This window comes from Bradyrhizobium sp. (assembly GCF_035570375.1).
In the GTDB taxonomy this organism is placed as follows: Bacteria; Pseudomonadota; Alphaproteobacteria; order Rhizobiales; family Xanthobacteraceae; genus Bradyrhizobium.
Genome location: NZ_DATMLW010000177.1, coordinates 1 through 53,251 on the forward strand (window position 1 = coordinate 1; position 53,251 = coordinate 53,251).

Consider the following 53,251-nt stretch of genomic DNA (forward strand, 5'->3'; position numbering starts at 1 on the left):
CTGCTACCTCTTGCTCTACGGCGAATTGCCGACGGCTCAGCAAAAGGCCGATTTCACCGATCGCGTGATCCATCACACGATGGTTCATGAGCAGATGAGCCGGTTCTTCCAGGGTTTCCGTCGCGACGCCCATCCGATGGCGGTGATGGTCGGCTCGGTCGGTGCCTTGTCGGCATTCTACCACGACTCCACCGACATTTCCGACCCGGTGCAGCGCGACATCGCCTCGATCCGCATGGTCGCCAAGCTGCCGACGCTTGCCGCGATGGCCTACAAATATTCGATCGGCCAGCCGTTCGTGTATCCCAAGAACGAACTCGACTACGCCTCGAACTTCCTGCGCATGTGCTATGCGGTGCCGTGCGAGGAGTACCATCCCAATCCGGTGCTGGCGCGGGCGATGGACCGTATCTTCATCCTGCACGCCGATCACGAGCAGAACGCCTCGACCTCGACGGTGCGCATCGCCGGCTCCTCCGGCGCCAATCCGTTCGCGTGTATTGCCGCAGGCATCGCCTGCCTGTGGGGCCCGGCGCATGGCGGCGCCAATGAGGCCGCGCTGAACATGCTCTACGGCATCGGCACGGTCGACAAGATTCCCGACTTCATCAAAAGGGTGAAAGACAAGAACAGCGACGTTCGCCTGATGGGCTTCGGCCACCGCGTGTACAAGAACTACGATCCTCGCGCCAAGATCATGCAAAGGATGTGTCACGCGGTGCTGGCGGAAACCGGCCACGGCGACGATCCGATGCTGAAGGTCGCGCTGGAATTGGAAAAGATTGCACTCCACGATCAATATTTCATCGATCGCAAGCTCTATCCGAATGTCGATTTCTATTCGGGTATCACGCTCAAGGCGATGGGATTCCCGACCTCGATGTTCACCGTGCTGTTTGCGGTTGCCCGCACCGTGGGCTGGATCAGCCAGTGGAGCGAGATGATCGAGGATCCGCAGCAGAAGATCGGCCGTCCGCGACAGCTTTACACCGGCGTTGCGCATCGCGACTACGTGCCGATTGGAAGCCGCAAATAACGCGGCTTCGAAGAATGCAGGCTACGCTACGAACCGGCTCGAGCCCGGTCTTCTATTACACCCCCCTGGATTTTCGCAACGTCGCCAGCACGATGTCGGCTGCGCGCACGCTCGGCGACAGGTTGCCCGTCGACATGATGTCGCCGATCCCGGCAAACGCCTCAACCTGACGCAGCCGCATGGGAGAATCGGACAGGACCTCGTGCAAGGCTCCCACGAGCTTTTCCGGCGTACAATCCTCTTGCAGGAATTCCGGTATCACGTTTTCGCCGAGCACCAGGTTCGCCAGAATCACGGAATTCGCCTTGATGGCGCGCCGTAAAATCCAGGCCTCGGCGGCTCCGACCCGGTAGGCTGTGATCATCGGCACTCCTGCAAGGGCGAGCTCAAGCGTGACAGTGCCGGACTTGGCAAGAGCTGCGTGAGCGATCCGAAAGGCCGCGCGTTTTTCTGGCTCGCCGGCAACGATCCGCGGCGTGACGCTCCAATCCTTCACGCTCTCCCGGACCATTTCCGTCAGGTGCGGCATGGTCGGCAAAATCAATTCGAACGCCACGCCTTCGGCTTGCAGCCGGCCCAACGCCTCGCCAAAAATCTTCACGTGATGCCTGATCTCGCTGCGACGGCTTCCAGGCAACACCAGAAGCGCGGGCGGCGCCTGGTCGCGGCGCTTTTGTTCCTCAAGGCTCGGCCTGAGCGTGCCGATCTGCTCGGTCAGGGGATGGCCGACATAGCTGCAAGGCGGTCCGTGCAACCTGCTGTATTCCCTCGGCTCGAACGGCAGCAACGCCAGGACGTGATCGATATAACCGCGCATGGCGCGCGCCCGGCCCGGCCTCCAGGCCCAGACCGACGGCGAGACATAATCGACGATCGGGATGGCGGGATCGCGGGCCCGCACCCGTCTCGCCACCCGGTGGGTGAAGTCGGGGCTGTCGATGATGACGAGGATGTCGGGTTGCGCACGCATCACCGCGCCGACGGTTTCCCGGATCAGACGCAGCACCTTTGGCAACTGCTTCACCACGCCGGCGAAGCCGATAATCGAAAGTTCCTGGATCGCAAACAGCGAGGTGAGCCCCTCACGCGCCATCGACTGGCCGCCCACGCCTTCAAAGCGCACGGCATCGCCGAGACGCTGGCGCAAGACCTTCATCAGGGCGGCCCCAAGCCGGTCGCCAGATTCCTCGGTAGCGATCAGGAAGATCGTCCGCCCGACCCTGCCGCTTGCCCGGATCGGCATCACGCCGGCAAACCGTGGATGAAAAGACCTGCCGCGTCGGCGGCTTCCACCATGGTCTGCGGCTCGACCACGACGGTGTTGCCGGCGACAACCGCAATTCCCGCGAGCGAAGCGGCGGCCGCACCCTCGACCGTCCGCGGGCCCACGGTCGGCAAATCGAAACGCAGATCCTGTCCGCTTTTTGGGGCCTTTACGAGCACGCCGCGCGCGGAGCCGGCGCGAATACGGCGCTCGGTGCGAAGGTGTGCAACGCGCGCCAGCAAGCCGTCGGTACCTTCAATATCCTCAACGCCGACCACATGTCCCTCGATCACCACGACGGCCTGACCGATGTCGAAAGGACCAAGCGCGCGCAACACGTCCAGCCCCTTGGCGATATCGGCGGCAGCGCCAGCATCGGGCGTCTTTCGGGTGAGGCAACCCTGCGGCATCAGCAATTCCGGCGCGACATCCTTGATCCCCACCATCCGGAAGCCATCCTGCTCGAGGATCCGGCCGATACTTGACAGCAGATGATCGTCGCCGCCGCGGAAAGCCGCCCATACGCTTCCGAGCACGCGAAGCGTTCCCCAGTCGAGACGGATTTCCGAGAGTGCCGGTCGGACCAGTGATCCGATGAAAATCAGATTCCGGCAGTTCTCGGAGCGGAACAGCTTCTCCGCTCTGCCCAGCTGTCCGACCGAAATCCAGTGGTGGCGAAAGCGCTCGGCGCCTTTGGGATCGCAGGCGCCCTTCAGCGCGAACAGAACGGAATCAATCCCTCGTGCCGCAAGCGAATCCGCCACCGCGAACGGCATCACCCCGCCACCCGCGATCAGTCCAACCGGCGACGAAATCTCCAACGCCGCTGATGTCATGGCTCCGGTAGCTCCGTGGGTCAATGTTTCTCCGCCTGATCGGCCGGAAGGCACAGCGGGCGATGCTTGCCGTCACCGATAAAGCTGAGAATTTCGCCGATCGCCGGATCTGTGCCCGCCAACGGCTGCACCGCAGCGAGCCTTTCGGCGAACACGCCAGGTCCGTGAAACAGTTTTTGATAGAATGAACGAAGCGCGGCGAGCCGCTCGCGAGTAAATTTGCGCCGTCGCATGCCGATGATGTTGAGGCCTTCAAGCACGGCATATTGTCCGTTCACCAGCCCGAAGGGAATGACGTCGCCGCGCACGCCACACACGCCGCCGATCATCACCTGCGATCCGATGCGGGTGAACTGATGCACCGCCGACAGACCGCCGATATAGACGTGGTCACCGATCTCGCAATGACCGCCGAGCGTTGCGGAGGTTGCAAAGATCACGTCGTCGCCGACGATGCAGTCGTGGCCGACATGGCTGTTGTTCATGAAGAAACCGCGCTCGCCGACGCGGGTGAGGCCGCCGCCCTTGACGGTGCCGATGTTCATGGTGACGCCTTCGCGGATCGTGCAGCCCGCGCCGATTTCGAGCCGCGTCGGCTCGCCGCTGTAGCTGAGATCCTGCGGTGCGCCGCCGAGCGCCACAAACGGCGAAATCACGCAGCCATCGCCGATCGTGGTATAGCCCATTACCCGCACATGCGAGATCAGACTGCAGTTGGCGCCGATCGTGGCATGAGGTCCGATGATGCAATAGGGCCCAATATGCGTGCCCTCGCCAATCATAGCGCCGCCTTCAACTCGCGCGGTGGGATCGATCGTGCTCATTCAATGGTCTCGGATCGCTAGCCGGTGTGAAGCGCAAAACATTCGATTTTTCGGTGGTTAGCGTGGACCGGGGATACTGTCCAGTGACCTCTGGTGGCCTACTTCCACCTAAGCGGCGGGAAAGCAAAGCGATTAATTCATCGTGCGCTGAACGAACGCCGAGCCTTGCGTCACGACACACATGTAGGAAAAAGTTTGGGCCTCACCGGCAGCCTCGAAATCGACATCGATGATGACCGGCTTCGACTGGCCTCTCCATGTCGATAAAATCGTTGGCGACACAGGGCGCGTCCGTGATTTCTTCACAACCAGCCCTGAGATACGCGGTAGCGCCTCGGTGGCCTTGGATATGCACGTGCTGGCGGCTTCGGCGCGGCCGCTCCCGGCAGCCAACAGAGACGAAACGACGAATATAACGGCGATGCGCATTCGATGTGTTCCGGCCCCGTCGCATGATCCGGAAAAGTGTGCAGCGGTTTTCCGAAAAGATCATGCGCAAACAAATTAGAACACAGAATTTTTGTCGTGTCGATCAAGCTAGCAACACGGTCGGGTGTAGTCGGACAAGAGGTTCGGCAGCGGGTCAGTCCGCCAGCATCGCGCCAACCTCGGCTTCAGCGACAGTCACGCCGTTCACTTTGGCGTCGCCGTGAAACCACCACATCGCCTTTCGCCGGTTGAGCCGGCGCATGTGATATTCCACCGTATCGCCGGGCAAAACCGGCTTGCGGAATTTGCACTTGTCGATGGTCAGAAAATAGACCGCACTGGGCTTCTCGGTACCTTCGATCGATTTGATTCCGATGACGCCGGCGGTCTGCGCCATGGCTTCGATCATCATCACTCCGGGATACACCGGTCGCTCTGGAAAATGCCCGGTAAATGCCGGCTCGTTGAAGGTGACGTTCTTGACGCCGATGCCGCTGTAGTCGGTCCGGATATTGATCACCCGGTCGATCAGCAGCATGGGATAGCGGTGCGGAAGCGTCTTGAGGATCTCATTGATATCCACGAGCGCAATCCTGACCGGTGCCTCCTCCATCGCTCCCGCCTCTAGAACGCCTCCCTCAGCGCGGCGATCTCCGCCGGCGCCGAAGAAGGCCGCTGCCCACTTCGCCTGCGCCATCTGCCCGGTCGCAGCCCGATCATTGCTCGAAATCAGAACGTTGTTCCGCCGCCAAACTTGAACTGCTGTACGACGTCGTGCGGACCCTTGGTAAGCGGAATCGCATAATCGAAGCGCAGCGGACCGAACGGCGACGCCCAGATCATGCCGATACCAACGGAGGTGCGAATGACATTCTGCGGATCAAACTGCAATCCCAGACAAGTGCCTGGAGCTGGCGGAAGATTCTTGGTGTTCGTTGGCGGAATACAACCGGGCGTGTTGACTTCGCCTGTGAACGCCCAGTTCGTTGGTCCGACGTAATCGTAAAGGCCGCCGGCGTCGGCATAGACCGCGCCCTTCAGGCCAATCTCCTTCGGCAGGAACCAGAACGGGTACTGCATTTCGAGGGAAGCGCCCCAGTACTTGGTGCCGCCGAGCGCGTCCTGGGTGCCAAAGGGATTGATGTCGCGAGGCCCGATCCCGTTCGGGGCAAAGCCGCGGACGAGATTCGGACCCATCTGGAAGTGATCAAGCATCCTGATCTGGTTGTCGCCGACCTGGGTGAGAATACCGCCCTGGAGGTGGATCAGGCCGATAATATCGGCCACCAGCGTTGTATAAAATTTCGCATCCATCGCCGATTTCAGATAAGTCACGTCGCCGCCAACACCCGCGAAGTCCTGTCGGAAGTCGATGATCAGGCCCTCGGTGGGGTTCTTGTTGTTGTCCAGCGTATTGTAGGTGAGCGAGTAACCGAGCGCCGAGGTCAACGTCGCGCCAGCGGCCAGCTCTCTGCGGACCGGGAGCGAGGCTTCGCCATCGCTGAAACACCACAGACCGATACCTGAGAGATCGGTCGCGCCCATCGGTCCAAACTGGTTTACAAATGCCGGCGACGGATTGAACGGCAATCCGTTCGCTCCGTTAACGATGTTATTGCAATTATCGAGATTGCTCGGAAGCGTGATTTTCTGGTCATAGATCGAATAACGCAGTTGCAGGCTGAGATCCTCGCGAAGTGTCATTCCGATTCGCGGACTGAAGCCGATGGTCTTGGTGCCGTACGAGATGAAGGTGTTTGGCAACTGCTCGCGATAATACGCGTCAAGACCAAGTCCGACCCGGTAATCGAGCAGATAAGGCTCGACATAGGAAAGCGACACGCCGCGCGCATATTGCCCGTAGACGACCGAAGCCTTGCCGAAAAGTCCGCGTCCCAACAGGTTGCGTTCGGAAATACTCACCTCCGCCAGCGGACCGTCGGTGGTCGAATAGCCGCCCGAGACGGAGAAGTCGCCGGTGGATTTCTCTTCGAGATCGACATTGAGGATGACACGATCGCTCGCCGACCCGGGCTCGGTCGTGATCTTCACGCTCTTGAAGAAATCGAGATTCTTCAGCCGGCGCTCGGCGCGATCGACCAGCGCGCGGTTGTACGCATCGCCTTCGGCGATATCGAATTCGCGGCGGATCACATAATCGCGGGTGCGGGTATTGCCGCGCACGTTGATTCGCTCGATGTAGGTCCGCGGTCCCTCGTCGATGGCAAAGATGATCGCGACGGTGTGCGCCTCGAAATTGCGGTCTCCGCGAGGATGCACGACTGCAAACGCGAATCCGCGCCGCGAAGCCTCGATCTGCATTTCCTCGACCGACTTCTCCAGCGCCTCGGCGTTATAGACCGAGCCGACATTGACGCGCGAGAAGCGGGCGAGAGCTCTGCCTTCAAGCGAGGGAATACTGGATTGGTAATCGACCGATCCGACCCGGTACTGCTGGCCTTCCTCGATCCTGAAGGTCACCAAGAAGCCCTTGCGCTGCGGATCGTATTCCGTGAGCGCGGCCACCACCTGCACGTCGGCGTAGCCATGCTTCAGATAGAAACGGCGAATCAGGTCGCGGTCGGCTTCGATTCGGTCCGGATCGTAGACGTCGCTGCCGCCGAGAAAGCTCAGCAGGTTGGATTCGCGAGTCTTGATCTGGTCCTTCAGACGATATGAAGAATAGGCCCTGTTGCCTTCGAATTCGATCGAGTTGATGCCGGTCTTGTTGCCTTCCGTAATGGTGAAGACCAGGTCGACGCGGTTGTTCGGCTGCTCGATGATTTCGGGAACCACGGTCACGTCATAACGACCGGCATGCCGATAAATGTCGGCGATGCGCTGGGCATCGGACTGAACCACGGGACGCGACAGCGTACCGCGCGGTTTGGACTGAATCTCCGAGGAGAGCTGCTCGTCCTTGACTTTCTTGTTGCCCTCGAACGCGACGCGGCCAATCACCGGGTTTTCAACCACGGTCACGATGATCCGGCCCCCGGCCTGGCTGATTTTGACGTCCTGGAACAGACCGGTCTCGATCAGGGCCTTCAGGCCGTCATCGATGTGACCCTGGTCCAGACGCCCGCCGGGACCCGGCTTGAAATAGGAGCGGATGGTCGAGACCTCGACTCGCCGGTTCCCTTCAACCTGAATCGAGTCCGCGGTTTGCGCAAACGCCGACGAGGATGCGACCCCGGCCGCTACAGTGGCGGCCATTGGCGCCCCGAACATGATCAGGGCGGCCAAAAAGCCTCCCCGTACCCCCATTCCAACCTTCATGCGCCAGGCGCCCTTACAATTCCAATGCCGACCCGTACCCCGACGAACCGACAGATTCCCCTTGGTCGACCACGCTTGTAGCCAATTTTGCCAAGCCGGCAAACTTAATGTGGCAGCGCGATTTGATTTTCACTCCAAGACGTTGCCCATCGGCCACGTCATAAAAAAGCCGCGCTTTACGATGCTGCGAGGTGCAGGATGTCATTGTAGGTGGCGAACACCATGAGCATCAGCACCAGCCCCAATCCGATCCGGAATCCCATCTCCTGCGCCCGTGGAGACAATGGCCGCCCCCGGACGGCCTCCACCGCGTAGAACAGAAGGTGACCCCCATCCAGCAGTGGTACCGGGAAAAGGTTCAAAAGCCCGATCGAAATCGAGAGAACCGCGGCCAGATGCACCAGGGCGGCAAGCCCGATGGTCGCTACCTGTCCGGAGATCTGCGCGATTCGCAGTGGCCCGCCGACCTGGTCGGCCGCTTCACGTCCAACAAAAACGCCGCCGATATAGGCCAGCGTCCGATCGACCACAAACCAGGTTTCCTTGACCCCGAGCCAAAGCGCGGTGGCCGGATCGACGCGCTCCGTAGTGACGTCGCCAGCCGCTGTCTGGCGGGTGATGCCAAGAACGCCAAGCCGATGCGCGTTGCCGAAAGCGTCCTTCACTTCTTTCAGTTCCGGCGTGCCGTGCAATTGCAGAATCGCATCTGCGCGCTTGACCGTGAACGTTAGCTGCTCGCCTGCCCGAACGCTGACGATTCGCTGCATGTCGGAGAAGCTGCCGATCGCTCGACCATCGATAGCGGTAACGACATCGCCGACCTGAAAGCCGGCCGCCGCCGCAGCGCTGCCCACTTCCACTTTATCGACGCGCGCCGTCGTGCTCGGCTTGCCGAAAAATGTGAACAGACAGGTGAAAATCACGATCGCCAGGAGGAAATTGGCAATCGGCCCGGCCGCTACGATCGCCGCACGCGGTCCCACCTTCTTGTAATGGAAGCTGCCCGCCCGTTCCTCCTCGGTCATGCTGTCGAGGGTCTCGGGCGACGGCGCAGAGGCCTCGTTGTCGTCACCAAAGAATTTGACGTAGCCGCCGAGCGGAACAGCCGAAATCTTCCATCGCGTGCCGTGCCGGTCGTTGAAGCCCGCAAGCTCCGGTCCGAAGCCAAGGGAAAAGGTCAGAACCCTGACGCCCGCCCAGCGCGCTATCAGAAAATGGCCAAGCTCATGGAAGAAAACGACGATGGTGAGTACGAACAGGAAGGGAATTACATACCCGATCAAGCCATGGCTTAACACATTGAAACTGTGCAGAAAAAACTCGGACATCCAACTTCCCTCACCCGGGGCCAAAGGCCCCGCCCCAACCCTCTAAGATGCCTTTAAGGCAATTTGAGGCAATAGGGCGGCAGCCATATTTCGCGCGTTATGGTCAACGGATATAGCATCATCCGCTGACGTAAGCGGCGCCAGATTGCCGGACCGTATATAGGTTTCAAGCGTTGCCTCAACCAGTCGGGCAATGGCGCCAAACCTGATTTTGCCATCAATAAACGCGGCCACTGCGACTTCGTTCGCGGCATTGTAAACCGTAGTCGCGCCTCGGCCGGTTCGCAAAGCCTCGTAAGCCAGCCGAAGTCCGGGGAACCGTTCATAATCCGGGGCTTCGAATGTCAGCTGTCCGATTCTTGCGAGATCGAGCCTTGCCGCCGGTCCAACGATTCGATCCGGCCAGCCGAGGCAGTGCGCAATCGGCGTGCGCATGTCGGGCGCCCCCAATTGCGCCACCACCGAGCGATCGGAAAACTCCACCATCCCGTGGATGATCGACTGCGGGTGGACCAGGACGTCGATCTGCTCCGGGGTCAACGCAAACAGGCAAGACGCTTCGATCACCTCCAGGCCCTTGTTCATCATCGATGCGGAATCGATGGTGATCTTTTGCCCCATGCTCCAGTTCGGATGTTTCAAGGCCTGCGCCAGCGTCGCCTGCTCGATATCGGCGCTGGCCCAGGTCCGGAACGGTCCTCCCGACGCGGTAATGATGACACGCACCAGCTCTTCGCGATTGCCGGAGCTCAGCGCCTGGAACAGCGCGTTGTGTTCGGAGTCCGCAGGCAGAATACAGGCCCCGGCCTTGGACGCGCGCTGCATGAAGAAATCGCCCGCGCAAACGAGGCATTCCTTGTTAGCAAGCGCAACGGTGGCACCGCGATCGACCGCCGCAAGCGCAGGCTTCAATCCGGCGGCCCCGCTGACCGCTGCCATGACCCAATCCGAAGGCCGGGCCGCCGCTTCGATCACCGCGCTTTCGCCCGCACCGCATTCGATGCGCGTGCCCTCCAGCGCCGCCTTCAATTCGTCAAGCCGATCGGGATCGGCCACCGCCGCAAAGCGCGCGCCGAACTCCCTGGCAAGCTTGGCCAACGCCTCGACATTGCTGTTCGCCGTCAACGCTTCGACCCGATAGCGGTCGCGCGATGCGCGCAAGAGATCCATCGTGCTGTCGCCGATGGAACCGGTTGCACCCAGCACCGAAACCGAACGCACGGCCGTGGCCGAGGCTCTATTGTTACGCAAGGGAACTGCGCTCATGACCTCATCACCAAACCATAAGACCGCGGCCAACGCCATCCGCGCCGCCGCGTAAAAATCCCAAAATCGCGGCCAAAACAACCGCGGCCACGAACCCATCAAGGCGATCGAGCAGTCCGCCGTGCCCGGGAATGATCTGGCTCGAATCCTTGACGCCAAAGCGGCGCTTGACGGCTGACTCGAAGAGATCGCCGAGCTGCGAGACGATCGAGAGAGAGGCGCCGAGCGCCAGCATGGGTAGGGTTTTTCCAACACCAATTGCTGCAAATCCCGCGGCCACGGCCAAGCTTGCCACCAATCCACCGATCGAACCGGCCCAGGTTTTTTTCGGAGAGACACGCGGCCAGAGTTTTGGACCGCCGATCTGCCGACCGACGAAATAACCACCAATGTCCGTCGCCCAGACCACCAGCAAAACGAACATCAGCGCCGCAAATCCAAAGGCCTGATCAAGCCGTACGGCGACCGAGGCGATCGACGCGGCGAGCGCATAGCAGGCGCCGAGCGCGACCCAACCGCGGTGATTTGGGGCAGCTAGCGCGATGGAAACGACAATCGCAGCAAGAGCGGCGAAAACATAGCCTGATGCCGTCTGATTAAATTCGATCCACCCTGCAGCAAAAATAATGGCGGCGCCGGCAACCATGGAAATGGCCGTACGCGCCGCGATGATCGTGAGCCATTCCACGTAAAGGCCGATCGCTGCCGCAGTGACAAAAGCGACCCACAACCATCCGCCGACATACGCAGCAGCGATCGCAAGCGGCGCCAGGATGAGCGCAGCCCTTATCCGCAATAGCAGATTGTGCCCGTCGCGTCCGGCAGCGCCCGCCGATGTTGCTTCGCCTTCGTTCACGATCCGGTTTTCACGGCCAAACCGCCGAACCGGCGCTCACGTCTGGCATACTCGGCGATCGCCTCTTCCAGCGCAGCCTTGTCGAAATCCGGCCACTGGGTCGGCACGAACACCAGTTCGCTGTAGGCCGCCTGCCACATCAGGAAATTCGAAAGCCGCTGTTCACCGCTGGTGCGGATTATCAGGTCGGGATCCGGAATCTCGGGCGCGTCGAGATAACGGCCGAGCATATCGGCATCGATCGATGCGGGATCGCGTTTTCCTTCGGCGACCTCACAGGCGAGCCGTTGCGCCGCACGCGCAATCTCCTGCCGCGAGCCGTAATTGAACGCGACCACCAGATGCATGCGGTTGTTGTCCCGCGTCAGATCCTCGGCTTCCTTCAGAAGCGCGCAAATGTCGGGCTCCAATCCCTCGCGTTCACCGATCACGCGAACCCTCACTCCGTCACGGTGCAAGGTCGCCAGGTCGTTGCGGATGAAGCGCCGCAGCAGGCCGAACAGGTCACCGATCTCACTCGCCGGACGCGACCAGTTTTCCGAGCTGAACGAGAAAATCGTCAGGTAGAGAATGCCAAGTTCGCCCGCGGCACGAACCACCTTGCGCAGGGCCTCGACGCCACGCCGATGACCTTCGGCGCGCGGCAGCCCGCGGGCGGCAGCCCAGCGTCCGTTTCCGTCCATGATGATGGCCACATGCAACGGACCGTCTCGATCCGGTCCTTCAGTCGCAGGGGCCGCGGCATTCGACATCTAGCAATCCTTTGGCGCATGATCTTCGAAAAACGACAGTCCGTCTTCGCAAAAGATCGTGCTTAAACAGAAGGATAGGCTCAAACGGTGAGAATTTCCTTTTCCTTTGCCGCCAGCAGGTGATCGATCTCCGAAATCGTCCCGTCGGTGGCCTTCTGAACATCGTGGGCGAGCCGCTCCTGATCGTCCTCCGAGATCTCGTGGTTTTTTTCCAGCTTCTTGATGATATCGAGGCCATCGCGCCTGACATGCCGAACCGCGACGCGTGCGGCTTCCGCATATTTGTGCGCAACCTTCACCAGCTCCTTACGCCGCTCTTCGTTGAGTTCGGGAATTCTCAGGCGAAGCACCTGTCCTTCGGTCGCCGGGCTCAAACCGAGATTTGAATCGACGATCGCCTTCTCAACCGCCTTGACCATCGACTTGTCCCATACCTGCACCGAAAGGAGCCGCGGCTCGGGCACGCTGATGGTCGCAAGCTGGTTGAGCGGCATGTGGGTTCCGTAGGCGTCGACCTGCACCGGTTCCAGCATGGAAGCCGCGGCACGGCCGGTCCGCAAACCGCCGAGTTCGTGCTTGAGAGACTGCGTGGCGCCCTGCATGCGGCGCTTCAGCTCGTTGATGTCGAAACTACCCGTGGGCATGACGCTCTCTCCTCCTGACAGCTGCTCATCGCCGCCGGCAGCCCTCCGCACCCAGGCTACGGCGGCCGTCAACCCGCGACGACCGTGCCGCGGCCGGTGCGGCGCAAAATTGCGCCGATCGAGCCTGGCTCCGCGATCGAAAACACGATGATAGGCAGTGAGGTTTCCCGGGCAAGCGCGAATGCGGTGGCGTCCATGACCTTATAGCCGCCTTCAATGGCCTCGGAATGGCTGAGGCGGTCAAATCTCCGGGCGGACGGGTCTTTCTTGGGATCGGCGCTGTAGATACCGTCGACATTGGTCGCCTTGAGCACGGCCTGCGCTCCGATCTCTGCCGCCCGCAATACCGCGGTGGTGTCGGTGGTGAAGAATGGATTGCCGGTGCCGCCGCCGAGCAGCACGATTCGGCCTTCGGCGAGATATTTGTGCGTCGCACTTCGTGTGAAAAGCTCGGAGATTTCGGGCATGACGAAAGCCGACAATGTGCGCGCCAGCGCCCCCTTGCGTTCGATGGCCGCCTCCAGCGCCAGGCAGTTCATCACCGTCGCGAGCATGCCCATGGTATCGCCCGTGGGACGCGAAATGCCGCGCAAGGACACTTCCAGACCGCGCACGATATTGCCGCCACCGACGACGACCGCGATTTCCGTTCCCAGCTTCTGGGCGGCGATCAACTCGCCCGCGAGCCGGTCGACCGTCGACTGATCAATGCCACAAGATTGCGTGCCGGCGAGATATTCGCCGGAGAGCTTGATCACAACACGACGATAGACCGGCTCAGCCATTGCGAATCGCCTTCCTTAAGTTCGCCAGGCGGCCCCGCGCAAACGGGTCAAAGCAGCATCGGGCCGCTATTTCTTTCCGCTAGCGGCCGCGACTTCAGCCGCGAAATCGCTTTCCTGCCGCTCGATTCCCTCGCCAAGAGCATATCGCAGAAATCCGGCCACCTTGATCGGCGCGCCGACCTTACCCTCAGCTTCTTTCACCGCCTGAGCCACCGACTTGCCGCCGTGCTCGGCGTGGATCGAGGCCTGTTCCAAGAGACAGACCTCCTTGTAGTAGGTCTTCAACCCGGACTCGACGATCTTTTCGATCACGTTTTCCGGCTTGCCCTGCTGACGGTACTTATCAGCCAGAACGTCCTTCTCGCGCCTCACGGCGGCAGGATCGAGACCGGCGGGATCGAGCGCCAACGGGTTGGCGGCGGCGACATGCATCGCGAGCTGCTTTCCGAGTATGGCCAGTTCATCGGTTTTGCCGGCCGATTCCAGCGCCACAACCACGCCCATCTTGCCCGCGCCCTCGATCACCGCATTGTGGACGTAGCTCGACACGACGCCCTTGCCGACTTCGAGCGAAGCTGCACGGCGCAGCGTCATGTTTTCGCCGATGGTTGCGATCGCGTCCGCGATCGCAGTTTCCACCGTCACGTTGCCGACCTTGGCGGCCTTGATTTTTTCCACATCGGCGCCGACCTCGAGCGCGACCTGCGCGATCATCTTCACGAGTCCCTGGAACTGGCCGTTACGTGCGACGAAATCCGTTTCGGAATTGACTTCCACCACGACGCCCCTGGTTCCAGCCGTCAGCGCGCCAATGAGGCCTTCCGCCGCAACGCGGCCGGCTTTCTTGGCGGCCTTCGACAGGCCCTTCTTGCGCAGCCAATCCTGTGCCGCCTGCATGTCGCCGCCGCTTTCCGTCAGCGCGGCCTTGCAATCCATCATGCCGGCGCCTGTGGATTCACGAAGGTCCTTGACCATCGCCGCTGTGATTGTCGCCATCGTTGTATGTCCTTTGCCCTGTCGGCACTGGTAGCGGCGGGACTTTGTCCCGCCGCCGTCCGATACTCGAAATCTGTCCTGGAATTTGGTCGGCCGGAGTTTCCGGCTGACGCTTCGCTACTCCGCTTCCGCGGTAAGGGCCTTGGCCTGCGCTACCCAGGCATCCGCCCTGCTCGGCAGGCCGACTTCTTCGCCAATCTGGTGGGCTGTTTCGTGGTCGAGTTCGGCGAGCTGCCAGTAGTGGAAAATACCGAGATCGTTGAACTTCTTCTCGATCGTACCCGAGACGCCTGGAAGCTTCTTGAGATCATCGGGAGCGCCGCGCGGCCCGGCAAGCCCCTGGAAGCCCGAAGCCTGCTGTGCGCTCGGGACTTCCTCACGCGCTGGATGGGCAGAGGCGCCGACGTCGATGCCGGCTTCGCCCTGCGCGCGCGAAATCCCATCGATCGCCGCGCGGGCGACCAGATCGCAATAGAGCGAAATGGCGCGTCCGGCGTCGTCATTGCCGGGGACGACATAGGTGATGCCCTTCGGATCCGAATTGGTGTCGACGATCGCGGCGACCGGAATATTGAGCCGCTGCGCTTCCTGGATCGCAATGTCTTCCTTGTTGGTATCGATCACAAAGATCATGTCCGGCAGACCGCCCATGTCCTTGATGCCGCCGAGCGAACGATCGAGCTTGTCGCGCTCACGCTGCAGCGTCAGCCGTTCCTTCTTGGTGTAGGCGTTGGCATCGCCGGAATTGAGCACTTCGTCGAGATGCCGCAGCCGCTTGATCGATCCGGAAATCGTCTTCCAGTTGGTCAGGGTCCCGCCGAGCCAGCGCGAATTGACGAAATATTGCGCCGAGCGCTTGGCCGCTTCGGCAACGCCATCCTGCGCCTGCCGTTTGGTGCCGACGAACAGGATACGCCCGCCCTTGGCCACGGTGTCGCTGACCGCCTGCAGTGCACGATGCAGCATCGGTACGGTCTGCGCGAGGTCGATGATGTGGATGTTGTTGCGTTCGCCGAAGATGTAATCCGCCATCTTCGGATTCCAGCGGTGGGCCTGATGGCCAAAGTGAACGCCAGCTTCAAGGAGCTGACGCATGGAAAAATCGGGTACTGACATCGTTTGAGTTCTCCGGTTGGTCCTGGCGGAAACGTGTGAGCAAGCGAGCCTTATGGCCCGGCTGCCACCGGACGGCCTTTTGAGCCATGTTTCCGTGTGAGATGCCGCGCTATATAGCGGGAATTCGGCGAGAAGCAAGGAAATATGCCGGTTTTGAAGGCTTTTTCGTGCCAAATGCCACAAAGCCTCCGAGCCCGGAAAATCGACCCAACCCTGAAGTCCGCAGGGGCCAATTGTCCGCCACGGCAGGGCGGTGCTGCGATCGTCAAAAACGGAAGGCGAAGAAGGACCGCCGAGCAGGCGGTCAAAAAATTCCGCATGAACCGGATAGCGGCCTATGGCCAATTTCCGCTCATCCTTTCCAAGACAACGTTTGGGTGTAACAGCCCGACCCCTGAAGCTTGCGAATTCGATGACGCGAGAGATCACCGATCGGCATTTGAGGGGACGGTAAATGCTTTCTTGCCAGGGCGCAGAGGCGAGGCCGCATGGCGAGTGGCATCAGAATGGCGCGAGAACTGGCGCAATTTCTGAATATTTATCGCCCTGAAAGGCTTAGTCGAACGTTTACCAACTGCTTCTTTGCCGCTGCTCAATCTGAGGCAGCGGTCCGGCACGGATGATCGTAATAGTTTATTTCGGTCTTTTGGGTAGGGAGGTACCAGCACCATTCCCTGACTGATCGATCGTTGAGGGACCCATTCAGTCCAGCGGCCGCCGACGGACTGAAGTCACTTTGAATGCGAAGAGAGACGCAATGTCTGTGCCGACAGTCAAATCAGGTCCGATCGTGCCCGCTAACGCCGGGCAGGCCCCGCCTCGTCTCTTCAAAATGTTCGCCGCGTTGAGCGCGACCAACGAGGCCATCCTTCGGATCAACTCGAAGGAGAAGCTTTTCCAGCAAGTGTGTGATGCCGCGTTGCAGAGCGGAAACTTCATCGCAGCCGTCATCCTGCTGCGCGAACCAGGAACGGACAACTTGAGGGCGGTGGCCGGGGCCGGTAACGACATTGAGCTTCGTGCCCGAGCCTACTCCGTCTCCGCGTCGTCACCGCTCGGCAATGGTCTTGTCGGAATTGCCTGTCGCACCCAGCAACCATGCGTAAGCAATGACCTTCTCAACGACGAACGATTGAAATCCTGGCATCAGGCCGCAGTTCGTGCCGGCGCGCGTGCCGCTGCCGGCCTTCCCGTGATCCGCGGCGGAGAGAGTGTCGGCGTCCTGCTGGTGGTCCTTGACGAGATCAACGCGCTCGACGAAGAGGCCGTCTCGCTGCTTACCCGCATGGCCGAAAATCTGGCGTTCGGACTGGACAACATCGACCGCGAAGAAGCGTGCAAGCGCAATGAGCGAGCGGCCCGTCGACTGGCCAAGATGTTTGCGGCACTCAGCGCCACCAACGAGGCGATCCTGCGCGCAAAGACAGCCGACGAGCTTTATCAACTGGTGTGCGACGCCGCCGTGCATGTCGGCAGATCGCTGGCCGCCACCGTTCTTTTGGCAGAGCCGGGCTCTCCGTGGCTGCGCGCGGTGGTCGGCACTGGCCAAATCGTCGACATGGGCGCGGTCAGGCAGTCGCGATTTTCGGTCGATCCGGACAACCCCTACGGCAAGGGCGTTTGCGGAAAAGCGTTTCGAACTCAAATGGCCAGCGTCAACGAAGATATCCTCAACTCGGAGCAAGGGCGCCCGTGGCGGGAATCCAGCCACCAGGCGGGGGTGGTTGCGAGTTGCGCCGTGCCGCTGGTCAAGGGCGGCCAGAGCATCGGCGTAATCCTGTTCTTCGTCACCAAATCGTGGGCGGCGGACAAGGAGATCATCGCGCTTCTGTCGCGCATGGGCGAAACCGTTTCGGCCGCTCTGGATAACCTCGACCGGGCCTTTGAAAAGGTTCAGGCCGACGGTCGTATTCAATATCTGGCGACGCACGACGAGCTCACCGGTTTACCCAATCGTGTGACTTTTCATCAGCTATTCGAGAAATCGATCAGGTCCGCCCATCTACATGGCGGCAAAGTGCCCTGCTATTCATCGATCTCGACCGCTTCAAGGTCATCAACGACTCGCTTGGGCACGAGGCCGGCGACGCGCTGCTGATCGAGGTGGCCGACCGGCTGAAACGTTGCGTGCGCGACAGCGCCCTTGTCGCGCGGTTTGGCGGCGACGAGTTCGTCATCCTTCTCGACGGGATTTCCGGTCGGGAACAGGTTGCCGTCGTTGCGGAAAAGGTACTGGCGACCCTTTTGCCACCCATCGTTCTTGCCGGACACGAGTGCCGCGCCACAGGCAGTATCGGTATCGCCGTATACCCGGACAACGGCAACGACGTACAAACCCTGACCAAGAACGCCGACATGGCGATGTACCGCGCCAAGGAAGAGGGAAAAAACAATTTTCGCTTTTTCTCCGCCGAAGCGAAAAGCCAATCGATCGAGCGGTTGAAACTGGAAGCGGATTTGCGTCACGCCGCGGCAATTCCTGGACGCAAATTTGCTCGATGACATCGATGGAGTATTGGCTTCGACCGGGATGCCGGCTCACCTGTTGCAGCTTGAAATCACAGAAAGCGTGGTGATGCAGAACGTCGAACGGGCGATCAGGCTGCTTGACAAAATTCGAAGCCGCGGCGTTCGGCTGGCGATCGATGATTTCGGCACAGGCTATTCATCGATGTCATTGATGAAGAAATTTCCGATCGACACCATCAAGATCGACCGATCTTTTGTCCGCGACCTTGCGAAAAGCCCGGAAGATCGGGCCATCGCAACGGCGATCATCAAGCATGGGCAAGGCGCTCGGATTGACGGTGGTTGCGGAAGGCGTCGAGACCGCCGAGCAGGGCGTCTTCCTGCGGCGCCATGCATGCGACGAAGTTCAGGGCTATCTTTTCAGCAAGCCGTTGCCGCCGGAGGAATTTTCTTCCCTCTTCCGTCCCCACATCTTCTCGCCTCCGCTTCAGCCGGACCTTTCTTCTCCGGCTTCCGCGCTGAAAAGGGATTCAGCCCAGGCCATGAGGCTGGCTTGAGCCGGGACGACATCTGCGGCGATGCGGGCCGACGGCGGCGGAGAGCGCGCCGCCGCTAAGTTAAGACCTGGCGTCTTGACGAAGACCTCAACACTTCGGGTTGTTGGGCGGACATTTCTTGGCGGCCGCAGCTGCCGGAGCCGGCCTTGGCGGCGGCGGAGCGGCACGCGGCGGTGGAGGCGGCGGTGCCGGACGCGCGACCTGAGGCGCCGGCTTTGGCGGCGGGGGCGGCGGTGCCGGACGTGCGACTTGAGGAGCCGGCTTTGGCGGCGGTGGAGGCGTTGGCCTGGCGGCCTGCGGCGGCGGGCCAACCCGGCCCACTTCCGGCTTGGGTGGCGGTGGCGGTGGTGGCGGCGCAGGCGTTGCCACGTTTTTCCTCTGCGTCGATTCCGGAACCACCGGCTTGGCACCGGGAGTTGTCGCAGCACCGCCCGTCCTGCGGTCCCTCATGGCAGGCGTTTCGGCGCCCGGCGTCTTCGGTGCAGCCGCGCTCGGCGGAACGTTCGGTGTTGAAGCCGCCGGAGATGTCGTTGCAGGCGCCAATTTCAAATTCGGACTGGAAGTGGCCGGTGCCGCGCCTGATGGCAACGGAGGCGCTCCCTTTTGGCCAGGTACCGGTAGTGCATTGGTCTTCGGCAATGCATCGGGGCTCACATTCGTGGAGAGTGGCTTGCCTGACGCCGGGCCCGCACCAGAAGGCGCGCCCAGCGTGGCGGGCTTGATGGCCGGATTGATCGACGCGCTTGGCGGCACCGGCAATTTTCCCTGCTGGATCAGGGAAGCCTTTTGCGCCACCGAGGGTGGCAGACCCGGAGATGCCGCAGACGGCGGTGCGCCACCCGCGCCCGGCGGACCTTTCGCGCCACCGGGCCCGGCCGGGCCGGGCTGCGGCGGCTGATTGATCACGTTATTGATGACCGTGGTGTTGTGGATGTTGGCGAAGATGATGTTGTTCGGCGGCGGCGCCACATAGATCGGCGGCCGGACGTAGACCGGAATTGGCACGAAAAAAGGCTGCGGCAGGATAAACAGCCCAACCGCTGCGATTGGTGGCGCCAGCACGATGAAATCGGGCGGCGGTGGCGGCAGGAAAAATACCGGCGGCGGTGGCGGCGGCACAAAGCCAAAATCGGGATCACCGTACATCAGCACCGGTCGATCAACATAGGCGAACTCGTCAGGCGGCGGTGGCGGCACGTCGTAGTCGTAAGCCGCAAACGACGGCGGCGGCTCGACCGGCGCGCTCAGAATGAGGAGTCGGCGCCGAGCATCCCAGGCATGGGGTCCATTTTGATAGCGCCGCAGGTAGGACCAATAGGCTTGTGGCGTATCGGCGCGGTAACTGCGCAGCCAGGTGACGGCCTCACGTCGAGCCGCGACGATCGCGCGCACGCGCCTGGCAAGCGGATCGCCGGGATAGGCGACGATGAAATCCTCATAGCCTTGCAGGGTGTCGCGCTCGAGCGCAGCCGCATAGGCATCCTGCACACCGAGATCGCGGATCGGCTTGTTCCTGACCTCGGCCGCCTGGTCCGGCGGCGCTTGCACCGGAGCATCCGGTGCCCGATCGAAGAAGGCGAACTGCGCGTCGAGTTTCTCGGCATCCCAAGGTATTTGCGCGCCTTTGGTCGATTCATTGACGCGTAGCCGCAAGCGGTTGAAAACCTCCGGCAGCGGCAGTCCGCCGGTGCGGATCATTTCCGCGAGCGACTGGGCGTAGGCTCCATAGGGCCCCTGCTCTTCAGGCGCCACCGTCCCCGGTGCGGCATTGAAAGCGATCAGCATACGAGCCTGCGGCTCGACCAGTGCCAGACCGCCTGCAATCGGCTGACCGCCCTCGATAAAGGGCTGCTGGCGGGCGGCATCGAGCACAAAGATGCTCGCCTTCAGCGGAAGCGATCCCAGCTCGCGCAGGTAGTCGCTGATCCGCAATCCCTCGATCGGGATCTCGGTGTCGCGGCTGAGCGGGGTATCAACAGGTATGAAGTAGTTTTCGCCTGCAAGCTGGATGCCGTAGCCGGCGAGGTAGACCATGGCAATGGTGCCCTCACCCGAGGTCTGGGCCTTCTGCACGAAGTCGCGAAAACTTCGGCGCAGCGTATCACCGTCGAGATCACGCGCGCCGACCACGTCGAAACCCGCAGCCTGCAAGGTCTGCGCGATCAAGCCGGCATCGTTGGCGGCGGTCGCCAGCGGCGACTTGGCATAGGCGCCGTCGCCCACCACCAGCGCGATCCGCTTTTCCTGCTGCTGCGCAGCGGCGGAGCTCAGGGATGCCTCGACCCCCGAAAGCAGGATCAGGCACAGGGAAAGAATGAAAGACGTTTTGATCATGGGCCTGTCTCCCTCGCGCGCTCGAAACCGACCCGGCATGAACATTGAACGCCGGATTATCTGAACATGGTTTGAACGAAAAGCGATGGCAATAAGGCAGTGCCGGCGCGGCAAGCCAAAATCAGCCAACCATCTCCACTCTGCCATCCCGGAGCCGGTAGATGCCGCCGACCACCTTGAGCTTGCCCTGCTCGACGGCGGCGCTCAGGATCGGCCCTGCCCCGCGAAGTTTGGCGACGTTGTCGATCACGTTCTGCCGAATGGCGTTTGCAAGCGTATCGCCTCCCTGCTGCGACACCGCCTTCACCGAAGGAGCCAGCGCCTCGACCAGCGAGGGCAGGTGCCCGGGCAATGTGGTGCCGTCCTTGAGCGATTTGATCGTCGCATCGATCGCGCCGCACTTGTCGTGACCCAACACGAAAATCAGGGGGGTACCCAATTCGGCAACTGCATATTCCAGGCTCGCGATGCTCTCCGGGTTGGCGAAGTTGCCTGCGACACGGCACACAAACAGGTCGCCTCTGCCGCTGTCGAAGGCGTATTCGGGCGCGATACGCGAATCAGCGCAACTCAGGATCGCGGCGTAGGGATTCTGGCCGCCGGCCAAAGCTTCCCGCTCATGCCTGAAGTCATGGCGCACCGCCACGCCTTCGACGTAGCGCGAATTTCCTTTCAAAAGGCGCTTGAGCGAGGCATCCGGCGTCAACACGTTCTGCGGCTTCGGTGCTGCCTTCTCCTTGGCGTCAGCCGCGCCCGCCAGCAACAACCCCATCGTTGCGGCGGCCGCGCCAAGCAGGCTGCGGCGCGAAGGCCCAAGCTTTTGAATCGAATCCTGGCGGCACATCTGGCACATGGAAGTTCCCTCTACTTTTACAATGTTTGGACGTCCACCACGCCCGACACCGCCTTGATCGCGCCAGCAATCTGGGGCGAGACCCTGAAGCGGCCCGGCAGCTTCAGCTCCACCTCGGTTTCGAGATCGAGCATCATCACCAGCGACACGTCCCCGTCAGTGCCTCCGGCGGTGGGCTTGGCCTGGGCAGCACGAGCAACTCCATTCTGCGCTGCCGGCTCCCCCATCTGCAACCGTTTGGCGATGGATTCCAGCGGCTTCGTGTCGCGAACGAAAATGCGCAAGCCCCTCTGGGTCTTGGCGGCGGCGTCATCGAGCGGCTCGGCGTGCAGCACGCGTGCACGGATGTCCTCACCCTGCAGCTCGGCGCCCAATTGCAACAGTACCGCCGCACCCGGCTCCAGCACGTCCCGATACTGGGCAAGGCCTTCCGAAAACAGCACGGCCTCGAAATGGCCGGTCGGATCCGAGAGCCCCATGATGCCCATCTTGTTGCCGGTCTTGGTCCGCCGCTCCATGCGCGACACGACGGTCGCCGCGACCTTGCCGGCGGTTGCGCCGGTTTTCACCGCACGCGAGAACTCCGCCCAGGATTGCACCCTCAGGCGCTTGAGCACCGTCGCGTAATCATCGAGCGGATGGCCCGACAGGAAGAAGCCGATTGCGTCATATTCGCGCCGCAGCCGCTCGGCCGGCAGCCAAGGCTCAACCTGCGGCAAAATGATGGTCGGTGCGTCGGCGGCTCCTCCGAACATGTCGTTCTGTCCAATCAGCGCGGCCTCGTGGCTGCGCTGGCAGGCAGCCAGGATCGCCTCGGCGCCCGCGAACACGCGGGCGCGGTTGGCGTCGAGCGCATCGAAGGCGCCAGCCGCGGCGAGGCTTTCGATGATGCGCTTGTTGATGGCGCGCGGACTGACGCGAGCCGCGAAGTCGGCCAGTGAGTTGAATTGACCGCGGCCGCGCGCCTCCACGATCAGTTCGACCGCCTGCGGGCCGACGCCCTTGAGTGCGGCGAGCGCGTAATAGATCGTGCCGTTGTGGACTTCGAAGGTGGCGGCGGAGCGATTGATCGAAGGCGCCTCGACCTTGATTCCAAGCCGCTGGGCCTCGGCACGAAACTCCGACAGCTTGTCGGTATTGTTGAGGTCGAGCGTCATCGACGCAGCAAGGAACTCGACCGGATAATGCGCCTTCATGTAGGCGGTGTGATACGATACCAGCGCGTAGGCCGCGGCGTGACTCTTGTTGAAACCGTAGTCGGCGAATTTTGCCAGCAACTCGAAAATGGTATCGGCCTGGGCTTTCGGCACGCCGTTCTTGACCGAACCGGCAACGAAGCGGGCGCGCTGCTTTTCCATCTCGGAGCGGATCTTCTTGCCCATCGCGCGCCGCAACAGGTCCGCCTCGCCCAGCGAATAGCCGGCCATCACCTGCGCAATCTGCATCACCTGTTCCTGGTAGATGATGACGCCGAACGTCTCCTTCAGGATCGGCTCGAGCATCGGATGCAGATATTCAGGCTCCTCGTCGCCGTGCTTGCGGGCACAGTAGGTCGGAATATTCGCCATCGGACCCGGCCGATACAGTGCCACCAGCGCGATGATGTCCTCGAACCGGTCTGGCCGCATGTCGACCAGCGCCCGCCGCATGCCCTGACTTTCCACCTGGAACACGCCGACGACATCGCCGCGCGCGAGCATCTGGTAGCTCTCGGCGTCATCGAGCGGCAGCGTCGCAAGATCGACCTCGACACCGCGCTGGCTGAGCAGTTTCACCGCGACATCGAGCACCGTGAGCGTCTTGAGGCCGAGGAAGTCGAATTTGACAAGCCCGGCGGGCTCGACCCATTTCATGTTGAACTGGGTCACCGGCATGTCTGATTTCGGATCGCGGTAGAGCGGCACCAGCTCGCTGAGCGGCCGGTCACCGATCACGATGCCTGCGGCGTGGGTCGAAGCATGACGGGTGAGACCCTCAAGGCGCTGGGCGATATCGAAGGCCCGCGCCACAACCGGGTCCTCGTCGCGAAACGCCTGCAGTTTCGGTTCGCCCTCGATTGCGGCTGCCAGCGTCACCGGTGCGGCCGGATTTTGCGGAACGAGTTTGGTGAGCTTGTCGACCTGCCCATAGGGCATCTGCAGCACCCGCCCGACGTCGCGCAGCACGCCCCTCGCCTGCAGCGTTCCGAAGGTGATGATCTGCGCCACCTGATCGCGGCCATAGCGCCGCTGCACATAGTCGATCACCTCGCCGCGCCGGTCCTGGCAAAAATCGATGTCGAAGTCCGGCATCGACACCCGTTCCGGATTGAGGAAGCGTTCGAACAGAAGGCCAAAGCGGATCGGATCGAGGTCGGTGATGGTCAGCGCGTAGGCGACCAGCGAGCCCGCGCCGGAGCCGCGGCCGGGGCCGACCGGAATGCCTTCGGCCTTCGCCCATTTGATGAAGTCGGCCACGATCAGGAAATAGCCCGCATAGTTCATGCGGGTGATGACATCGATTTCGAAGGCGAGCCGGTTGCGATAATCTTCCTCGGAAGCTCCTGTCGAAAGCCCGTGTACCCTGAGGCGTTGACTGAGGCCCTCCTCGGCCTGGCGGCGCAATTCGGCAGCCTCCTCACCGGCGGCGTCCGCGGTATTCGCACCCGCGCCAACCGTGAAGCGAGGCAAAATCGGCTTGCACGTCACCGGGCGGAACGCGCAGCGCTCGGCGATCTCGATCGTCGAAGCGAGCGCCTCCGGAACATCGGCGAACAGCACGGCCATTTCCGCCCGGGTCTTGAACCGATGATCGGGCGTCAGCTGTTCACGGTCGGTGTCGGCGATCAGGCGTCCGCCGGCGATGCAGAGCAGCGCGTCGTGGGCTTCGTAATCGTCGGAGGTCGCAAAAAAAGGCTCGTTGGTTGCGACCAGAGGAAATCCCTTTGAATAGGCAAGGTCGATCAGGGAGGCCTCGACGCGGCGTTCCTTCTCGGCACCATGGCGCTGCAATTCGATGTAAAGGCGGTCACCGAACAGAGCCGCCAGCCGATCGCACCGCGATGCGGCCAATGCCGCGTGATCGGCCGCGATCGCCAGCGAGATGGGCCCATCCGCTCCGCCGGTCAGCGCGATCACGTCCTCGCAGTCGCCTTCGAGCCAGTGGAACTTGATATGCGGGGTTTGGTGGACCGGCGTTTCCAGGAAAGCGCGCGAGTTCAGCCGCATCAGGCTGCGATAGCCGCGCTCGCGCGCCGCCAGCAGCACGATGCGCGAGGGCGGCGCCGCCGACGCCGTGCGCGCATTGGGGTCCTGGTCGCCGAAATCGACCGCAAGCTCGCAACCGATGATCGGCTGGATGCCGTATCCCGCCATCTTGTCGGAGAACTCCAGCGCCCCGAACATGTTGTCGGTATCGGTCAGGGCCAGCGCCGGCTGACGATCCGCCTTCGCCAGTTCGCCAAGCTTGGCGATCTTGATCGATCCCTTCAGCAGCGAATAGGCGGAATGGACGTGGAGATGGACGAATCCGGCATTGGCCGGCAAGGCCGATAGCTTTGACATGGGCTGGGATCAGCAATCACTGAGGACTTTAGGGGCTTGCGAGTGGGCCTGCATGCCGACTCGGACCGGCAATGGTGCCGTCTCGGAGAGGATGAGTCCACGCGGAAGCCTTTATTGTCAGGCGCCGTCCGGCTTTTCCCCAGCAGGTCAGTGGGGCCGCCAAGACCTCCGGGACCGGCGGGACCCCCCTTCCTGCCTTCAAAGCTGGGTAATCAGTTGCGCCCAGACCGCGATCATTCCCACAAACAACACGATGGATGCCAGCGCCGCCGCTTCCTCGACAAATACCTTCAGCATGAATACCTCCTCTCCCAGAACATAAGAGGAACATAGTTCTCTTTCTGTTCTTTGGTCAAGGGGTGGTAATGGGTCGAATGACCTCCTTGGTTAACCCCTTGACCAGGTGTCTCGCCTTTTGCGCGAGATGCCGGACAAGCTCGCGCAATGGAGCGTATCAAGGGATCCCTGGTGTCCTGATTTCCTACCGGCTGCCACAAGCAGACTTGACCCTTAGACCTCACGAGGCGTCGCCAGCGCTAAAACCACAAGGCACTGGCGCTCGCGGCCCCGAAGGCAACCGGCACAAAAAAAACCCGGCCGAAGCCAGGGCTTTGATGCGTTGGGAATCAAACCAGTTCGCGATCAGTAGCGCGCGACCACTGGCCCACCGAACCCGCCGAACTTGTAGTTGAGGCGGACGGTGAAGATATCGACGTCCTGACGGATGCGATCGATCCCATCGAATGCACCGGTGACAGAAGTAAAGCTGACATCTTTGGATCCCATGAACATGTGATCGTACTCGAAGCCGACCGACAGGCTCGGGGCAAATCCGTATTCGAAGCCGACGCCGACCACGCCACCCCAGCGGGTCTCGTTGGCCCTGTCATCCAGAAGCCCGGTCGGAACATCAAAGATTCTGTACCGGTCATCCGTGACGGCCGCGCCGCCTTTCACGTAGAGAAGCGCGTTGTTCCAGGCATAGCCGACCTGGCCAGTAAACAAACCGAAGGCGTCGATGCGGGATTGATTCCGGTCAGTGCTAAACAAAGGGATGATGCTGATATTGTCGCCACGGAAATCAGCCCAGTTGCCCTGTGCTTCCAATCCAAACACCCAGGATGCCATCTGCCAACGGTAGCCGATCTGGCCACCGAAAGTACCGCCGGTCGCATTGTGACAACCTTCCGGATTCGCAAAGCCGGCATCATCAATGAAATCCCAGCACTTGTGGCTTGAGCCGCCGCCGCCGTTGATCCCGATGTAAAAACCGCTCCAGTCGTAGATCGGAGCAAATACTGGAGGCGCCTTCGTATAAGGTCGTGCCGGAAGGTCCGCGGCAACGGCCGGCGCGGCGCCCAGCGCGATAATGGCCGTCGTGAAAAGCAGGAGTTTCTTCATTGTTTGATTTTCCAATCTTGGAATCGCAGTCCCACGATGAAATTCTATCAGCCTCCGATTGTATTGCTGTAACCGCATCGCAACATCGGCGCGGAAACTATGCTTACTAAAATTTAATTTATCGCTGTGCGCGCGAGAGTTTCCTGCTCCGGAAGTTCCAACAACAATTCTGCAGTGGAACTCGCATGGGTTGCACCACGGCTACTGCGTGTCCTTAAGCAATGCTCGGGAACAGCGATGCGTCCGGTGAGGGAACAAAAGGACTTGCGCTATTCGAAGGTCTTTTCGGGCTGCACAGTAAGGCGGATGGCGACGTCGGTTGAGCCATCAAACACCTCAAGCACCTCGTCGCAGAGCAGACAGCGAAATTCACCTCTGGCCCCGGGGCGAGAGGTCAACTCGATGCGCCGATAACCGGCGCTGCACTTGGGACAAGTGACGTCAGATCTTTTCATGAGCGCGACTATGCCGTGTCGATGAAAGGCTTTCCAGCCCCTGGATCATGATGCGATTAAGTGGAATCGCATCATGAATCGCATCTCTTTGTTTGAGCATGACCTCCGCGCAAATTATGCTGCGCAATGATACGAGCTTCGGAATCAGGACACTAGCGCCGGCCTTCTTAATCCAGCTCGACGATTTCGCCCTCGACCAACGACACCCGTCGGTCCATCCGGCCCGCAAGTTCCATGTTGTGAGTTGCGATCAGCACTGCCACTCGCGTGCCCTTCACCAACTGCATCAACGCCTGGAACACGTGATCAGCCGTATGCGGATCAAGATTGCCGGTCGGTTCGTCGGCGAGCAGCGCCCGCGGGGCGTTGGCGACCGCGCGCGCGATTGCGACGCGTTGCTGCTCGCCGCCAGACAATTCAGCCGGCCGATGCTTGATGCGGTCGCCGAGGCCGAGATAGCTAAGAATTTCGATCGAGCGCTTGATGGTCTCCGACCTTTTCAAGCCACGGATCATCTGCGGCAACATCACGTTTTCGAGCGCCGTGAATTCCGGCAGCAGCCGGTGCGACTGGTAGACGAAGCCGATTTCGGTGCGGCGAATCTGGGTTCGCTCCACATCCGGCAGGCCCGAGGTCGGTGTCCCCGCCACATACACTTCGCCCTCGTCCGGGCTCTCGAGGAGACCTGCGATATGAAGCAGCGTCGATTTGCCGGAACCGGAGGGTGCAACCAGCGCGACCGACTGCCCTGCCCAGAGCGCGAGTTTGGCGCCGTTGAGTATAGTCAGCGGCGTCTCGCCCTGCATGTACTGGCGCTTGATGTCGTGCAGATAGATGACCGGCACATCCTCTTCCGTCCGCTCCGCCATCTCGGCCTCACTCGTACCGGAGCGCTTCGACGGGGTCGAGGCGGGCGGCACGCCATGATGGATAGAGGGTTGCGAGGAAGGAAAGTGTCAGCGCCATGATCACCACCGCGCTGGTTTCGCCGAAATCGACCTCGGCGGGCAGTTTGGAGAGGAAATAAAGCTCCGGCGAGAACAGTTCGGTATTGGTGAGCCAGGACAAGAACTGCCGGATGGACTCGATATTCAGGCAGATCAGCATGCCGACCAGGAATCCCGTGAGCGTACCGACCACGCCGATCGCAGACCCCGTGATCAGGAACACCCGCATGATCGCCCCTTGCGAGGCGCCCATGGTGCGCAGGATCGCGATATCGCTGCCCTTGTCCTTGACCAGCATGATCAGGCCGGAAACGATATTGAGTGCCGCCACCAGCACGATCATGGTGAGAATCAAAAACATCACGTTGCGCTCGACCTGAAGCGCGTTGAAGAAGGTCGAATTGCGCTGCCGCCAATCGACCAGGAACACAGGCCGGCCTGCCGCCTCCGTCACGCTCTTGCGGAAGCTGTCGATCTTGTCGGGGTTGGTAGTGAATACCTCGATCGCGGATACGTCATTGTTGCGGTTGAAATAGGCCTGCGCTTCGGGAAGCGGCATGAACACGAAGCTGGCGTCGTATTCCGACATGCCGATCTCGAACACCGCCGTAATCCTGTAGGGCTTGATGCGAGGCGTGACCCCCATCGGGGTCACGGCTCCCTTCGGAGAAACCAGGGTGATCATGTCGCCGGCATGCAGCGACAGGATATCGGCGAGCCGGCGCCCAATCGCAACGCCCTGCCCTTCGTCAAATCCCTCAAGCGTACCTTGCTTGATGTTTTTGGCGATCGAGGTGAGATTGTTGAGGTCGTCGGCGCGAATGCCGCGGATGAAGACGCCAGCCGCATTGAACGGTGAGGATCCCAATCCCTGTCCGTCCACGACCGGTGCTGCCAGCCTGATACCTGGAACCTGATTGATGCGGTCGGCGACGTCCTTCCAGTCGGTCAACGGCGATTCGAGCGGCTGCACGAGAAGGTGGCCGTTGAGGCCGAGGATCTTGTCCAGCAACTCCTTGCGAAAGCCGTTCATCACGGCCATCACGATGATCAACGTGGCAACGCCGAGCATGATGCCCAGAAACGAAAAGCCCGCGATGACGGAGATGAAACCTTCCTTGCGGCGTGCCCGCAAATAGCGCCCCGAAAGCAGCCACTCGAATGGCGCGAAAGGTGGGGTTCGAACTGGCTCGCTCATAGCTTCATCCATGGTTCGATTTACACACGATTCGGGCCAATTGTGGCCGGTATGGCCGGTATCCCGGCGGTGGATAACGAGCGGATCCGAACGCCAGGCAAGGACCACCAGTGTGGCGGATTTGACGTTCCTATCAGTCTCGCCGCGAGTGCGTTATAGGAACGTCAAATCCAAAGCCACACCAGAATCATCGAGTTGCCAGTGTCCCTTGGTTTCGACGTTCGTAAAAGTGCGTGCGGCAAAATCATACGAACGTCGGAACCCGGACACTAGGCCAGCCGCGCGAGCACGTCCGCCGGACTGAGACTCTCACGCATATCGCCGCTTCGCCGTTTGAGCTCGAGCTTGCCTTCGGCAAGGCCCTTGGGGCCGACCAGGATCTGCCAGGGAATGCCGATCAGATCGGCCGCGGCGAATTTGGCGCCGGCGCGCTGGTCGGTGTCGTCGTAAAGGACCTCGACGCCCTTGGCCGACAGTTCGCGGTAGAGCCGTTCGCAGGCGGCATCGGTGTCAGCTGAGCCCTGCTTCAAATTCAGGATGACGGTCTTGAACGGGGCGACCGATTCCGGCCACTTGATTCCGGCCTCGTCATGGCACGCCTCGATAATGGCGCCAGCAAGCCGGGAAACGCCGACGCCGTAGGAGCCGCCGTGAATGGGGACTTCCGCACCATCGGCTCCGGCAACCAGCGCCTTCATCGAATCGGAATATTTCGTTCCGAAATAGAAGATCTGGCCAACCTCGATGCCTCGCGTATGCACCCTCTTGCCGGCCGGCACTTCACGCTCGAAACGCGCAGCATCGTGAACGTCTTCGGTTGCGGCATAAACGGCGGTCCACTGCTTGATGATCGGCGTGAGGTCGCCCTCGTAGTCGACGTCCTCGCCAGGCACTTGCAGGTTCAGCACGTCGCTGTCGCAGTAAACGCCGGATTCTCCGGTTTCCGCGAGCACGATGAATTCATGGCTGAGATCGCCGCCAATCGGGCCGGTCTCCGCGCGCATCGGGATCGCCTTCAGCCCCATGCGGTCGAAGGTGCGCAAATAGGCGACGAACATCCTGTTATAGGCGCGCCGCGCGGCGGCCTCGTCGATGTCGAACGAATAGGCATCTTTCATCAAAAATTCGCGTCCGCGCATCACGCCGAAACGCGGCCGCTGCTCGTCGCGGAACTTCCACTGGATGTGATAGAGGTTGAGCGGCAGGCTTTTGTAGGATTTGACGTAGGCGCGGAAGATCTCGGTGATCATTTCCTCGTTGGTCGGCCCGTAAAGCAGCTCGCGCTTGTGGCGGTCGGTGATGCGCAGCATTTCCGGGCCGTAGGCGTCGTAGCGGCCGCTCTCGCGCCAGAGATCGGCGAGTTGCAGCGTCGGCATCAGAAGCTCAAGCGCGCCGGCACGGTTCTGCTCCTCGCGGACGATCTGTTCGATCTTCTTCAGCACCCGAAGGCCCATCGGCAGCCAGGCGTAGATGCCGGCGGCCTCCTGCCGGATCATGCCCGCGCGCAGCATCAGCCGATGCGACACGATCTCGGCCTCTTTCGGATTCTCCTTGAGGATCGGAAGCAGGAAACGCGACAGTCGCATGGTCACACCAACAGGAATCGGCCCGGGAACTGAGCAGTCAAACCGGATCGGGTGCAAAAATACAAGGGTAAGCGTCGGCAAAACCGGCCTGGTACCGCCGATCTGAAGTCCCTGCATCACAAGCGGCAAGTCCCATTCGGGGACTTCAGATCGATAGTAGAATCAATAAGTTTGTGAGTAGCCCATGACTTTCCCAAGTTCGTGAAGGCTGGCGCTGCGATGGAGCACGAACTTCGGAAAGTGGGCACTAGAGCTCCGATTCCGAAGTTCGCGAGCTGTCATGGCGACCTCTGATGCGAACTTCGGAATCAAAGGAGCTCTAGCAACTTGTTGATTTTAGTGCGGCTTTGAATTTGAAGTTCCTATCGCGAACTTGCCGCCATACTGATAGGAACTTCAAATTCGCCGCACCAGGGGGCGGATTTTCCTGTCGTTTTGACGCCGAGTCCCACCCCGCGATGATGGCGCAAAGGGGTCTGCGGGGGCGCTCCTCGCCTTTCAACTCTCACATTTTCATGCCCGGCATTTTCTTCTCCATCTCCCCGCCTGAATTCGCTGGCCCCTGCGCGCCAATCCCTTGCACGTCAAGCGAGAGAGAAACCTTTCCGGCCCTTTCGAACTCCAGCGTCAGGGGCACCTTGTCGCCTTGCTTCAGCGGGCTCTTGAGGTCGAGCAGCATCAGGTGTAGGCCACCGGGCGCGAGCTTCACCGTCTTGCCGGGCTCGATCGTAAGGCCCTTGTCGATGGGACGCATCGTCATCACGCCATTGTTCATGGCCATCTCGTGAACCTGGACCTTGGCGGCAATATCGGCTGATCCGCCGATCAGCCGGTCCGCCGTCGAGCCCTTGTTCTCGATCGTGAGATAGCCGCCGCCGACCTTGGCGCCACCGGGGGTGGCTCTGCTCCAGGCTTGCGTGATCACGAGGTCACCGGCCTTGACCTCCTCGGCACTGGCCGAAGCACAGGTCAGAGCGCCCAAAAACAAGATGCCGCAAAGCGTACGTAGGATCGTCTTCATGTTTATTTCCTGGGTGTCTGATTGTTTCGGCTTGGTCCATGCAACACAACAAGCGGTCGCAAGGCGCGATCCGGGTTGCTACTTTCATACCACCTACTATACTTGACAAGCTTTGGGCGGACTACGTTACCGAACTTGCCATATCCGTCGACCTAAGTTTGTGATCATGGGGACCTCGTCAAATCAAGCGGGTTCGTGGCTTCGCTTCTTGCGAAAGCTGATTGGCGCTGCCACGATTTATGCGCTGGTCACCCAGCCTCTCCTGCTCGCATTGGTGGGTGCGCCGCCAGCCCAGGCTTCTGTCGTCGACGAACTTTCGCATTCCCTGTGCCTGCAACAGACAGATGACAGCAGTCCCGCCGCGCCGGCCGACCAGCAGGGACATCCGGCAAATGACCACTGTCTGCTTTGTTTTTCCGGCGCATTCCACCTCCTTGGCGCTTCCGATCCGTCTACAATCTCGACCGTTGATCGGCAAATCCGCAAGATTCGCCAAACGATCCGGCCGCTGCAGCTAGCCTCGTCTTCGCTATATTCGGTAGCCCGTCCGAGAGGTCCCCCGCTCCACGCGTGATGCATCGCAGTTGCGACCGACTGCGTACCCGCTTTCACGTTTGACCGGAGGAATCCCAATGTCTCGATTCATGCTGCTGCGTTCGCTTGCGCTTGCAAGTTTTATTGCAGTGACATTCACCACTCACGCCTTTGCCCACTGCTTCGTCGGCGCCCGTTTCCTTCCAGCCACGCTCTTGACCGATGATCCCTGCGTAGCCGACGAAATGTCGATCCCGACCGTAGGTTGGTCCAAGACCGCAGATGTGCCGCCTGCCTCGCAGTTGGATATCTCGATCGACTTCTCAAAACGAATTACCGAGAATTTCGGCGTAACCTTCAGTCAAGGCTGGACCCAAATTCGTCAACCCGACGGCACCGTCGCTTCAGGGTTTGGAAATCTCGAAACGGCGTTCCAGTTTCAGGTGTTGAAGGACCCGTCGCATGAATTGGCGATTCTGACAGGACTCTCTGTTGACTGGGGCCGCACCGGTTCTACCGGAGCGGGATTTGCCGACAAGTTCAGCACAATTACCCCGACGATCAATATTGGCAAAGGGTTCGGTGACCTGCCGGACAGTTTGTCCTGGATTCGTCCATTCGCCGTGACCGCACAAGTGGGCTATCAAATCCCGACCGACTCCTTCGATTTCACCCAGAATGTGTTCATCCCTCAGCAGTTGGTTTATGGAGGGACACTGCAATACAGCATGCCCTATCTGAAATCGGAGGTCATCGATCTCGGGCTTCCGGATTTCTTTAATCATCTGATTCCGCTCGTCGAAGTGAGCTTGACGACACCGATGGCCAATAATTTCGGCAATCCCTCCACCACGACCGGAACTGTAAATCCGGGCGTGATATGGGTCGGGAGTTATTTCCAGGTCGGGATCGAGGCCATGATCCCGATCAACCGCGAGAGCGGCACGGGGGTCGGTGTTCTCGCCCAGCTCCATTTGTATCTCGACGACATCTTCCCCAGGAGCATTGGGCAACCGCTGTTCGGAGGAAGCTCGGCCCCAACTCGCAAACTGACCTTTTGAGGCAAACCATGCGCATCTCGATTCCAGCAGCGGCAATCCTGCTTGCCGTCATGCCAAGCACTGGCGCACAGGCCCACGCTTTTCTCGATCATGCAGAACCGCGCGTCGGCAGCACCGTACCCACGGCCCCACGAGAACTCGCACTTTTCTATACGCAAAACCTGGAACCGGCGTTCAGCTCGGTTGAAGTAAGTGACGCCAACGGCGCGCGCGTCGATCTCGGCAAGCCAACGATCAGCGCAAGCACCATGCGGGTCGGGCTGAAGCCATTGCCTCCGGGAACGTACAGGGTTCGCTGGCACGTCTTGTCGGTCGACACCCATACGACGCAAGGCAGCTTCACGTTCCATGTGAAGCAGTGAGGCAGCGGTGGCTCAAAAAAAGAGGGCTGCCAGCGACAGACTTCTCGGATAGGGACGGGTCATACCGTCGTCCCTGTCAAGGTGGAGGAAATTTTGATCAATCCGCTGATCGTGGTGCGGGATATTCACTACGCTACAACGGTGATAGTGGCGGGCATCGTCTTCTTCGAGCTGTTCATCGCCGCACCGGTCTTGCAGACGAATCTACGGCTCCCGGCGACCGAGTCCTCTTTCAGGGAACGGACCGGAAGGATTCTGTGGATCAGTCTGATCCTTTCTATCGCTTCGGCTCTCGCCTGGTTGTGTCTGGTCTCGGCTCGGATCGCCGCCAAAACAGTTGAAACGGTGATCGCCGACGGCACGGTCTGGACTGTTCTTCTCCAAACCCAGTTCGGTCTCAGCTGGGGGATGCGGATCTTGCTCGGCATCTTGCTGGGCGCGTGCCTGCTGCTGCGACCGAAAAACCAGGCGCGCACATGGCAACGTGTTCTGGCCGCCTTGCTGGCCGGCGGCTATCTGGGTGCGCTGGCCTTTGCGGGACACGGCGAGGAAGGGCTGGGGTTTGAAAGAAACTTTCATCTCGCCGCGGACTTCCTGCATCTGCTCGCTGCCGGTCTGTGGCTCGGAGGCCTGATCCCACTTGCGCTGCTGCTCGCCTATCTGCAGCGATTTCGCGAGGAGGGATGGGTTACAGCCGCCTGTCACGCGGCCAGCCGCTTTTCTTCTCTTGGCATTCTCGCAGTGGGCATCTTGCTCATCACTGGAACCGTCAACGTCTCATTCCTGGTTGGTGGAATATCGAGCCTCACAGATACGACCTATGGCCGATTGCTCCTCCTCAAGATCACCCTGTTCATCGTCATGTTCGGCGTGGCCACGGTCAACCGGCAATACCTGTTGCCGCGACTTTGCGCCAAGGCTGGAATCGACCAAAGCCTCCTGACGACTGAGAGGCTCGTGCGCAGCACGGTCGTCGAAACTGCGCTGGGACTCGGTATCATCACGATTGTTGGAGTGCTCGGGATCATGGCGCCCGCAATCGACATGAGCGCTCACATGCATTAAAAAATCCCTGCTCGTCGCCGCGGCGTTGGCGTGGCCGCTCGCCTTCCCCTCTTCAGTCCATTCGGAAACCCGGGAGCAGTGGGAAAGCGCCGCCTGGCCTCATGTCGATGATCATCATTATGTCGATGATCATCATTCGCAGCCGCAAGTCCGGCGAAGGTCTGAGATACACAATTTCCAACGATTGGCTGCCGATCATCCTTGGCTGGAACAAGTCGCATCTGCCGGCAAGGTTCGACGCTGCAATGAGTGCCGAAGCTTTGTTCAAATCTGAGCCGGCACCGTAGGTCCTCGTGCGGTCGCCTTGGATACGAAATTGTGTTATGATACCAATCACGTAAGAGAGCTAAAGTTGGCACTCGCAGCCTGCCCAAATCCCATTCATTTCAGAAGCTGCTTCAGTTTTGAACAATCGTTGCTGAAATGGATGACAACACGAAAATTATAGTCTAGGACTAGGTGCCTCAGGCTGATCGCAAGATCGTCTGGTGGTCCAAGTCTCGGGAGGAGCCCTGACGCGCACAAGCAGCGTCGCCCGTCCAATCAAGATCAAATTCATTTTCGGGAAAACAGGGTCGACACAATTTCTGGAGCAGGGCTTAGTGCCCTGCTCTTTTTTTCTGGAGCAGGGCTTAGCGCCCTGCTCTTTTTTTTGCGCGGATTATTTTGCGCAGAACTTCTGCAACGGAAAGGTCATTCCCGCTCGAGGAAATTCGATCCGACGTCGGCCTTTCTTCTGACCGGGTCGAAATCGCAATAGACGCCATCGGCAAGCAGGGTGTAGCTCGCGACGATCCTGTACTTGTCGAGCTTGACCGAGTTCAAGCCGATCACCCTGGTGTTGGTCCCGCCATTCCATTTGAACGGCGTCGTGCTCTGCGCCCGCTCGCAGGCCGCCACAGCTTCCGCAAAGGCAGATCCCTCGACGAACGCTTTCATCGTCTGAAGCTGCGAATACGTTTTCCAGTTTACATAGAAGGAGGCCGCAAGGCCGGCAATGGTGAGAACCATGAGCCCGGCGATAATCCGCTGAAACGTCATTTGCCTCCCCTACTCCAACACAGGTCTTTTCGCGCCTTAGTCGAATTTGCCGCAGCGATCAGAACGGCATTCCCATCAGCTTGGACAACCGCTCGATGGTCACGAAACCGCTGCGATAGGCTGCAAAGCCCGCCGCATAGATCACGCCTGATAACAGCGTCGTCCAGATCAGTTTGCGCCCCATCTGGGTTGCGACCGGCGCGCCGGGATCGGTACCCGGGCTGCCTCCGCCGTCCTCATGCTGGCTGCGCACGCCAAATGGAAGCGTCACAAACAGCACGATCCACCATAAGACAAAGTAGATCGCAAATCCGGTCGAGATCGTATAGGCCATCTAGTGCCCTCTTTCCGAAGTTCGTGAAACGTCGCGGCACCCTCTTGCACGAACTTCGGAAAGCCAAGGGCACTAGCAAATCTATGATTCTAGTACCGCTTTTCTATTTGAAGTTCCTGGTCGGACTCGCGGCAAGTGGTTCAGGAACTTCAAACAGGCGGCACTAGCTTACGCCTGCTCGATTTCGACGAGCGCACCCGAAAAATCCTTCGGATGAAGGAAGAGAACCGGTTTGCCGTGGGCGCCGATTTTCGGAATGCCGTCGCCGAGCACTCGCGCCCCCTCCTTGATCAAGGTGTCGCGCGCCGCGACGATGTCCGGCACCTCGTAACAGATGTGATGGATGCCGCCGTCCGCATTACGCTCGAGGAATTTCGCGATCGGCGAGGCTGCGCCAAGCGGCTGGATGAACTCGATCTTGGTGTTGGGCAAAGCTACGAACACCGTGATCACGCCGTGCTCGGGCAGCGGCACCGCTTCCGAAACGTCGGCGCCGAACGCGGCGCCATAGATTCTCGCGGCCTTCTCGGCGTCCTTGACGGCAATTGCCACATGATTGAGCCGGCCCAGCATGGAAAACTCCTCCGCTTTCCTTATAGCTTGCGCATGCGGGTTGCGCAAAACCGGCGGCCGACTTCTATCGATGTTGATCGGTTCCGATAGTCTACACCGTCAGGACGTGGACCAAACACAACGGTTTCTTGCCCCACTGCTCGTTGATTGACGCGCGCACGGCCCGGCGTACCGATTCCGCTGTCGCGTCAGGGTCACGCCGTCGCGGGCGTGGCAGCCCTTCCACGGTCGACACCACGACGTCGAACACGATGTCGTCGATGATCTCGCCCGCCATATTCTTCTCAGGGATCCCGACCAGATCGATCTCGGGATCGTCGGCCAGCTCGCCCTTCGCGGTCATCGCAATCGCGATGAAGGCGCATCCGGCGAAAGCCATCCTGCGCCGTTCGACCACCGCGCGCGAATTGGAATCCTCCAGGATAAGACCATCCCTGTAGAGCCGCCCCGAAGGCAGTTCATCGATGATACCGGGTTCGCCCGGCGCCAGTTTCACCAGATCGCCGTTGCGGCAAATCAGCGCCTTCGGCACGCCTGCGGCTCGCGCCAGCCTGGCGTGCTCGAACAGGTGCAGCGCTTCACCATGGACGGGGATCAGCAATTGCGGCCGGACCCAGCCGATCATGTCGCGCAATTCGTCGCGTCGCGGATGGCCCGACACGTGAACGAGATGGGTCCGGTCGGTAATGACCTCGACACCTTGCATGATCAGTCCATTGATGATCGCTCCCACCGCCTTTTCGTTGCCGGGGATGGTGCGTGAGGAGAAAATGACGCAGTCGCCCTTGTTGAGAGTTACTTCCGGGTGGTCGTCATTGGCGATGCGCGCCAGCGCCGCGCGCGGCTCGCCCTGGCTTCCCGTGCACAGCGCGAGCACCTTGTCCGGCGGAAAGTGACCGAACAGGTCGGCCCCGCGAAAATTCTGCACCCCCTCGAGATACCCGGTTTCGCGCGCCACCTGCACGACGCGCTCCATGGCGCGGCCGACCACCACGACCTCCCGCCCCGAGATACGCGCGGCGTCCGCTACCGCCCGCAACCGCGCCACATTGGAGGCAAAGGTCGTGACCGCGACCCGACCCTTCGCCGCCTTCACAAGTTCAATGATGCTCGCGGCAACCTCGGCTTCCGACGGCGAACGCCCGTCCCGCACCGCATTGGTGGAATCGCCGATCAGCGCCAGCACGCCGGCCTCGCCAAGTTCGCGCAGCCGCCGCTCGTCGGTCGGAACGCCAACGACCGGCGTCGGATCGATCTTCCAGTCGCCGGTATGCAGAACCGTGCCGGTCGGGGTGTGGATTGCCAGCGCGTGCGATTCCGGAATCGAATGCGCTACGGGGATGAACTCGACAGTGAACGGCCCGAGATCGATGCGGCCGCGCGAGGATACCACCGTGACCGGAATCTTCGGCGGGTTGCGCTCGGCGGCGCATTTGGCCTCGAACAACGCCGCACTGAATTTTGTCGCATAGACCGGGCATTGCAGCCGCGGCCAAAGGTCGATGACGGCGCCGAAATGGTCTTCATGGGCATGCGTCAACACGAGCCCGACCAGGTTCCTTCGTTCCTGCTCGAGAAAGCTGACGTCGGGCATGATGGTTTCGATACCCGGCAGATGCTCCTCGTCGCCAAAGGACACCCCAAGATCGACGGCGAGCCAGGAGCGCTGGTGGCGGCTGCCGTGTCCGTAGATCGACAGGTTCATGCCGATCTCGCCGACGCCGCCGAGAGGCGCGAATGTCAGTTCGTTCACTTGTTCCATCAGGCCGCCCCCACTGAGGCGGCCGAACCGAAATAGACGTCGCCTGCCGTTACCGCAACCCGATCGCCGCTGGCGGTTCGGACGATCATGCTGCCGGCTTCGTCGATGGTATCGAAGGTGCCGGCGACCGTGGATCCTCCAGTTTGGACCGCAACCGCCGCTCCGAGTCCTGCTGCGCGCTCGAGCCAAAGCCGCCGAATGTCGCCAAAACCCCGGCCCCACAGGCTGCGAAATTCGGCCCAGCTGTCCGACAGGGTTGCGAACAATTCTTGCGCGCCGATATCCACTCCAAGGGCTTTGAGCGAGGTCGCGGGCGTCGGCGTGCCTTCTGGCGCGCCGACGACATTGGTGCCGATGCCGACCACGACCGCGAGCCGGCCGTCCGCCATCGCCTCCGCTTCCAAGAGAATGCCGGCGAGCTTCTTATGCCCTGCCAGCAGGTCGTTGGGCCACTTGAGCGAAAACGCCAAATCCCCATATCCGCCCGCCCGCGCAAGCGCCTCGTGGCTCGCCTTTCGCAGCGCCGCCTCCAGCGCCAGCCCCGCGGCAAACCCCAAGGTTGCGGCAATCGCTGGCGAAATGTCGAGCGTTTCGAGAACGCTGCAGGCGAGGTTGCCGCGCGGAGCGATCCAGGCGCGATGTCTACGCCCGCGACCTGCGGTCTGGTCGGAGGTCACGAACCACATCGGGGAGCGCTCGCCGGCCCGCGCACGCAACAGAGCTTCCTCGTTGGTCGAGCCGATGCTGTCGTAGGCAGCGAGCCGGTAGCCCGCCGATTTGGCTCGAGGACCGAGCGCGAAGGGCATCTAGAACAGCGACTTGGCCGCCGCCGTGGCCACGCTGACCAGCGGCGCGGGAAAAGCAAAAAAGAAGATGTTGAAGAGGCCTGTGACCGCCAGCACCGGGCGCAATTCGACGCGCATCGGGTCAAGTTTGGTCAGCGGCTCGTCGAAATACATCACCTTGACGATGAACAGATAATAGTAAGCGCCCACCACGCTGGTAAGCACGCCGATTACCGACAGCGTGAACAGCCCGGCCTTGATCGCGGCCACAAAAACATACCATTTCGCAAAGAAGCCCGCGAGCCAGGGAACTCCGGCAAGCGAGAAAAGCAGCATCGCAAAGAAGCCCGCGATCACCGGATTGGTTCGCGACAGGCCGGAAAAGTCGCTGATCTGCTCGAGCGGCTGTCCGTTGCGCTTCATGGCAAGGATGACGGTGAAAGCGCCGAGCGTCATCGTCACATAGATTGCGAGGTAAACCAGCACGCCCTGCGCGCCCTCGGCCGTGCCGGCGGCCAGTCCGACCAGCGCAAAGCCCATATGGCCGATGGACGAATAGGCCATGAGCCGCTTGATGTTCTTCTGGCCAATGGCCGCGAACGATCCCAATGCCATGGAGGCAATCGACACGAACACCACGACCTGCTGCCATTGCGGGACGATACCGGGGAACGCGGTGAGCGTCGCGCGGGTAAACACAGCCATGGCCGCGACCTTCGGCGCGGAGGCAAAGAACGCGGTGACGGGGGTTGGCGCTCCCTCGTAAACGTCGGGCGTCCACATGTGAAACGGCACCGCCGAGACCTTGAAACAAAGTCCCGCCAGCAGGAACACAAGTCCGAACACGATGCCGATGCTGGGGCTCCTGGCGGCCGCAGCGATGCCGGCGAAAGCCACCGTACCGGTAAAGCCATAGATCAACGAAGCGCCGTATAGCAGCATGCCCGACGAGAGGGCACCCAGCACGAAATATTTGAGGCCAGCCTCGGTCGATTTGGCATTATCGCGATTGCTCGCCGCCACCACGTAGAGCGCAAGGCTCATCAGCTCGAGACCGAGATAAAGCATGATCAGGTCGCCCGCCGAGATCAGCACCATCATGCCGAGTGTCGAAAGCAGAACCAGAATGGCGAATTCGAACATTCGGCGGGAGGGATCGGCCAGAAATTCGATTGAAAGGATCAGCGTGACGGCCGATCCGGCCAACGACAGTATCTTCAGGAACCGCGCGAAGTCATCGACGATGAAGCTGCCTCCGAAGGTGGTCAGCTTTCCGGAAGGGAGCGCAAGCTCGATTGCGCCCACGACCACCAGCAGACAAATCGAGAGGGTGGTGACGAGGCTGGTGGTCCGATGACCCTCAAAGGCACCCATCATCAGCAGCGCCATGGCGCCGACTGCCAGGACCAGCTCCGGCAGCACGGGCAGCAATGGATAACCTGCACTCTCAAAGCTCATGGCACGTCGTCCTAACCTTCAAACCCCGGTTCCGATCAGTCAGAGCCGAAGCTTCTTCCCCTATGTCGAATACGCTATTGCAGCAATGCGGCCGCCTTCACGGCCGTTGTCATCGCGGTGTGGTAGTTGTTCACGAGTTGCTGCACTGACGAAGCCGAGATATCGAGCACCGGCTTCGGGTAGAAGCCGAAAAGAATCGTGAGCGCGACCAGCGGCATCAAGGTCAGGCATTCGCGGAAGGTGAGGTCCTTGATCGTCGCAAGTGACGGCTTGACCAGCGCGCCAAAGATCACCTTGCGGTAGAGCCAAAGCGCGTACGCCGCCGACAGGATCACGCCGGTTGTGGCAAAAGTGGCGGTCGGGATGTCGACCTTGAAGGTGCCGATCAGCGTCATGAATTCGCCGATGAAGCCGGACGTGCCGGGCAGACCGACATTGGCCAAGGTGAAGACCATGAACACGAACGCATAAAGCGGCATGCGGTTGACCAGCCCGCCATAGGCCGCGATCTCGCGGGTGTGCATGCGGTCGTAAACGATGCCGACGCAGAGGAACAAGGCGCCCGAAACAATACCATGCGAGATCATCTGGAAAACGCCGCCCGCGACCCCCTGCATGGTGCCGGCAAAGATTCCCATGGTTACGAAGCCCATATGGGCCACCGAGGAATAGGCGATCAGCTTCTTCATGTCCTCCTGCATCAGCGCCACCAGCGAGGTGTAGATGATTGCGATCACCGAGAGCGAGAAGATCAGCGGCGCGAAATCATGCGAGGCCAGCGGGAACATCGGCAGCGAAAAACGCAGGAAGCCGTAGCCACCCATCTTCAAGAGGATAGCGGCCAGGATCACGGAGCCTGCGGTGGGCGCCTCGACATGCGCATCCGGCAGCCAGGTGTGCACGGGCCACATCGGCATCTTCACCGCAAAGGAGGCAAAGAACGCCAGCCATGCCCAGGTCTGCAACGAGTGCGGAACGGCCGTATGCATCAGGGTCGGAATGTCGCTCGTACCGGCATTCCAGTATAGCGCCATGATTGCCAGCAGCATCAGCACGGAGCCGAGCAGCGTGTAGAGGAAGAATTTGAACGACGCGTAGACGCGGCGCGGGCCGCCCCATACCCCGATGATCAGGAACATCGGGATCAGGCCGCCTTCGAAGAACAAATAGAACAGCACGAGATCGAGCGCGCAGAAGGTGCCGACCATCAGCGTTTCCAGAACCAGGAACGCCATCATGTATTCGCGGACGCGCAGCGTGATGGCTTTCCAGCTCGCAATAATGCAGATCGGCATCAAGGCGGTGGTCAGGATCACGAACGGCAATGAAATGCCGTCCACGCCCATGTGGTAGGTGATGGCGCTGGCGAGCCACGGGGCCTTCTCGACGAACTGGAAGTCGGCTTGCGCCGGATCGAAGCGCCACACCAGGATCAGAGACACAAGAAAGGTGATCAGCGTGGTCCACAACGCGATCCAGCGCGCGTTGCGGCGGGCCGCTTCGTCATCGCCGCGGCTGGCATAAACCAGCAGAGCGCCGACGAGCGGGAGGAATGTGACGACGGAGAGGATGGGCCAGGTTGTCATCGCTAGCCCCCCGCGCCGAACATGAACCAGGTAATCAAGCCCGCAGCTCCGATCAGCATCGCAAACGCGTAATGGTAGAGATATCCGGTCTGCAGCCGCACCACATGGCGGGTGACATCAAGTACCCACGCCGACACACCATCCGGCCCGAAACCGTCGATGATGTAGCCATCGCCGACCTTCCACAGGAAGCGCCCGAGCCACTTCGTCGGCCGCACGAAGATCAGGTCGTAAAGCTCGTCAAAATACCATTTGTTGAGCAGAAACTGGTACAGCAGCGGCTGCTGATTGGCGAGCTCGACCGGCAGATACGGCCGGCGGATGTAGAACAGCCACGACACCAGGAAACCCACCGCCATCATCAGCGTCGGCAGGAACGCGATGCTTTCGGGGATGTGATGCATGTCTTCGATGATGTGTGGATTCATCTTCAGCGATTCACGGAAGAATTCCTCCACGCCGTGGCCTGCGAACAACTCCCGGAACGGGAAGCCGGCGAGGATCGATCCCGCGGCCAAAATGCCGATCGGAACGAGCATCCAGAGCGGTGACTCATGCGCGGCTTCATAATGCTCGCGATCGTGGGGTTCGCCATGGAAAGTCTTGAAGATCAGGCGCCACGAGTAGAACGAGGTCAAGGCGGCCGCGACCACGGTCATCAGGAAGCCATAAGGCCCGAACGGATTGTGGGAGGCGTATGCGGATTCGATGATCGCATCCTTGGAGAAATAGCCCGCGGTCAGGGGGAAGCCGGTCAGAGCCAGCGTGCCGATCACCATGACCAGGTAAGTGAAGGGAATGCGGTCCTTCAGCCCGCCCATCATGCGGATGTCCTGTTCGTGATGCATCGCATAGATCACCGAGCCGGATCCTAAGAACAACAGCGCCTTGAAGAAGGCGTGGGTGAACAGATGGAACATCCCGACCGAATAGGCCCCCGCCCCCATCGCCACGAACATGTAGCCGAGCTGTGAACAGGTCGAATAGGCCACGATCCGCTTGATGTCGTTTTGCACGAGACCCACGGTGGCCGCGAACAAGGCGGTGGTCGCGCCAATGAACATCACGAACGCCTGCGCGGTCGGCGCGAGCTCAAACAGCGGCGACAGCCGCGCTACCATGAAGACGCCCGCGGTGACCATGGTCGCGGCGTGAATCAACGCCGAGACCGGGGTCGGGCCTTCCATCGCATCGGGCAGCCAGGTATGCAGCAGAAACTGCGCCGATTTGCCCATCGCGCCCATGAACAGGAGCAGGCAGGTCAGCGTCAGCGCGTCGGCCTGCCAGCCGAAGAAGTTGATGGTTTTGCCGGTCAACCCGGGCGCAGCGGCGAAAATCGTTTCGTAGTCGACAGAACCGATCAGCATGAACACGGCGAAGATGCCGAGCGCGAAGCCGAAATCGCCGACCCGATTGACAATGAAAGCCTTGATGGCCGCGGCGTTCGCCGACGGCTTGTGGTACCAGAACCCGATTAAAAGATAGCTTGCAAGGCCGACACCTTCCCAGCCGAAGAACAGCTGCACCAGGTTGTCGGCCGTCACCAGCATCAGCATCGCGAAGGTGAACAGCGAAAGATAGCTGAAGAACCGCGGCCGGTACGGGTCCTCGTCCATGTAACCGATCGAGTAGAGATGCACGAGCGAGGAGATGGTGTTGACGACCACCAGCATGACGGCCGTCAGCGTATCGACACGAAACGCCCAGGCGACCTGCAGCTCGCCCGCTGTGATCCAGGGGAACAGCGCAATTCGGCTGTCGTTGTGGCCAAAGCCGACATCGACAAGCGCCACCCATGACAGCGCCGCCGCCACGAACAACAGGCCGGTCGTGATCAGTTCGGCCGCGCGCGAGCCGGCCGCCGCCGGCTCTGTCGCAGGGTGGTCGTCGTGACCGTTGCCGTCGGGCTCGTGACTGGAAGCATGAATGACGCCGGTGTCTTCGTTGACTGCGACCTCGCCGTGATCGTGGGCGTCGGCATGATGTTCGACCTCATCGCCGCTCGGATTGCGCGCGTGCGCGCCCACAATCGAGATCAGCCCTGCGATGATGCAGCCGATCAGCGGCAGAAAGACGATGGCCTGGATCATCGGCGAGCCCCTTCACGGATGATCTCCGCGCAAACGCGCTTCGCGCTTGCGGCGGGGGAAAGCCAGTTCCCACCTTGCGCTGGCGCGGCCCTTCGGATCCGGATCATGCCTTAACCCTTCATCAGACTGACGTCGTCAACCGCGATCGAGCCGCGGTTTCGGAAGTAGACAACCAATATCGCAAGACCGATCGCGGCTTCGGCCGCAGCCACGGTGAGCACCAGCATTGCAAATACCTGGCCCACAATGTCGCCGATGAAGGTCGAGAACGCCACCAGGTTGACATTGACGGCGAGCAGGATCAGCTCGATCGACATCAGAATGACGATGATGTTCTTGCGATTGAGAAAAATCCCGAGAATTCCGAGCGTGAACAGGATGGCGCCGACCGCGAGATAATGTCCAAGACCAATTGTCATTGCACCCACTCCGCGGCATCTGCATCCTGCAGGCCCTGACCCGAGGCGACCTTGCGCACGCTCATGGCGAGTTCCGGCGTCCGCGCATTTTGAATATTGATGTCCTGCCGCTTGACGCTGGCCTTGTGGCGCAGCGTCAGCACGATGGCACCGATCATCGCGACCAGGAGGACCAGGCCCGCGATCTGGAAGTAATGAATGTACTTCGTGTAGAGGACGAGCCCGAGCGCCTGGGTATTGCTCACATTGGCGGGGATCGCCGCCGTAATCGACTTGGCCACATTGGGACTGATGACCCAACCGCCGCCTACCAATAGCAGCTCGGCAAGGAACACCCCGCCGATCACAAGGCCTATCGGAAGATATTCGATGAAGCCTTCGCGCAACTCGGTGAAATCGACGTCGAGCATCATGATCACAAACAGAAACAGCACCGCGACTGCGCCGACATAGACCACGATCAGGATCATGGCCAAAAACTCGGCTCCCATCAGCACGAACAGGCCGGCGGCATTGACGAAGGCAAGGATGAGGAACAGCACGGAGTGCACGGGATTGCGCGACACGATCACCATCACCGCGGATGCCACGCAGACGCCAGCGAACAGATAGAAGAACAACGCGGGAAGGATCATGCCAAGCCCCTGTCCGCATATACCGGTGCGTTCCCTCCCCCCGTGTGGGGAAGGGTTAGGGAGGGGGGTAAACCGCGCGCACCAGACCCGAGGCTTACCCCCCTCTCCACCTCTCCCCTACACGGGGGGAGGGAACCGACCGCATATGCGGCGAATGTGCCCATCTCAGCCACGTTCCCTCACCTCACCGGTACGGCGCGTCGAGCTCGATCGATTTGGCGATCTGGCTCTCCCAGCGGTCCCCATTGGCGAGAAGTTTCGCCTTGTCATAGTAGAGTTCCTCGCGCGTTTCCGTCGCGAATTCGAAGTTCGGGCCTTCGACGATTGCATCCACCGGACACGCCTCCTGGCAGAGTCCGCAGTAAATGCATTTCACCATATCGATGTCATAGCGCACGGTGCGCCGCGTACCGTCGTTGCGGCGCGGCCCGGCCTCGATGGTGATGGCCTGGGCCGGACAGATCGCCTCGCAAAGCTTGCAGGCGATGCAGCGTTCTTCGCCATTGGGATAGCGCCGCAATGCGTGCTCGCCGCGAAAGCGCGGTGAAATCGGCCCCTTTTCGAACGGATAGTTCAGCGTCGGCTTCGGCTTGAAGAAATAGCGCATGGCGAGGAAGAACGCCGACACGAATTCCGACAGCAGGAGCGAGCGCGACGTGGCGTTGATGTTGACACTCATTGCGACCTCATTTCGGCGCGATGCCTGCGAACTGCAGCACGCCGGCGACGATCACCACCATCGCCAGCGACAGCGGCAAAAAAACCTTCCAGCCCAGCCGCATCAACTGGTCGTAGCGGTAGCGCGGCACGATTGCTTTCGCCATCGCGAACAGGAAGAACATGAAGAAAAGTTTTAGCGAGAACCAGATCACGCCCGGCACCCAGGTAAAGGGCGGCAGCGCCACCGGCGGCAACCAGCCGCCGAGGAACAGGATCGTGGCCATCGCGCACATGGTGGTGATGGCGACGTATTCGCCGAGCATGAACAACAGATAGGGCGTCGAGCCGTATTCGACCATGAAGCCCGCGACCAGTTCCGACTCGGCTTCGACCAGGTCGAAAGGTGGCCGGTTGGTTTCGGCCAGTGCCGAAACGTAGAACACCACGAACATCGGCAGCAGCGGCCACACATACCAGTTGAGTATCGTCAGCTGCGGCAGGCCGATCAGGCTGCCGAGCCCGCGGCTGTTCTGCGCCTCGACCACCGCCGAGAGATTGAGCGAACCCGCACAGAGCAGCACGGTGATGATCACAAATCCGATCGACACCTCGTAGCTGACCATTTGCGCCGCCGACCGAAGCGCGGCGAGAAACGGATATTTCGAGTTCGACGACCATCCGGCCATGATGATGCCGTAGATCGACAGCGACGAAATCGCGAAGATGTAGAGCACGCCAACGTTGATGTCGGAGATCGCCCAACCGAGATTCGTCGGAATCACCGCCCAGGCCGCGAGCGCAAGCACGCAGCTCACCAGCGGAGCCAGCAGGAACACGCCCTTGTTGGCGCCGGCGGGAATGATCGGTTCCTTCAAAACGAATTTCAAAAGATCGGCGAAGGACTGCAGCAGGCCCCACGGTCCGACCACGTTCGGGCCGCGCCTGATCTGGACCGCCGCCCAGATCTTGCGGTCGGCGAGCAGGATGTAGGCGATCGCAATCAGCAGCACCACGAGCAACAGGACGCTCTGGGCGACCATGATGATCAGCGGCCACAAGGTACTGGTCCAGAATTCGGCCATCACTTCACTCCGCTGCGTTGAGCATCTTTCCGGAGGCCAGGCGGGAGCATTCCGCCATGACCGCGGAAGCCCGCGCGATCGGGTTGGTCAGGTAAAAATCTTCCACCGAACTCTTGAACGGCGACTTCTCCATATTGCCGCCGCCGCCCGCAAGCGCGCTGATATCGCCGGCCTTGCCGGGCTCGATCCCGTCGATCCGCATCAGATGGGGTGCAGTCCTGAAGATCGCCTGCCGCAGAGCGTGCAGCGAGTCGTATGGCAGCTTCTTGCCAAGCGCCTCCGACATCGCGCGGACGATCGCCCAGTCTTCGCGCGCCTGCCCCGGGGGAAATCCCGCCCTGTTGGCCATTTGCACCCGGCCCTCGGTGTTGACGAAAATGCCGCCCTTCTCCGTATAGGCTGCGCCGGGCAGGATGACGTCGGCACGGTGGGCGCCGCGATCGCCATGGGTGCCGATATACACGACGAAGGTGCCATCCCCCACCTTGACTTCATCGGCACCGAGCAGGAACAGGACGTCGAGCGTGCCGAAAGTGGTCATCTCCGCCGAATAAAGTCCGCCCGCGCCAGAGGCAAAGCCGATATCGAGTGCGCCAACCCGCGAAGCCGTGTCGTGCAGAACCGCAAAGCCGTTCCAGCCCTCCTTGACTGCGCCGACATCAACCGCGAGCCTGGCCGCAGACGCCAGAACCGCTCGCCCGTCATGCCGCGCAGCGGCGCCGGAGCCGACCAGAACAATCGGGTTTTTAGCGTTCTTCAACACCTCGGTGAAGGAATGCTTGCCCGCGGCGACATCGCCGAGCGTGTCTGTTCCGCCGCCAAGGTGATCGTATCCGTAAGTCAAATCGAGCTTCTCCCCGATCACGCCGATCTTGAGCTGGCCGCTGCGCCAGCGCTTGCGAACGCGCGAGTTGAGCACGGCGGCTTCCTTCCGCGGGTTCGAGCCCAGGATCAGGAGCGCATCCGCCTGCTCAATGCCGGCAATCGTGGGATTGAACAGGTAAGTGGCGCGTCCGCTCCTCGGATCGAAGGCATCGCCGCCCTGCACGGCGAGATTGATCGAGCCGCATTTCGCTAACAGCTCCTTGAGCGCGAACATTTCCTCCACCGCGGCGAGGTCACCCGCGATGGCGCCGATCCGCTTGCCGTCGGTTCGCGCGATCCGTGCGGCAATCGCCTCGAAAGCCTCTGGCCAGGAGGCCGGCCGGAGCTGGCCGCTCTGGCGGATGTAGGGACGGTCGAGCCGCTGGGTGCGCAGTCCATCGACAATGTGGCGGGTCTTGTCGGAAATCCATTCCTCGTTCACCGCTTCGTTGACGCGCGGCAGGATCCGCATCACCTCGCGGCCGCGGGTATCGACGCGGATCGCCGAACCAACGCCGTCCATCACGTCGATCGATTGGGTCTTGCCGAGTTCCCAAGGTCGGGCAGCGAAAGCGTAGGGTTTCGAGGTGAGCGCGCCAACCGGGCAGATGTCGACGAGGTTGCCTTGCAGCTCCGAGGTCAACGCCGTTTCCAGATAAGTCGTGATCTCCATGTCTTCGCCGCGACCGGTCGCGCCCATTTCCGGCACGCCGCACACCTCGGCGGCAAAGCGGACGCAACGCGTGCACTGGATGCAACGGTTCATGGAGGTCTTGACCAGCGCGCCGAGGTATTTGTCCTCCACCGCGCGCTTGTTCTCGGCAAAGCGCGAGGTGTCGACGCCGTAACCCATCGCCTGGTCCTGCAAGTCGCATTCCCCGCCCTGGTCGCAGATCGGACAATCCAGGGGGTGGTTGATGAGGAGGAATTCCATCACGCCTTCGCGCGCCTTCCTCACCATCGGCGAACGGGTCGAAATTTCCGGCGGCTCGCCCTTTGGGCCCGGGCGGCAATCGCGCACGCCCCAGGCGCAGCTTGCAACCGGCTTCGGGCCGCCCTTCACCTCGACCAGGCACATCCGGCAATTGCCGGCGATCGAGAGGCGCTCGTGGTAGCAAAAGCGCGGAATTTCGGCGCCGGCGGCCTCGCACGCCTGCAACAGCGTGTATTCCGCGGGAACGTCGATCTCTTTGCCGTCGATGATGAGTTTGGTCATTGCGGTCTCAAGTCTTTCCCGGCTTGCGCCAGCGTCCCGTATTTCTGCCACTCCAAAATGCCCGGCTGCGACATCAAGTTCACTCCGCCGCGACCATGTGCGCGGGATCAAGCACGCCCTGATCGTCGAGATCGGATTTGTGCGAATATTGCTCGATCCGTTCCTCGATCTCGTGCCGGAAATGCGCGATCAAGCCCTGGATCGGCCAGGCCGCAGCGTCACCGAGCGCGCAAATCGTGTGACCCTCGACCTGCTTGGTCACCTCGAGCAGCATGTCGATTTCGCGCTTGTGGGCGCGGCCTTCCGCCATCCGGCTCAGCACCCGCCACATCCATCCGGTGCCTTCGCGGCAAGGGGTGCACTGGCCGCAGCTCTCGTGCTTGTAGAAATAGGAGATGCGGGCAATCGCGCGGATCAGGTCGGTCGATTTGTCCATGACGATGACGGCGGCTGTGCCAAGGCCGGAGCGCAGCTTGCCGAGACTGTCGAAATCCATCGGCGTATCGATGATCTGCTCCGCCGGCACCATGCGCACCGAAGAGCCGCCGGGGATCACGGCCTTCAGATTGTCCCATCCGCCGCGAACGCCGCCGCAATGGCGCTCGATCAATTCGCGAAACGGTATGCCCATCGCCTCTTCGACGTTGCAGGGACGCTCGACGTGACCGGAGATGCAAAAGAGCTTGGTGCCGACGTTGTTCGGCCGGCCGATGGCGGCAAACCACGCCGCACCGCGCCGCAGGATATCCGGGGCGACCGCAATCGACTCGACATTGTTCACGGTGGTCGGGCAGCCGAACAGGCCGACATTGGCCGGGAATGGCGGTTTTAACCGCGGCTGGCCCTTCTTGCCTTCGAGGCTTTCGAGCAGCGCCGTCTCTTCGCCGCAAATGTAGGCCCCGGCGCCGTGCGTCACGTAGAGATCGAATGGCCAGCCGTTGACGTTGTCCTTGCCGATCAGCTTCGCCTCATAGGCCTGCTCGACCGCGGCCTCGAGGCGCTCGCGCTCGCGGATGAACTCGCCCCGCACATAGATGTAACAGGCGTGCGCACCCATCGCGAAACTCGCAATCAGGCAACCTTCGACCAGAAGATGCGGATCATGCCGCATGATTTCGCGGTCCTTGCAGGTGCCGGGCTCGGACTCGTCGGCATTGACCACGAGATAACTCGGCCGGCCGTCGGTCGACTCCTTTGGCATGAACGACCACTTCAGTCCGGTCGGAAAGCCGGCCCCGCCGCGGCCGCGCAAGCCGGAAGCCTTCATCTCGTTGATGATCCAGTCGCGTCCCTTGTCGATGATCCCCTTGGTTCCATCCCAGGCGCCGCGGCGGCGCGCACCCTCCAGGCCCCAATCGTGCAGGCCGTAGAGGTTTTTGAAGATGCGGTCCTTGTCCTCGAGCATCAGGTCACTTCCTTCAGCGTGGTTGGCCCACCCACCGGCGCGGAGAATTGACGGTCGATCTGCGGGCCCGGCTTCGGCGCTTTGCCGGACGCAAAGCCATCGAGCACCTTGCCAAAGCTTTCCTTGGTCAAATCCTCGTAGGTGTCCTTCCAGATCAGGACCATCGGCGCGTTCACGCAGGCGCCGAGGCATTCGACCTCTTCCCAGCTGAAATTGCCGTCCTTCGACAAATGGAAGGGGTCGTGATGGATCCGGCTCTGACACACCTCGATGAGATCGGCGGCGCCGCGCAGCCGGCACGGCGTCGTGCCGCACACCTGAACATGTGCCTTCTTGCCCACCGGCTGGAGCTGGAACATGGTGTAGAAGGTCGCGATTTCGAGCATGCGGATGTAAGGCATATCAAGCAAGTCCGCGACGGCACGGATCGCCGCTTCCGACACCCAGCCTTCGTGCTGCTCCTGGACGCGCCACAGGATCGCGATCGCAGCCGACGCCTGGCGGCCTTCCGGATATTGGGCGATCTGCGTTTTCGCCCACGCCAGATTTTCCGGGGTGAACTCGAAACTCGCGGGCTGAAGTTCCTTGGGCGCAAGGCGGCGAACGGACATCGTGATCAGTCTCTCATTGCATGCGGCGCGCGGCGTTGGCGTTCAGGGCAACGATCCGCTCCTGCCAGAACGCGCTTGACGTGCCGAAAACGTTATAACCGATGTGGGATGAAACCTTGATGCGATCGAGGATCGAAAGCTCGCTCACGGTCTCAAGACGATTGGAACGGGGATCGTAGACGATGAGGTTGAGCGGGGTCTGTTCGAGGATGTAGCGCGACACCGTGTGGTCGGGGTCATTGCCGTGTTCTTCGCACATGATCACGCTGTCGCACTGCAGGAGTTGTGCGCCGCCCTTGATGGCGTCGATCTCGACCCCCTCGACATCGAGCTTGATGAGGTACTTGCCGCCGGGCGAAATCTTGCCCTGATCCAGGAGATCATCGAGTGCAATCACCGGCACGGTCTCAAAGCCACTTCCTGGGCTTCCTGCGATACTGAACTTCTCGTGCTTGGTGCCGGAGAGCTGGGCGGTCCCCTTCGTGGCGCCGATGGCGCACTTCATGACCTCGAAACGATTGCCGTTCACGCTCGCATTATTGGCCAGCTTGGCGAAATTGTCCGACGACGGCTCGATTGCAATCGCCTTGTGCGAGCCGAACGGCTTGCTCGTCACCAGCACCGACCAGTAGCCGTAATTGGCCCCACAATCGAGCAACGTGTAGTCGATGTCGGCGGAATGGCGGAACAGAAATTCCAGCTCGTCTTCGTAGCTATACGAGCGGTCGAGCAGCTTGCTCCAGTAGCCATCGCCGTAGGGAAATTCGAACGTCGCATCCTCGTTGAGCTTGATCGCGATGTTGCGCTCGGGCAGCGCCTTGCGCAGCAGATTGGCGCAACCGATGTAGCCGCGGTGCGAGAAGTGTGACGATATTTTCGATCCCGTCGTCAGCGCCAGCGCAGCCGTCCGCTCCCAGAGGTTAGCCCCCTCCAGGACCCCCGAAGCGCGGTCGAACTGTATGGGCGGCAGTGCGATCACCGATCGACCTCTCCGAACACGATGTCGAGCGAGCCGAGGATGGCCGAGACGTCGGCGAGCAGATGGCCCCGGCAGATGAAATCCATCGCCTGCAAATGCGCAAAGCCGGGCGCACGGATCTTGCACTTGTAAGGCTTGTTGCTGCCGTCGGCGACGAGATAGACGCCGAACTCGCCTTTGGGCGCTTCTACCGCGGCATAGACCTCACCGGCCGGCACGTGGAAACCTTCGGTGTAGAGCTTGAAGTGATGGATCAGCGCTTCCATCGAGCGCTTCATCTCGCCGCGGCGTGGCGGGAAAATCTTGTGGTCCAGAATGGCGACGGGCCCCTGCCCCTCGGGTGCACGCAGTTTGGCGATGCACTGCTTCATGATCCGCACCGACTGGCGCATCTCTTCCATGCGGATGCAGTAGCGGTCGTAGCAGTCGCCGTTCTTGCCGATCGGAATATCGAAATCCATCTCGGCATAGCATTCGTAAGGCTGGGCTTTGCGCAAGTCCCAGGCCGCGCCCGAGCCGCGCACCATCACGCCGGAGAACCCCCATTCCCAGGCCTGCTTCAGGCTCACCACGCCGATATCGACATTGCGCTGCTTGAAGATGCGGTTGCCCGTAAGCAGCCGGTCGAGATCGTCGACCACTTTCAGGAACGGGTCGCAGAACGCCTCGATATCGTCGATCAGCCTCGGCGGCAGGTCCTGATGCACGCCGCCGATCCGGAAATAGGCCGCGTGCATGCGCGAGCCGGAGGCGCGCTCATAGAACACCATCAGCTTTTCACGCTCTTCAAAACCCCACAGCGGCGGGGTCAGCGCGCCGACGTCCATCGCCTGCGTGGTGACGTTGAGCAGGTGCGACAATAGCCGTCCGATCTCGCAATAGAGCACCCTGATCAACTGGCCGCGGCGCGGCACCTCGATGCCGAGCAGCTTTTCGGCTGCAAGGCAAAACGCGT

At 61.1% G+C, this 53,251-nt stretch carries 48 protein-coding genes and 1 pseudogene; 9 read left to right on the forward strand and 40 right to left on the reverse strand.

The annotated features are described in order from the left end of the window. A partial coding sequence (gltA, locus tag VNX23_RS19000; RefSeq protein WP_325632495.1) for a citrate synthase occupies positions 1-1,036 on the forward strand: 1,036 nt, incomplete at its 5' end. Positions 1,037-1,091: 55 nt separating this feature from the next. Here the strand turns inward: gltA and lpxB are convergent. The 14 genes from lpxB to VNX23_RS19070 all read right to left on the reverse strand — a co-directional run bounded on the left by lpxB (position 1,092) and on the right by VNX23_RS19070 (position 15,411). Further along, positions 1,092-2,279 carry a lipid-A-disaccharide synthase gene (gene lpxB, locus VNX23_RS19005; RefSeq protein WP_325632565.1) on the reverse strand — a complete coding sequence of 396 codons (1,188 nt, stop codon included), beginning with the start codon at positions 2,277-2,279 and terminating at the stop codon, positions 1,092-1,094. Further along, positions 2,279-3,136 carry an LpxI family protein gene (locus VNX23_RS19010; protein WP_325632497.1) on the reverse strand — a complete coding sequence of 286 codons (858 nt, stop codon included), beginning with the start codon at positions 3,134-3,136 and terminating at the stop codon, positions 2,279-2,281. The genes lpxB and VNX23_RS19010 overlap by 1 nt, the downstream gene beginning before the upstream one ends. Before the next feature lie 20 nt (positions 3,137-3,156). Continuing rightward, the gene (gene lpxA, locus VNX23_RS19015) at positions 3,157-3,960 is read right to left on the reverse strand and encodes an acyl-ACP--UDP-N-acetylglucosamine O-acyltransferase (RefSeq protein WP_325632499.1); all 804 of its coding nucleotides are present in this window, start codon (positions 3,958-3,960) and stop codon (positions 3,157-3,159) included. 132 nt (positions 3,961-4,092) lie between these two features. Beyond that, positions 4,093-4,389 (reverse strand): hypothetical protein, encoded by a 297-nt coding sequence (locus VNX23_RS19020; RefSeq protein ID WP_325632501.1) that lies wholly within the window; start codon positions 4,387-4,389, stop codon positions 4,093-4,095. A gap of 154 nt (positions 4,390-4,543) precedes the next feature. Beyond that, a complete protein-coding gene (gene fabZ, locus VNX23_RS19025) occupies positions 4,544-5,002 on the reverse strand; it encodes a 3-hydroxyacyl-ACP dehydratase FabZ (RefSeq protein WP_325632567.1) in 459 nt (152 codons plus the stop codon). Between the two features lie 116 nt (positions 5,003-5,118). Further along, the gene (bamA, locus tag VNX23_RS19030; protein ID WP_325632502.1) at positions 5,119-7,668 is read right to left on the reverse strand and encodes an outer membrane protein assembly factor BamA; all 2,550 of its coding nucleotides are present in this window, start codon (positions 7,666-7,668) and stop codon (positions 5,119-5,121) included. A 176-nt stretch (positions 7,669-7,844) separates the two neighbouring features. Continuing rightward, positions 7,845-8,996, reverse strand: coding sequence for an RIP metalloprotease (locus tag VNX23_RS19035; protein WP_325632504.1), 1,152 nt, complete (start codon positions 8,994-8,996; stop codon positions 7,845-7,847). A 42-nt stretch (positions 8,997-9,038) separates the two neighbouring features. Further along, positions 9,039-10,262: a 1-deoxy-D-xylulose-5-phosphate reductoisomerase gene (dxr, locus tag VNX23_RS19040; RefSeq protein WP_325632506.1), complete on the reverse strand. Its 1,224-nt coding sequence runs from the start codon at positions 10,260-10,262 to the stop codon at positions 9,039-9,041. Between the two features lie 7 nt (positions 10,263-10,269). Further along, the gene (locus VNX23_RS19045) at positions 10,270-11,118 is read right to left on the reverse strand and encodes a phosphatidate cytidylyltransferase (RefSeq protein ID WP_325632508.1); all 849 of its coding nucleotides are present in this window, start codon (positions 11,116-11,118) and stop codon (positions 10,270-10,272) included. After that, positions 11,115-11,870: an isoprenyl transferase gene (locus tag VNX23_RS19050; RefSeq protein WP_325632510.1), complete on the reverse strand. Its 756-nt coding sequence runs from the start codon at positions 11,868-11,870 to the stop codon at positions 11,115-11,117. The genes VNX23_RS19045 and VNX23_RS19050 overlap by 4 nt, the downstream gene beginning before the upstream one ends. Positions 11,871-11,950: 80 nt before the next feature. After that, entirely contained in the window at positions 11,951-12,514 is a 564-nt protein-coding gene (gene frr, locus VNX23_RS19055; RefSeq protein WP_325632512.1) for a ribosome recycling factor, read from the reverse strand. A gap of 68 nt (positions 12,515-12,582) precedes the next feature. Further along, positions 12,583-13,299: a UMP kinase gene (gene pyrH / locus VNX23_RS19060; RefSeq protein ID WP_325632513.1), complete on the reverse strand. Its 717-nt coding sequence runs from the start codon at positions 13,297-13,299 to the stop codon at positions 12,583-12,585. A gap of 66 nt (positions 13,300-13,365) precedes the next feature. Continuing rightward, the gene (gene tsf / locus VNX23_RS19065; protein WP_325632515.1) at positions 13,366-14,295 is read right to left on the reverse strand and encodes a translation elongation factor Ts; all 930 of its coding nucleotides are present in this window, start codon (positions 14,293-14,295) and stop codon (positions 13,366-13,368) included. 117 nt (positions 14,296-14,412) lie between these two features. Next, positions 14,413-15,411, reverse strand: a complete 999-nt coding sequence (locus tag VNX23_RS19070) for a 30S ribosomal protein S2 (protein ID WP_325632517.1) — start codon at positions 15,409-15,411, stop codon at positions 14,413-14,415. Between the two features lie 757 nt (positions 15,412-16,168). On the opposite strand from VNX23_RS19070, the gene VNX23_RS19075 reads away from it, so the two are divergent. The 4 genes and pseudogenes from VNX23_RS19075 (at position 16,169) to VNX23_RS19085 (ending at position 18,437) form a co-directional block, all read left to right on the forward strand. Further along, entirely contained in the window at positions 16,169-17,509 is a 1,341-nt protein-coding gene (locus VNX23_RS19075; protein WP_325632518.1) for a GAF domain-containing protein, read from the forward strand. Beyond that, entirely contained in the window at positions 17,467-17,913 is a 447-nt protein-coding gene (locus VNX23_RS19080; protein WP_325632568.1) for a GGDEF domain-containing protein, read from the forward strand. The genes VNX23_RS19075 and VNX23_RS19080 overlap by 43 nt, the downstream gene beginning before the upstream one ends. Positions 17,914-17,926: 13 nt before the next feature. Further along, positions 17,927-18,124 (forward strand): annotated as a pseudogene (locus tag VNX23_RS31090) (EAL domain-containing protein); the annotation flags it as partial. Positions 18,125-18,194: 70 nt separating this feature from the next. Then, positions 18,195-18,437, forward strand: a complete 243-nt coding sequence (locus VNX23_RS19085) for an EAL domain-containing protein (RefSeq protein ID WP_325632520.1) — start codon at positions 18,195-18,197, stop codon at positions 18,435-18,437. Positions 18,438-18,524: 87 nt separating this feature from the next. On the opposite strand, the gene VNX23_RS19090 is transcribed toward VNX23_RS19085, so the two are convergent. The 9 genes from VNX23_RS19090 to VNX23_RS19130 all read right to left on the reverse strand — a co-directional run bounded on the left by VNX23_RS19090 (position 18,525) and on the right by VNX23_RS19130 (position 32,270). Next, a complete protein-coding gene (locus VNX23_RS19090) occupies positions 18,525-20,771 on the reverse strand; it encodes a caspase family protein (RefSeq protein WP_325632521.1) in 2,247 nt (748 codons plus the stop codon). Between the two features lie 121 nt (positions 20,772-20,892). After that, on the reverse strand, positions 20,893-21,624 hold the full coding sequence (locus VNX23_RS19095) for a carbonic anhydrase (RefSeq protein WP_325632523.1): 732 nt from the start codon (positions 21,622-21,624) through the stop codon (positions 20,893-20,895). A 17-nt stretch (positions 21,625-21,641) separates the two neighbouring features. Further along, positions 21,642-25,166, reverse strand: coding sequence for a DNA polymerase III subunit alpha (gene dnaE, locus VNX23_RS19100; protein ID WP_414643031.1), 3,525 nt, complete (start codon positions 25,164-25,166; stop codon positions 21,642-21,644). 642 nt (positions 25,167-25,808) lie between these two features. Beyond that, a complete protein-coding gene (locus VNX23_RS19105; protein WP_325632524.1) occupies positions 25,809-26,567 on the reverse strand; it encodes an outer membrane protein in 759 nt (252 codons plus the stop codon). Between the two features lie 622 nt (positions 26,568-27,189). Beyond that, entirely contained in the window at positions 27,190-27,891 is a 702-nt protein-coding gene (locus tag VNX23_RS19110) for an ABC transporter ATP-binding protein (RefSeq protein WP_325632526.1), read from the reverse strand. Between the two features lie 7 nt (positions 27,892-27,898). Next, complete coding sequence (locus VNX23_RS19115) at positions 27,899-29,179, reverse strand: lipoprotein-releasing ABC transporter permease subunit (RefSeq protein WP_325632527.1); 1,281 nt, start codon at positions 29,177-29,179, stop codon at positions 27,899-27,901. Positions 29,180-29,436: 257 nt separating this feature from the next. Next, on the reverse strand, positions 29,437-30,753 hold the full coding sequence (proS, locus tag VNX23_RS19120; RefSeq protein ID WP_325632529.1) for a proline--tRNA ligase: 1,317 nt from the start codon (positions 30,751-30,753) through the stop codon (positions 29,437-29,439). A 505-nt stretch (positions 30,754-31,258) separates the two neighbouring features. Next, entirely contained in the window at positions 31,259-31,774 is a 516-nt protein-coding gene (locus VNX23_RS19125; RefSeq protein WP_325632530.1) for a copper chaperone PCu(A)C, read from the reverse strand. Between the two features lie 178 nt (positions 31,775-31,952). Then, positions 31,953-32,270: a hypothetical protein gene (locus VNX23_RS19130; protein ID WP_325632532.1), complete on the reverse strand. Its 318-nt coding sequence runs from the start codon at positions 32,268-32,270 to the stop codon at positions 31,953-31,955. Between the two features lie 136 nt (positions 32,271-32,406). On the opposite strand from VNX23_RS19130, the gene VNX23_RS19135 reads away from it, so the two are divergent. The 4 genes from VNX23_RS19135 to VNX23_RS19150 all read left to right on the forward strand — a co-directional run bounded on the left by VNX23_RS19135 (position 32,407) and on the right by VNX23_RS19150 (position 35,083). Then, positions 32,407-33,369 carry a hypothetical protein gene (locus VNX23_RS19135; RefSeq protein ID WP_325632533.1) on the forward strand — a complete coding sequence of 321 codons (963 nt, stop codon included), beginning with the start codon at positions 32,407-32,409 and terminating at the stop codon, positions 33,367-33,369. Positions 33,370-33,377: 8 nt separating this feature from the next. Continuing rightward, positions 33,378-33,731, forward strand: a complete 354-nt coding sequence (locus VNX23_RS19140) for a copper resistance CopC family protein (protein WP_325632534.1) — start codon at positions 33,378-33,380, stop codon at positions 33,729-33,731. Positions 33,732-33,824: 93 nt separating this feature from the next. Further along, positions 33,825-34,796: a copper homeostasis membrane protein CopD gene (copD, locus tag VNX23_RS19145; protein ID WP_325632535.1), complete on the forward strand. Its 972-nt coding sequence runs from the start codon at positions 33,825-33,827 to the stop codon at positions 34,794-34,796. A 101-nt stretch (positions 34,797-34,897) separates the two neighbouring features. After that, on the forward strand, positions 34,898-35,083 hold the full coding sequence (locus VNX23_RS19150; RefSeq protein ID WP_325632537.1) for a hypothetical protein: 186 nt from the start codon (positions 34,898-34,900) through the stop codon (positions 35,081-35,083). A gap of 406 nt (positions 35,084-35,489) precedes the next feature. Here the strand turns inward: VNX23_RS19150 and VNX23_RS19155 are convergent, their stop codons facing one another. The 17 genes from VNX23_RS19155 to VNX23_RS19235 all read right to left on the reverse strand — a co-directional run. Beyond that, complete coding sequence (locus VNX23_RS19155) at positions 35,490-35,837, reverse strand: hypothetical protein (protein WP_325632539.1); 348 nt, start codon at positions 35,835-35,837, stop codon at positions 35,490-35,492. A 58-nt stretch (positions 35,838-35,895) separates the two neighbouring features. Beyond that, on the reverse strand, positions 35,896-36,171 hold the full coding sequence (locus VNX23_RS19160; protein WP_325632541.1) for a DUF1467 family protein: 276 nt from the start codon (positions 36,169-36,171) through the stop codon (positions 35,896-35,898). Between the two features lie 168 nt (positions 36,172-36,339). Continuing rightward, on the reverse strand, positions 36,340-36,744 hold the full coding sequence (mce, locus tag VNX23_RS19165) for a methylmalonyl-CoA epimerase (RefSeq protein ID WP_325632542.1): 405 nt from the start codon (positions 36,742-36,744) through the stop codon (positions 36,340-36,342). A gap of 91 nt (positions 36,745-36,835) precedes the next feature. After that, a complete protein-coding gene (locus tag VNX23_RS19170) occupies positions 36,836-38,506 on the reverse strand; it encodes a ribonuclease J (protein ID WP_325632544.1) in 1,671 nt (556 codons plus the stop codon). Further along, on the reverse strand, positions 38,506-39,312 hold the full coding sequence (locus VNX23_RS19175; protein ID WP_325632545.1) for a biotin--[acetyl-CoA-carboxylase] ligase: 807 nt from the start codon (positions 39,310-39,312) through the stop codon (positions 38,506-38,508). The genes VNX23_RS19170 and VNX23_RS19175 overlap by 1 nt, the downstream gene beginning before the upstream one ends. Beyond that, positions 39,313-40,749 (reverse strand): NADH-quinone oxidoreductase subunit NuoN, encoded by a 1,437-nt coding sequence (gene nuoN, locus VNX23_RS19180; protein WP_325632547.1) that lies wholly within the window; start codon positions 40,747-40,749, stop codon positions 39,313-39,315. Positions 40,750-40,823: 74 nt separating this feature from the next. Continuing rightward, positions 40,824-42,335 (reverse strand): NADH-quinone oxidoreductase subunit M, encoded by a 1,512-nt coding sequence (locus VNX23_RS19185; RefSeq protein ID WP_325632549.1) that lies wholly within the window; start codon positions 42,333-42,335, stop codon positions 40,824-40,826. Between the two features lie 2 nt (positions 42,336-42,337). Next, entirely contained in the window at positions 42,338-44,425 is a 2,088-nt protein-coding gene (nuoL, locus tag VNX23_RS19190) for an NADH-quinone oxidoreductase subunit L (RefSeq protein ID WP_325632551.1), read from the reverse strand. Positions 44,426-44,535: 110 nt separating this feature from the next. Further along, entirely contained in the window at positions 44,536-44,844 is a 309-nt protein-coding gene (gene nuoK, locus VNX23_RS19195; protein ID WP_325632553.1) for an NADH-quinone oxidoreductase subunit NuoK, read from the reverse strand. Further along, positions 44,841-45,479, reverse strand: a complete 639-nt coding sequence (locus VNX23_RS19200; RefSeq protein ID WP_325632555.1) for an NADH-quinone oxidoreductase subunit J — start codon at positions 45,477-45,479, stop codon at positions 44,841-44,843. Before VNX23_RS19200 ends, nuoK begins: the two co-directional genes overlap by 4 nt. Positions 45,480-45,663: 184 nt before the next feature. Further along, positions 45,664-46,158 carry an NADH-quinone oxidoreductase subunit NuoI gene (gene nuoI / locus VNX23_RS19205; RefSeq protein WP_325632556.1) on the reverse strand — a complete coding sequence of 165 codons (495 nt, stop codon included), beginning with the start codon at positions 46,156-46,158 and terminating at the stop codon, positions 45,664-45,666. Between the two features lie 7 nt (positions 46,159-46,165). Then, positions 46,166-47,221, reverse strand: a complete 1,056-nt coding sequence (gene nuoH, locus VNX23_RS19210; RefSeq protein ID WP_325632558.1) for an NADH-quinone oxidoreductase subunit NuoH — start codon at positions 47,219-47,221, stop codon at positions 46,166-46,168. Between the two features lie 4 nt (positions 47,222-47,225). Next, positions 47,226-49,301, reverse strand: a complete 2,076-nt coding sequence (gene nuoG / locus VNX23_RS19215; protein ID WP_325632560.1) for an NADH-quinone oxidoreductase subunit NuoG — start codon at positions 49,299-49,301, stop codon at positions 47,226-47,228. Positions 49,302-49,380: 79 nt separating this feature from the next. After that, positions 49,381-50,706 (reverse strand): NADH-quinone oxidoreductase subunit NuoF, encoded by a 1,326-nt coding sequence (gene nuoF / locus VNX23_RS19220; protein WP_325632561.1) that lies wholly within the window; start codon positions 50,704-50,706, stop codon positions 49,381-49,383. Beyond that, entirely contained in the window at positions 50,706-51,317 is a 612-nt protein-coding gene (nuoE, locus tag VNX23_RS19225) for an NADH-quinone oxidoreductase subunit NuoE (protein WP_325632562.1), read from the reverse strand. Before nuoE ends, nuoF begins: the two co-directional genes overlap by 1 nt. Before the next feature lie 13 nt (positions 51,318-51,330). Beyond that, a complete protein-coding gene (locus tag VNX23_RS19230) occupies positions 51,331-52,293 on the reverse strand; it encodes an FkbM family methyltransferase (protein WP_325632572.1) in 963 nt (320 codons plus the stop codon). Continuing rightward, the coding region (locus VNX23_RS19235) for an NADH-quinone oxidoreductase subunit D (protein WP_325632564.1) at positions 52,293-53,251 on the reverse strand (959 nt) is incomplete at its 5' end. The genes VNX23_RS19235 and VNX23_RS19230, both read right to left, overlap by 1 nt.

Bases quoted from the DNA above. Each gene is read 5' to 3' on its own strand.
- proS (WP_325632529.1), bottom strand. From the start codon at position 30,753: ATGCGACTGTCGCGTTTCCTGCTTCCGATCCTCAAGGAGAATCCGAAA.
- dxr (WP_325632506.1), bottom strand. From the start codon at position 10,262: ATGAGCGCAGTTCCCTTGCGTAACAATAGAGCCTCGGCCACGGCCGTG.
- fabZ (WP_325632567.1), bottom strand. From the start codon at position 5,002: ATGGAGGAGGCACCGGTCAGGATTGCGCTCGTGGATATCAATGAGATC.
- VNX23_RS19020 (WP_325632501.1), bottom strand. From the start codon at position 4,389: ATGCGCATCGCCGTTATATTCGTCGTTTCGTCTCTGTTGGCTGCCGGG.
- nuoG (WP_325632560.1), bottom strand. From the start codon at position 49,301: ATGACCAAACTCATCATCGACGGCAAAGAGATCGACGTTCCCGCGGAA.
- nuoF (WP_325632561.1), bottom strand. From the start codon at position 50,706: ATGCTCGAGGACAAGGACCGCATCTTCAAAAACCTCTACGGCCTGCAC.
- VNX23_RS19070 (WP_325632517.1), bottom strand. From the start codon at position 15,411: ATGTCAGTACCCGATTTTTCCATGCGTCAGCTCCTTGAAGCTGGCGTT.
- nuoE (WP_325632562.1), bottom strand. From the start codon at position 51,317: ATGTCCGTTCGCCGCCTTGCGCCCAAGGAACTTCAGCCCGCGAGTTTC.
- VNX23_RS19135 (WP_325632533.1), top strand. From the start codon at position 32,407: ATGTCTCGATTCATGCTGCTGCGTTCGCTTGCGCTTGCAAGTTTTATT.
- nuoL (WP_325632551.1), bottom strand. From the start codon at position 44,425: ATGATCCAGGCCATCGTCTTTCTGCCGCTGATCGGCTGCATCATCGCA.
- VNX23_RS19140 (WP_325632534.1), top strand. From the start codon at position 33,378: ATGCGCATCTCGATTCCAGCAGCGGCAATCCTGCTTGCCGTCATGCCA.
- nuoH (WP_325632558.1), bottom strand. From the start codon at position 47,221: ATGGCCGAATTCTGGACCAGTACCTTGTGGCCGCTGATCATCATGGTC.
- VNX23_RS19095 (WP_325632523.1), bottom strand. From the start codon at position 21,624: ATGTGCCAGATGTGCCGCCAGGATTCGATTCAAAAGCTTGGGCCTTCG.
- VNX23_RS19105 (WP_325632524.1), bottom strand. From the start codon at position 26,567: ATGAAGAAACTCCTGCTTTTCACGACGGCCATTATCGCGCTGGGCGCC.
- VNX23_RS19160 (WP_325632541.1), bottom strand. From the start codon at position 36,171: ATGGCCTATACGATCTCGACCGGATTTGCGATCTACTTTGTCTTATGG.
- mce (WP_325632542.1), bottom strand. From the start codon at position 36,744: ATGCTGGGCCGGCTCAATCATGTGGCAATTGCCGTCAAGGACGCCGAG.
- frr (WP_325632512.1), bottom strand. From the start codon at position 12,514: ATGCCCACGGGTAGTTTCGACATCAACGAGCTGAAGCGCCGCATGCAG.
- VNX23_RS19200 (WP_325632555.1), bottom strand. From the start codon at position 45,479: ATGATCCTTCCCGCGTTGTTCTTCTATCTGTTCGCTGGCGTCTGCGTG.
- VNX23_RS19185 (WP_325632549.1), bottom strand. From the start codon at position 42,335: ATGACAACCTGGCCCATCCTCTCCGTCGTCACATTCCTCCCGCTCGTC.
- VNX23_RS19110 (WP_325632526.1), bottom strand. From the start codon at position 27,891: ATGGCGGAGCGGACGGAAGAGGATGTGCCGGTCATCTATCTGCACGAC.
- VNX23_RS19155 (WP_325632539.1), bottom strand. From the start codon at position 35,837: ATGACGTTTCAGCGGATTATCGCCGGGCTCATGGTTCTCACCATTGCC.
- nuoI (WP_325632556.1), bottom strand. From the start codon at position 46,158: ATGAGTGTCAACATCAACGCCACGTCGCGCTCGCTCCTGCTGTCGGAA.
- tsf (WP_325632515.1), bottom strand. From the start codon at position 14,295: ATGGCGACAATCACAGCGGCGATGGTCAAGGACCTTCGTGAATCCACA.
- bamA (WP_325632502.1), bottom strand. From the start codon at position 7,668: ATGAAGGTTGGAATGGGGGTACGGGGAGGCTTTTTGGCCGCCCTGATC.
- VNX23_RS19075 (WP_325632518.1), top strand. From the start codon at position 16,169: ATGTCTGTGCCGACAGTCAAATCAGGTCCGATCGTGCCCGCTAACGCC.
- VNX23_RS19050 (WP_325632510.1), bottom strand. From the start codon at position 11,870: ATGTCGAATGCCGCGGCCCCTGCGACTGAAGGACCGGATCGAGACGGT.
- VNX23_RS19090 (WP_325632521.1), bottom strand. From the start codon at position 20,771: ATGATCAAAACGTCTTTCATTCTTTCCCTGTGCCTGATCCTGCTTTCG.
- VNX23_RS19125 (WP_325632530.1), bottom strand. From the start codon at position 31,774: ATGAAGACGATCCTACGTACGCTTTGCGGCATCTTGTTTTTGGGCGCT.
- VNX23_RS19170 (WP_325632544.1), bottom strand. From the start codon at position 38,506: ATGGAACAAGTGAACGAACTGACATTCGCGCCTCTCGGCGGCGTCGGC.
- VNX23_RS19035 (WP_325632504.1), bottom strand. From the start codon at position 8,996: ATGTCCGAGTTTTTTCTGCACAGTTTCAATGTGTTAAGCCATGGCTTG.
- lpxA (WP_325632499.1), bottom strand. From the start codon at position 3,960: ATGAGCACGATCGATCCCACCGCGCGAGTTGAAGGCGGCGCTATGATT.
- nuoN (WP_325632547.1), bottom strand. From the start codon at position 40,749: ATGAGCTTTGAGAGTGCAGGTTATCCATTGCTGCCCGTGCTGCCGGAG.
- VNX23_RS19010 (WP_325632497.1), bottom strand. From the start codon at position 3,136: ATGACATCAGCGGCGTTGGAGATTTCGTCGCCGGTTGGACTGATCGCG.
- VNX23_RS19085 (WP_325632520.1), top strand. From the start codon at position 18,195: ATGGGCAAGGCGCTCGGATTGACGGTGGTTGCGGAAGGCGTCGAGACC.
- VNX23_RS19175 (WP_325632545.1), bottom strand. From the start codon at position 39,312: ATGCCCTTCGCGCTCGGTCCTCGAGCCAAATCGGCGGGCTACCGGCTC.
- nuoK (WP_325632553.1), bottom strand. From the start codon at position 44,844: ATGACAATTGGTCTTGGACATTATCTCGCGGTCGGCGCCATCCTGTTC.
- VNX23_RS19150 (WP_325632537.1), top strand. From the start codon at position 34,898: ATGTCGATGATCATCATTATGTCGATGATCATCATTCGCAGCCGCAAG.
- lpxB (WP_325632565.1), bottom strand. From the start codon at position 2,279: ATGCCGATCCGGGCAAGCGGCAGGGTCGGGCGGACGATCTTCCTGATC.
- dnaE (WP_414643031.1), bottom strand. From the start codon at position 25,166: ATGTCAAAGCTATCGGCCTTGCCGGCCAATGCCGGATTCGTCCATCTC.
- pyrH (WP_325632513.1), bottom strand. From the start codon at position 13,299: ATGGCTGAGCCGGTCTATCGTCGTGTTGTGATCAAGCTCTCCGGCGAA.
- VNX23_RS19115 (WP_325632527.1), bottom strand. From the start codon at position 29,179: ATGGATGAAGCTATGAGCGAGCCAGTTCGAACCCCACCTTTCGCGCCA.